Source organism: Nocardia barduliensis, assembly GCF_013315795.1.
Taxonomy (GTDB): domain Bacteria; phylum Actinomycetota; class Actinomycetes; order Mycobacteriales; family Mycobacteriaceae; genus Nocardia; species Nocardia barduliensis.
The window spans coordinates 1-56107 of the sequence record NZ_JABLTE010000002.1; the positions used below are offsets into that span (position 1 = coordinate 1).

Here is a 56107-nt window from a genome sequence, read left to right on the forward strand (position 1 = left end):
AGTCGGTACACCGAGTGGTAGACGAGCACGGTGTTGGCGGTACCCGACCAGACGGCGTTGACGGCCGCGGTGATGTGATTGCCGATCGGCGGGCGCACGCCGGTCCAAAAGGTCACAGCGGGCAGGCCGAGGGCCGAGGCCACCACGGACGCGTCGATGCCGTTGGTGTGCAGGCCCCCGCCCACCACGCCGTCGATATCGGCGGCGGTGAGACCCGCGTCGCGGATGGCCGCGGTCGCGGCTTGCAGCACAGTGGTGAGTTCGGAGGTGTTCCGGTTGCGGCTGTAGGCCGAGCGGCCGAGGCCGACGATCGCGACTCGGTCTTTGATCGGGTTGCGCTGGGGAAGGAGGTTCATCGGGCGTTGTCCTTTGCTGCCACGACTCGGAAAGCGGGCCACGGCGACTCCGCGCGTTCGATCCAGGTCAATTCGACGGGCTGCCCGATTCGCTGGAGCGCGTCCGGTGTGTCGACCAGCGGTGCGACGACACGCAGGCCGACCTGCTCGTCGAGCTCGATCGCGGCCAGGGGCCACGGCGTGGAGTAGTCGACGAGCGGCGGTCCTTGGTGCAGGCGGGTCAGCAGATGCACTGTCCCCGCGCCTTGCACCGGACGGGCCGTCACCTCGGGCGACCAACAGGACGGGCATATGGGTCGCAGGGGCGTATGCCAGCGCAAACATTCGGAGCACCAGCCTGCCGTCAACTCGTGCGTGAGCAGTCCGCGGTAGTACTCGATGTTGACCTGGTCGAGCCGGATGTACGGATAGCGCGCGAAGACTTCCTCGTCGGAGGGCCGGTGCGCGCTGTCGTTCGGGTGATGGACCGCAGCGGCGCCGGAGTTCTCCGGCGTCGGTGACTCGCCGACCATTCTTACTCCCTTGTGTCGGTCTGGCCGACATCGTCGACCGATGACTCTGCCTACTCCATTGCCCGGCAGTCTCGGCGCAGCCGATTCCCCGCCTCGCAATTACATATATGATTGCACTATATGCAGTCCGCTGAACACCCGGATGGGGGTCGATCGCCCCGGTTCCCGCGGATGCCCCCGGGCGTTGGTCGACCGTCTCGACACCAGCTCGGCCATATAGCGTCGAGGAAAGCAGTCGGTCGGGACAGCTGTCCATGCGCGTAACGCACGCATCCGAGTTCACGGTTGGTGACGGTTCTGGCGCAGCACCTGGCGGTGTCAGGGCACGGGCAGCGGTGGTGACGGTGGGAAGGTGACCGGGAGCTCGGCCAGCGTGCGGTGCAGAGTTCCTGGGCGCCACTGCAATTCGTCGGCCGCAACGGCGAGCCGGAGTTCGGGGAGAGCGTCGAGCAGTTGATCCACGGCGCTCTGCGCGATGAGGTAGCCGAGTGTGCGGGCCGGGCATGCGTGCGGTCCGGCGCCCCATGCCAGGTGTGCGCGGTTGCCGGTGTGATCGCCGGAGGTGATCTCCGGATCGTTGTTGCAGCCGGCGAGGCTGACGACGACGGGTTGATGTGCGGGCAACCAGGTGCCGTCGATGAGGATGGGTTGGCGGGGGTAGCTGACGCTGTTGTTGGGCAGCGGCGGATCCTCGAACAGGACCTGGTCGAGGGCGTCGCGGGTGGACAAGGAGCCGCCGACGATATCGCCGTTGAATCCGTCGTCGGTGAGCAGCAGACGCAGGGCGTTGATGATGAGGCTCTGGGTGGGTCCCATTCCGAGGCCGTAGAACAGCAGGACCTGGTTCAGCATTTCCTCTTCGGTGAGTGTGGTGCCGCGACGCAGCAGACCGGTGGTGATGTCGGCGCCCGGCGTGGTGCGTTTGAACCGCACCAGTTCCAACAGGGATTGCTCGAATCGGCGATTGGCCTCCTGCGCGTCCACGCCATCGAGCATCGCGAGGACACCTGCGGCGGCTTTCTCGCTGATCGATGGCGGGCAGCCGAGCAATTCGTTGACGACTTCGAACACGATCGGAAATGCGTATGCGGCAACGAGATCTGCCGAACCGGTGGTGCAGAAAGTGTTGATCAACGGTATCGCGGTACGTTCGACGATATCGTGCACCGCGTGGAGATCGACCTCATCGAGGGCGGTGGTGAAGACGTCACGTAGCCGCGTATGAGCGTAGCCGGTGGCGCGGGTGGCATTGGGGCGCCAGCGCAGAATGGGCAGAACCGGGCAGTCCGCCGGGACGCTCGCCTCCCAAGTCCGCGGGTCGGCGGGAAAGCGCTCCGGATCGTTGAGGATGGCCAGGCCGGCGCGGTAACCGATGACGAGGGTGGCGGGAATGCCTGGCGCGAGTTCGATCGGCACCAGTGAGCCGTAGCGTTCGCGCATCTCCCGATAGGCGCCGTGCGGGTCGGCGCTGAACTCGGGGGAGTACAGGCTGGCGCGCGGTTGGTCGGTCGTAGTGAAGTCGATGGATGATTTAGACAATACAGGCTCCGAGAGGGGCGGCAGGGGGGTTCGCGGCCAGATAACTGAGGCGGCGGCTGTCCAGGACCATAGCGCAGCCATGGCGTCGAGGTGGACGATTTCAGCGCCCGTTCCCGGCGACAGCTCGGTCGTAACCGCCGCCGGAGGTCGCCATCGTGGCCGTCGGCGCCCCACGGCGCCATCGTGTGGACTGTTTCCCGCCAGCCCTGCCATGCTCCAGCGACCGTGCTCGATGCCATGAACCCACGGGAGGACACGACATTTCGATCGGGCGGCGAGCGCTGCGCCGCCTGGTGGTATCCCGCCGAAGGAGCGACCGCGCCCGGGGTGGAGGCAACGCGCTGGCCGCGGCAGGTGCTGATCGGCGAATCGCGGCCGCGATCAGTCAGGTGCCGTTCCTCGTCACCGACCAGATCGACTTCCTGCACCGCCACGTCGGTTGACGATGATCGGGATTCACCGGGACACGGTCGACACCGACGGTGTTCGTCGCTGAGCGCGTAGAAGCCATACTCCTCGGGGTCGGGGTGCAAGCGTTCGGCTCGCTGGCGGCCGATCGGCTGAGTCACTGCAAGCGTCCTACGGAAGTGATCGCTGTCGCCTACCTGTAGCCCTCACGCGTGCTCGCTTCCAGTCGCGTGTCGTGGCCGTTCTGTCTGATTTGCGCGTCGAGGTGAGTGTGTGCTCCTGTTAGATAGGTAGATAAACTAACTTTTAGTGTGACGCAGTTCGGAGTAGTCGATGGCCAAACGTGCGAAAAACTCTGCCAGACGGCCGAATCGACTGGTGACGATCGTCCTGTGCCTGTCGGGAGTCCTCGTCGCTCTACAGCACACGCTCGTGGTCCCGCTGCTCGGAGAGTTCCCGGCGATCCTCGGCGTCGACTACGCGAGCGTGTCCTGGCTGGTCACTGTGACATTGCTGACGGCTTCGGTCGCGACTCCGATCCTGTCCAGGCTTGCCGACATGTTCGGTAAGCGCCGCATGATGTTGTTCTCGCTCGCGACGATCGTTGCCGGATCGACCTTCGCCGCGGTGGGCGGGACATTCCTTTCCGTGCTGGTCGGGCGCGGGTTGCAGGGCTTGGCCTCCGCGCTGATCCCGATCGCCATCGGGATCATGCGTGACGAACTCTCCGAATCCGAGGTCACCGGCGCGACCGCCCTGATGAGCGCCACGCTGGGAATCGGATCCGCGCTGGGCCTACCGCTTCCGGGAATTCTCTTCGAGCACCTCGGCTGGGAGGCGATCTTCTGGATGTCTGCCGTAGCGGGCGGCGCACTGTTCATAGCAGTGCTGGTAGTCATTCCCGAATCGCCGGTTCGGACGCCGGGTCGGTTCGACGTCGGCGGCGCGGTTCTGCTCTCGGTAGCGCTCATCGCGTTACTGCTGGCCATCTCGAAAGGCGGCGCATGGGGGTGGACCAGTGCGGCTACTCTGGTCGCGTCGGCGGTGGCAGTGGTGTTCTTCGTGATGTGGTTTCCCTTCGAATTGCGAGTCGGTCATCCGATGGTGGATCTGCGGACTTCGGCGCGACGGCGCGTTCTGTTGACCAACCTCGCGGGACTGCTCGTCGGGATTTCGATGTACGCCAACATGCTCGCCACCACGCAGCAGCTCACGGCCGCCACGGAGACCGGCTACGGGTTCGGTCTCTCGGTCCTGACGGCAGGGTTGTGTCTGGTTCCCGCTGGTCTGATGATGGTGGTCTTCGCGCCTGTGTCCGCGCGGATGATCCGACGTGTGGGCGCCGCACGCACCCTGGTGATCGGAGCGACCGTCCTGGTCGTCGCCTACGGCATGCGAGTCCTGGTGAACGGATCGATACCGGCCATCGTGCTGGGCGCGATGTTCGTCATGATAGGCACCGCGGTGTCCTACGCCACGATGCCGATGTTGATCATGGGGTCGGTGCCCATCACCGAGACGGCTTCGGCCAATGGTCTGAACGCCTTGCTGCGATCGGTGGGTACGGCGATCTCCAGTGCCCTCATCGCCGCGCTGCTGACCGCGGTCACGGTGAACGTGGCGGGGCGCGAACTTCCTGCACTCGGCGCTTTCCAGCTCGTCTACGGAATCGCGGCGCTAGCGGCCTTGGCCACCGCTGCGGTGGCGATGTTCATCCCTCGGGGGGAGGCTCCGGCTATCGCCGGGTCCTCGGGTTGCGCGCCGGCGCCCGTTGCCGCATCATAGAGTTAAATAATTTGCTTATTTGAGTGGCGCGGTGCCGAGGCTGGTGACGAATGACGAGGTTGCGCCGCTGGATGCGTCGGCTCGAGTGGTTCGCTCGGTCCCGAATGGGGTTGCGGAAATTGTTCTGTCGGTTCTGCGGACGCGCACTGTTCGACGTCGCAGAATCTGCGCCGCATCGATATTGCTCGTTGTCCTGCGCGGAGCGTGATGTCGCGCGGTCACTCACCTATGCCTGGATACGCTTCTGACGTCTGTGGTTCGACCATGCGGGGCCGCGGCGGTTCGGTTCCGCCGAGCACGCGAGCGACTGCCGCCCCGGGGGATCCGGTGAGCGGCAGCCGTTCTCGCGATGCGTAGTCAGTACCGCATGTGCCTGCCCGCGGCCACGTTCAGGATCTCGCCGGTGGTGGCGGCGGAACGGTCGGAAATCAGGAATGCGGCGGCCTCGACGATGTCGGTGACATGAGCCAGGCGGCCCAGGGGCGCCTGCGCCGTCTCCTCGGCGCGCATATCCGCGTGCAGTGTGTCGGTGAAACGGGTTCCGGTCACCATCCCCATGGACAGTGTGTTCACCCGGATGCCGTATCGCCCACCCTCGTGCGCGCAGCTTCGGGTCAGCACGTTGAGCCCGCCTTTGGACACCGCGTACGGTGCCTCGATACCGAGCCCGCCCAGATCGGGAGCGTAGGTCGAGACGTTCAGGATCACGCCGCCGGTGCCCGCGTCGCGCATCTGTCGCATGGCCTGGCGGGAGAGCATCCACGGACCGCTGAGGTTGACCGCGAGCACGCGGTCCCAATCGGCGGGGTCGTAGTCGAAGATCGGCGCGAGGATGTTCAGCGCGGCGTTGTTCACCAGGATGGACAGCGGACCGACCTGGTCGCGCACCCAATCGGTGACCTCGATGATGCGGTCCCGGTCGCCGACGTCGAGTAGTTGCGGTATCACCCGCGCGCCGGTTGCCTCGCCGATCTCGGCGGCGGCCTGCTCCAGTCGTTGCTCGTGGATGTCGGTGAGCACGACGGTCGCTCCGTCCGCGGCCAAGCGGTGGGCGATGGCGCGGCCGATACCGACGCCCGCCGCCGCGGTCACCAGTGCGATGCGGCCATTGAGTTCCTCGGACAACACTGCCTCTTTTCCGGTCGTTGTTTCTCTAGAGTATCCCTCATTGCGAGAGGACCTCTCATGTTGCTAGTCTTGCCGCATTAGAACATGAACTTTCACGTTGCTCGCGACCATCCCGCCGCCGGCGTGAGAAGGAGACTCCGAGATGGCCTTGATCGAAAACACCGTCGGCACCCTGCCGTACCTGATGACCGACTTCGACCAGCACTCCTACGAGGCGCCCGACGCCTTCACCCGCTTCATGCCCAAGGACAAACTGCACACCGCCGTTCGCCCGATCGAAGCCCCGGGCTACGGCCGCAAGGTTCTGCTGGCCAACGACCGCATCGTCACCGCACTGGAAGCCGACCTGGAGCAGGCCTATGTTCCCGGCTCGCTGGTCGAGATGCTCAAGCAGCGCGCATCGGGCAACGCCACCGACGCCGACCGGTTCTACGAGCCGATTCAAGCCGAGTACCTGGACAAGGACAAGCGGCTGATCCAGCTGCGCGAGCAGCAGATCGAGAAGGCGATCATGTACCCGGGCGGCTGGGGCCTGCTGGCCGAGGCGTACTTGGACGGCATCGATCCGCTCTACGACAACCTCGAGTCGTTCAACCGCTGGATCGATGAGGACTGGGGCTTCGCCTACAAGGACACCATCTACGCCCCCGCGATGCTCTCCATGCGCGACCTGGATCGTGCCTGTGCCGAACTCGACCGGGTACTCGACGCCGGTGCGCGGTTCATCCTGCTGCCCGCGGGTCCGGCCTACGGCCGCTCGCCGGGCGATCCGTACTTCGACCCCTTCTGGGCGCGGATCAACGAGGCCAAAGCCGTGGTCTCCTACCATATTTCCGAATTCCACTACCAGGCGAACGTGGCGACGCACTGGGGCTGGGGTCTGAACCCGCCGTTCCAGTTCTCCGCCTGGCAGTGGCAGAACACCTACGGTGAGCGCCCGATCACCGACACGCTCTCGGCGTTGATCTTCGACAATCTCTTCGGCCGGTTCCCGAACATCAAGGTGCTGGTCAGCGAGTTCGGCGCGGAGTGGGTCCCGCATTTCATCCGGCACATGGACAAGAGCCGCGGTATGGCCCGCAACGGCCAGTGGCTGGGCGGTCAGCTCAGCGAGCGGCCCAGCACCATTTTCAAGAAGCACGTGCGCGTCGTGCCGTATCCGGAGGACGACACCGTCGCCCTCGCCGACAAGCTCGGCGGGGTGGACGCGCTGGTCATGGGCTCGGACTGGCCGCATGCGGAGGGCCTGCGCGAACCGGCCGACTTCTACGCGCGCGTGGAGGGGCTCGGGGACGAGAACCGCAAGCGGTTCATCCGCGACAACGGGATGAATCTGTTCCTGGGTACGTAGGACACCGAACTCGGAAAGAGGAGAGATGCAGGTCTTTGCCGATAAGGCACAGGTGCTGGCGGCGGTCGGGCAGACCTTGGGTACCAGCGACTGGATCCGTGTGACCCAGGAAATGGTCGACCTGTTCGCCGAGGCGACCGGTGACAAGCAGTGGATCCACGTCGATGTCGAGCGGGCTCGCCGGGAGAGCCCCTACGGCGGCCCGATCGCGCACGGCTATCTGACCCTGTCCCTGTTGCCGGTGCTCGGGAACCAGATCTATCGCGTGGAGAACACCAAACTGGGGCTGAACTACGGCTCCAACAAGGTGCGATTCCCGAGCGCGGTGCCGGTGGGCGCGCGCGTGCGCTCCACCGCCGAACTGGTGGAGGCGACCGAGGTGAGCGGCGGGGCGCTGCAACTGGTGGTCCGGCACACGGTGGAGATCGAGGACGCGGCCAAGCCGGCGATGATTGCCGAGGCGGTCAGCCGGGTCGTGTTCTGAAAGTCGGCTCGACGAGGAGTCGAAAGCCTGTGGCCGGTCCCGGAAGGGGACCGGCCACAGGTCTTTCCGCTCAGCACTCCGGGATCAGGGCCACGGGCCGGATCGCGGCGGTTGAGGGTCAGCGCAACGGACTGATCCGGAATCGGTGCGAGGCGGACACGATCGGCGTACTCCTGTTCAACGGGCTATCCGCGACCGGGCCGAGCGAATCGCAGGCAAGGATGCCGCCGTGGATGGACTGTCACCCCGAATGGGCGACACCTATCAGAAATTATCGCGAGTCGCTGCGATTGATGATGGGCAGAACGAGGCGACTCGGGTGGTCGGGTCCGTGATGGATGTGATTGACGGCGGAGATCATCTGGTGCTCGGACTCCTGCGCGATAACGCCGCCGGTGTTGGTGTTGCGGTCGTAGCGGGGAAAGTTGCTGCTGGAGATGTCCAGCCTGATGCGGTGCCCCGGCAGGAAGACGTTGGCCGTCGCGGCCATGTCGACGGTGATCTCATAGATCGTCCCGGGCTCCATCAATTCCTCCCGATCGAGGCCGTTGCGATGCCGAACACGCAGGATTCCGTCGCACAGGTTGATCGCCTTGCCGTCGGGGAAGACGTCGACGAGCTTGGCGGTGAAGTCGGTGTCCACCGCCGAGGAGGAGACGAACAACGTCACACTGATCGGACCGGTGACTTCGACGGGTACTTCGAGGACGGGCGTGGCATAGCACAGGACATCGTCACGACCGGCCACGTCTCGTTGGTCGACCGGGCCACAGAACCCATAAGTCGCCGGTAGGCAGGCACCGCCCGTTGTGGGCACCGGCCGGCGCGGATCGTAGAGGTATGTATCGCGCTCCACCTTCGGTGCGGGCTCGGTGGTCAGCGTGCCGTCGCCGTTCGAGGTGTTGGCGCGGCCAGTGCTGGTCAAGTGGTAGTCGGTCCACTGGGTGTCCGGCAGTGGCCAGTCCTGTTCGTCGCGCCACTGGTCGATGCCCATGACGAAGATCTTCACCGGCGCAATGTCGTCCAGGGCGGTGGTGTCACCGCGGAGCCAGCGGTCGAAGAACTTCAATTGCAGTCTGCCGAGACGTAGCGCTCTCGCCGGGGCCATTGGACCGAATGACCGATCCGGGTAGACGCCGCTTTGGGATATGTGATCCCACGGACCGATGATGAGGCGCTGCTCGGCACGAGCCAGCTCGGTTCCCGCCTGCTGGCGCGCGGTGACGAAGTCGCGGACGGTGGCTGGGATGAAGTGGTCGTACCAGCCGCCGATGTGCAACGCGGGAACTTCGACCTTCGGAACGGCGGGTCGAAGGTCGAATGCCTTCCAGAACTTGTCGTGAGCCGGGTGAGCCATGAATTCGCTCCACCACTTGCCGTACTTCGCGAGGACCGGCACCTCGCCGGTCGGCAGCACCTCGTTGAGAGAGTTGAGATCGAGCATGGCCCGACCGAGCTCGGGCAACACATCGGCCGTTCCCGCGCCTCGGCTCAGGGATCGCTGCGCGTCGAAGGTGTAGGTCATGGTGCACCACCACGTCACCGTGCTGAGAGAGAGGGCGCCGCCGTGCGAATACCAGGGCGTCCGGTACTTGTCGAGGGATGCGAAGCACGGTGAGATCGCCTTCAGTGCGGGCGGATTCGTCACCGCGGCCTCCCACTGCGCTATGCCCAGGTAGGAGGTTCCGCACATGCCCACGATGCCGTCGGACCACGGCTGCTCCGCGATCCACGCGATGGTGTCCTCGCCGTCTGTCCTGTCGGCCGCGTGCGGAGCGAACTCCCCGTCCGAGCGGAAAGTGCCTCGGCAGTCTTGGATCACGATCGCGTACCCGGCCTCGAGCACCGTCGCCAGATTGGGGATCGTGTCCCCGAAGGGTGACTCCATGTCCTTGCCGTAGGGAATGCGGATCAGCAACGTTGGAGCGGTCCCCTCGGCCGGCCGCCACACATTGGCGGCCAGCGACACGCCGTCGCGAACCGGTATCTTCACATCGATCTCATACAGATGACTCACGAGGCTCCTCAGCGAACTTCGACGAACATACTCAGCGGGTACGTTAGAGGTGCGCTAAGTACCCAGTTTGTAACCATAGCCATGGGTCGATCGAGGCGGGACGCTTTGGCGAATTTCGCATAATCAAATTAATCGTTTAGCTAAACGAGTTGTGTGGTGATGTGCTTTCGGGGGCATCCGTTGGTGTCGCCACGGCCGTCCCCGCGTGTGTTCACTTCGGCACCCGCACTGACGATCTGGAGGAGAAGCAACCTTCGGGTTGCGGCACCCGGACGGTGAGTCGTCAGTCGCGTGCCGCTGATATTCCGAGCGTTGTCGATACTCCGACGTGGCGCACTCGCCGGGCAATCGTCACCTCACCTGAAGTAGGCGCGGCCCCCGTCGGCGAACAGGGTGCGACCGGTCATGTAATCGGAGAGGCTGCTGGCGAGAAATACGACCACTCCACCGACGTCGTGGACCGGGTCTCCCATCCGCTTGAGCGGGGAAGGCTTGAGCGCCGCCGCCACTCCTTTGGGGCCGACGGACGCGGCCCACTGCTCGTAAGCGGGCGTGATCCCCATGGGGCAGACGACATTCACGTTGATGTTGTGAACGCCCCACTCGACGGCAACCGCCTTGGACAAACCGCGCACGGCTTCTTTGGCGGCAGCGTAGGTCGCCATCCGAGGTTCGCCGCCGGTACCCGCCGCCGAGCCGAAATTGATGACTTTGCCGGCGCTTTCCTTCAGATGGGGAAAGGATGCCGCCATGAAGTTGTAGGTGCCCAGCACACTCGATCGGTAGGCGTCATCGAGGTCTTGCTCCGTGGACATCTCGAACGGTACGAGCCGCTGCGTCATAGCGGCATTGACGAGGATGTCGAGACGGCCGAACTTTTCGACAGTGGCGACGACGGCGGCATCCACTTGTCCTCGGTCCGAGACGTCACATGGCAGGGCGATGGCCTCAGCGCCATCGGCCGCTAGTTCAGCGGCTACCTTCTCAACTCCTTCCGCGTTCACATCGACGCAGGCGACGCGGGCGCCCTGCTGTGTGAACGCGGTCGCGCATCCGGCGCCCAGGCCCTGCGCGCTGCCCGTGATGAGGGCGACCTTGCCCTTCAGAAGTCCCACTGATGAATTCCTTTCAGAGCCAGAAAGCATCCACCCGGTCGCTCCCGCCTCGGTTGTCGGTGTTCGGGTTTTCGCTGAGTGTGCCGTGCATGACAGTGGGGGCACGGCAAGGTGGGTTGCGGGTCGAAAGCGTCCAGCACTGCTCGACCTGCGCCGGGGAGTACTCCACCAGGTCTCGGTCGTTTCGGCGGTTAGCCGATGGCTGCAACCCTGCACCTTCGTTCGACGGATCGTGCTGAAGCACCATCCATTATCCGATAGATAATTCTACTGCTTACACGAAGCGCTCAACCTACGGGCGGGAACAGCGTTCCCTAGGTCACGGCAGATCCGGCGTCCTAGCGTGTGGTCCAGATCTCAATGTTGTGCGTCACCGATGGAGGAAGTCACGACGTGGAAGCGATCCAGACCAGAACGTTCGAGCGTAACGGGGGCGACCCGAGCCGACGGTTCTTCCAACCCGACATCGAAACCATGCCCCGCGAGCAGCTGCGTGCGCTGCAGGAGGAGCGCGTGCTCGCGCTCGTTCCCGCCGCTTTCGAGAAATCGCCGTTCTACAGGGAACTTTGGTCCGCGGCCGGCGTGGATCCGAGCCAGGTGCGCTCGCTCGATGACTTCATCGAGAAGATTCCGACCTTCACCAAGGACGACCTGCGTGCCTTCCGGGACCGGACCGGCGATCCTTTCGCCGGATTGCTGCAGGTACCCATAGAGGGTTTGACATCGATCATGTCCACCTCCGGGACCACCGGCACCCCGGAACTGCTCCCGGAGATCTGGGACGTTGCGCCCCCTCTACCGGCGTGCTCGGCCCGCGACCTCTGGGAACTGGGACTGCGGCCCGGGGATCGAGTGCTTGTTCCCGCCGGGACGTTCCGAGGGTTCTTCGACACTTTCTACCAGGAGATGGGGCTCATTCCGGTCTATGTCGACAGCTGGATCGGCCACGGAGCCGAAGTGTTGGAAGCGATACAGCGGTATCGGCCCGCCTACATGCAGTTGATGATGCCGACCGTCCTGGAACTGGAACGCTTCGAAAAGACCCACGACATTCGCGAGGTGTTCTCCTCGTTCAAGGGCGCAGCGTTCGCCGGACAGCCGCTCGGCGCCGCGCTGGCCAGGAAGGTCCGTGAGGACTGGGGCCTCGAGCTGTTCACCTACGCCAGTGCGGGCGATACCGGCACGGCATGGGAGTGCCGCCAGCACAACGGATATCACCTCTGGGAAGACCTTGTGCTGGCGGAATTCCTGCAGCCGGACAGTGATCGCGCGGTGGCCGACGGGGAGGTAGGCGAGCTCGTGGCTACCGACCTGGACAACCAGGCGGCACCACTGATCAGGTATCGAAGTGGGGATCTGGCTCGGTTCGATCGCGATCTCTGCGGATGCGGTCGCAGCCATGTTCGGCAATGGGTGATCGGACGACTGGGCGACGAGACCGTGGTGCAGGGCGTGCCGGTCGTCCTCGGCGAGGTCTGGCAGGCCATCGAGTCCCAAGAAGAAACCCACGACGGCATGTTCCAGGTCATCCGGGAATCGAGAGTCACCGATCGACTGCGACTGCGGGTCGGCTACGTCGGTCAACCGGATCTGGACGATCTGCGCGACCGACTGCGCATCGCGGTCAGCGCTCAGGTCGGAGTGGAGCCGGAGATCGAATTGGTACCGGTCGACAGCCTGCTCGAGCGCAGCTCGAGCGTCGCGAAATTCCCGAGAGTGGTGAAGCAATGAGTCGGAACACAATGACGGTTGCGATGGCGGGTCGCCATCCTTCCCTGGCCGGAATCGGGCAATTCACCCGTGAAGGCGGAAAGGTCGGCTTCGAGATCGGGTGGGCGGAGGTCGAACGGGACACCGTGTGGGCGCGTCGGCTTCTGGAGCTCTGGGAGCTGGGCCGGGCGGACAATGTGCTGGTGACCGCGCGCAATGCGGAGGGGCCTTGGTTCGGTCCCGTGGTTCGCGCACTCCGAATGGCCGGAGCGGTGTACAGCAATGCCGAGCCGTACGGCTGGGATTTCAAACGCAGTAAGGCGCTGATGGGATTCCTGCCCATGAAAGCGATGATCGGCATCGAGGGTGAACATGCCGCAGGGCTACTCGCCGACGAGCGCGCCACCGAACTGTTGCGTGACGTACCGGTGGTCTGGGCGCGTACCGACGCCATAGGACCTCTGCGCGCGGCCGGACTGAGTCCGGCGGAGATCGCGATGCTCGGACCCGCCCTCGCTGTCGAATGTCCGCAGCGAGCGGGATTGCATCTCGACCCCGCGGAATGGGGGATCGTCTCGGGCTCGTCGGGATTGCGTTTGTCGGTAGTTGGCGAACGGGAGTATCGGGGACGGGACCTGGCGGTGGGGTTCACCGGATCGGTCGATGAAGTGCCCTGTGCCTGCGGGCTACCCGGCCCCCGCGTTCATCTCAATCGGTGACATCCGGCGGGCGAGTTCGCCCGCCACGGCCGCAATATGTAGCGAGCGCCACGGTGGCCGCAGGAATCGCGGGACACTCTGGTCGCGTAGTCGCTCCACAGCCGAGCGAAGCACAGGGTCTGTCTGCCTCCCCTCTCGGCCATTCGCCGTTATGCGAGTCGAATGCTCGCCCTCTGGCCCGACGAGCCGCGACCTTGCGAGCAACCTGAAGGTGCATGCGATGACGAGGACGCGGTGGCCGAGAACGCACGACTCGAGCAGGGCCGTTTTCCGGGTCTGTTCAGAACAAGGAGAGATATGAAGTCCAGACTTCACCCCACGCGGCGCGCTGTCCTCGGTGCCGCCGTGGCCGTGCTGGCGGTCGCGAGCGCTGCTTGCGGATCCGACGACGCCGCGTCGCCCGGTGCGAACAATGTCGACCCCGCGGTGCTCGGGCCGCAGAACCCCGCCACCGGACCCGCCGTGACCATCGGTTACATCAGCGAAGGCAAGGGCACGGTCGCGGATACCAGTGCCGAGTTCGTCGGAGCTCAGGTCGCGGTGGACTATATCAACGAGCACCTCGGTGGTCTGCGCGGTCAACGCTTGAACCTGAAAACGTGTGAATCCAAGGCCAATCCCGCCGCCGCCACGGACTGCGCCAACCAAATGGTCGGCGCGGGCGTGGTGGCCGTCGCGGAGGGCGCGCTCGCCACGGTCGATCAGACCATCGATGTGCTCTCACCCGCAGGAGTACCTCTCATCCTGAACTACTCGACCTCGCAGAAGGCGCTGACTTCCGCGAATGTCTTCAATATGATGAACGGCGTTTCCGCCATCTTCGGTACGCCTGCGGCGCTGGCGAAAGAAGGCGGGATCGATAAAGCCGCGATGGTCACGTTGGATCTGCCAGGTCTCACCGCGGTCGCCAACCAGTTGGGCAAGCCGGCTTTCACCAACGCCGGTGCCCAGCTCGAGGTCGTCCCCATCCCGCCAGGTACCCCGGATGTGACCTCGCAGATATCGGCGGCCAACCGCAACCACCCCGGCCTGTGGTCGGTGTTGGGCAACACCAATTTCTGCAGCGGTGTGCTCCGGGCCATCAAGACAATAGACCGCGACTCGAAGGTCGTGGTGAACGACCGCTGCGTCGACCCGACCATCAGCTCGTCGATCCCCGGCGGATTCGAGGGTGTGCAGGTGGGCACCACGGCGAACCTGGATCCGGCTACCGATGACGTGAAGCTGTTCCAGGCAGCGATCGACAAGTACAAGTCCGGGCTGCGTATCGAGCCGAATTCCGCAGGTGGTTGGCAGCCGGTGCTCGCGCTGGCACGTGCTCTGAACGCGGGGCAGGGCCAGGTGAACCGAGAGTCGGTGGCAGAAGGGTTGCGCTCGGCGCCGCCGCTGCCGTTCCCGCTGACCGACGGTATCCAGTTCCAGTGCAACGGCCGGGCTTTCGTGCTCTCGTCGAACGTGTGTGCCTCCGACATCATCGTGGCCACGGCAGACAAGGGCGGCACGCTGGGCGGATATCGCATTCTGCATCCGGACACCGCGCTGTTCGTCCCGCCGTCGCGCTGACGGTAGGCGGTCGCGGAGACGATCGGTCACGGCGGACCATCTCCGCGATCCACTCGGATCACCGCTCTTGCGGGATATTGTTCACCGGCCGTGGAATTCGGGTTTGCGGTGTTCGAGAAAAGCTGTCATGGCCTCGCGTGAATCCGTGGTGTTGACCGCGAGGATCTGGCTTCGATTCTCGCGGTCGACCGCCTCGCGGAAGCCGTCGGATTGATTCGCCCAGAAGACCTCCTTGGTGGTGGTCAGTCCGAACGGCGAGAACTCGGCGATTCTGCCCGCCAGCTCGATCGCCCGATCGAGGAGTTGATCATCTGCGTATACCGCGGACACCATGCCTCGGCGCTCGGCCTCCTCGGCAGGCACCAGGCGATTGGTGAGCATCAGTTCCAGAGCGTTCGATGTTCCGATCAACCTCGGCAGATGCCAGCTGATCCCGCTTTCGCAGCCGCTCAAACCCATTCGGATCGCACCATCACGGAAGGAGGCCGAGGTGCCGGCGACGCGGATGTCCGCAGCAAGGGCCAGCCCGAGCCCGGCACCCACCGCGGGACCGTTCACGGCCGCGATTACCGGATGCCGGAGTTCGCGAATCGCGATCGCCAGGCCGCTCGTGCGTTGTTGCGCCTCGTATCGGGTCGGAATATCGATCGAACTGCGCTCACGCGCCCCAGCCACATCGGATCCCGCGCAGAAGGCGCGACCCGCGCCGGTGAGGACAACGACCCGCAGGTCGCGACGTTCGTGCAGCGCCGCCAGCACGCGGAGCAACTCATCGATCAGCGGCCAGGTGAGCGCATTGAGTTGATCAGGGCGATTCAACGTCACCAGCGCTACTCCTGGGCGGGGTATCGAGACCAAGAGCAAGGACTCGTCGACATCCATAGTGAACCTCTCCTCGCCGCCCGCGCTGCGGCGGGAGCTGATCATTGCTTTTCCGGGACCATCCTATTACGGTAACGGTCGTGACCGAAAGTAACGGCAGCTTGGCGCGGTCCGAGGGGAGAGCGCCCGCGCACCGCGACATATTCGACATGACCGGACGGGTCGCCCTCGTGACCGGATCGACGCGAGGAATGGGTCTGGCCGCCGCGGAGGAACTCGCCCGGCACGGCGCCGAGGTAGTGATCGTCGGGCGCGATGCCGACGAGGCGCGCGCCGCCGCCGCCACCGTCGACGCAGCGGTCGGTACCGGGCGCGCCCACGCCATCGCGGCCAACATCGGGCATCGGGACGCGGTGCGGAGCATGGTTGCACAGGCTCAGCGCGATCTCGGCAGGATCGATGTGTTGTTGCTGCACGCGGGGATGAATATCTGGATCGGCGAGACGACCGACCTCGAAGATCGCACGCTCGCCAAGTTCTTGGAGAGCAGCGTCATGTCGGCGCACTGGATCTGCCGGGACGTCCTACCTGGAATGGTCGAACAAGGCTGGGGCCGAATAATATTCACCTCATCGGTGATCGGGTCGACCTTCGGCAGCTCGGACAACGGCCCCTACGGCATCACCAAGGCCGCCCTGATACAGATGGCCCGAAACCTGGCGTGCGAGTACGGACGGCACGGGATTCGAGCCAATGCCATCGCTCCGGCGCTCTTCGACACCCGCCAAGCCGAATCCGTGATGTCCGACGAGCATCGACTTCGGCGTTACCTCGATCGCTGCCCAGCGGGCCGAGTCGGCGACGTCCGCGAGTTCGCGGGCCTGGCCCTGCTGCTGGCTTCGGATGCCGGTGGCTACATCAACGGTCAGACCATCAATGTCGATGGCGGGTACTCGGTGCTGTGGGACTCGTATCGATGAACGAACTATCGATCATGGATGTCCCCGGCGGTGTCGAGATCTGGACCCTGAACCGTCCGCATGCACGTAATGCGCTGACCAGCAATATGGCCCGGCAGATCGTCGCCGAGTGCGAACGCGGTGACCGCTCGGAAGAGATCTCGGCCATCGTGCTCACCGGTGCCGGTCCCGGTTTCTGCGCCGGACTCGACCTGACCGAGTTCAGCAAGCCGGACGCTCCGCGCGACGTGGTCGGAGAGGCGATCCGGCGACTGCGCCGGTTCAGCAAACCTGTCGTCGGCGCCGTCAACGGCGCTGCGGTGACAGGGGGCCTGGAACTTGCTCTGGCCTGCGACATGTTGATCGCTTCCCCGGAAGCGGTCTTCCGTGACACGCATCTGAAGATCGGCGCGATGAGTGGAAGCGGGATGACCGTTTACCTGCCACGGGCCGTCGGACGTGGCTGGGCGCGACGGATGATCCTCGCGGGTGAGCCGATGTCCGTTGAGGCGGCATTGCGCGTCGGTCTGGTCACCGAGATCGTCCCGGCGGTAGATCTTCTCGATAGCGCCACGGCCCTCGCAAGCCGGATCGCGGCTATGGACTCCGCGCTTTCCTCCACAACGAAACAACTCTGCGACTCGATCGAGAGCACTACTCCGGAAGAAGGGCTCCGCCTGGAGGCCGCAGCACTCCGTGAGTATCGGAAGAAAGGGCGAGCATGGAACACAGGAACATGAAGACCGCCAGTAACGACGGAACGCCGATCAGCATCGAGGACTTCAATCCGCTGTCCGCCGAGATCGCCGAAGACCCTTTCGCGGCGTTCGAGCGTGCGAGGGAATCCTGCCCGGTCCACCATACGACCCGATTCTCTCCCAACTTCTACAGCTTGACCCGATTCGCCGATATCACCGCGGCTTTGAGCGATGCCGAGGCCGAGACGTGGTCGGCTCGAGCCGGTAGCGGCCCGCAGTTCAATCAGCCGATCGGCTTCAACGCGGACGGCTCGGACAGCAAAGAGTTCCGAAAGCTGTTCCGCAAATGGCTCTCACCCACTGCCGGAGCCGTCAATGCCGAGTTGATCGACTCCACGATCAACGATCTGATCGACGATATGACCGCTGGCGGACGGACGCGCGGTGACTTCGCGACCGAGTTCGCCGTACTCCTGCCGATCCGCGTCATCGCGCATCTCATCGGAATCCCGCCCGAAGACGCGGGCGAACTCAAGGAGATGAGCGATGAGTTCTTCGCCGCGTTCGAAATCGAGGACCCACGCGGCGCGGCTCCTGCGATCAGGAGGCTGAACGCCTATTTCGAGCCGCATCTCGAGCATCGGCGGGCGCTGCTGCGCGACGCGGGAATCACCGAACCGGAAGAATCCGATCTCGGTGACACATTGCCCGACGATCTGCTCAGCTACATGCTCGCCCTGCGACACGGCGATCGTCGGTTGACCCCGGCCGAGATCGGCTACGTGCTGTCGACCGCCCTCACCGGCGGCAATGACACCACCACCTCGATGCTCACCAACGTCATCCACCGACTACTCGAGAAGCCCGATCTGTGGCAACAGGTGGTCGACAACGGAAAACTGGTCCAGACCGCGATCGAGGAAAGCCTGCGGCTGGATCCGCCGGTGCTCGGCCTGTTCCGGACCACCACCGAGGACACCATGGTGGACGAGTGCCCGATCCCGGCGAATTCGAAGGTGATGCTGCTGTTCGGATCCGGCAATCGTGATCCGCGCCAATGGGAAAACCCCGACGAATTCTCCCTCGAACGGGCACAGAAGGATTTGCGTCGCCACCTCGCCTTCGGCCTGGGCGCCCACTTCTGCCTCGGTGCGCAGCTGGCGCGGGCGGAGGGAATTCGGGCCCTGGAAGTGCTGAGGACCAGGCTGCCGCACCTACGACTGGACGGTCCGTCCGAGCGTGTGCCGCAGCACCATTTATGGGGACGCCGGCATCTACCGGTTCGTTGGGACGATCCGCAGAGCGCGGAGAAGGGGGACTGAGATATGGCTGACCAGAACGAACCGGAAATCCTGGTCGAGGCCCGCGGACCGGTGCGGTTGGTCACCTTGAACCGGCCCGAGAGCCGCAACGCCACCAGCGTGACGATGCACCACTCTTTCCTGTCGCTGTGGCCGCAGTTGGCCGCCGATCCCGACGCCCGCTGTGTCGTGGTGACGGGGGCGGGCAAGGCATTCAGCGCCGGAGGTGACTACGAGATGATGCGGTTGTCGCTCGAACCGGAAGGGCGCTGGCGCAACGTCGATGAAGCGCGTCGTCTGCTCGTCGAACTCGTGCACTTCCCGCTGCCGATCGTCGCCGCGGTCAACGGTCCCGCCGTCGGCTTGGGCGCCAGCTTCCTGGCGTTCAGTGATTTCGTGGTGATGGCCGACTCGGCATTCATCGCTGACCCGCACATCTCGGTCGGACTCGTCTGCGGCGACGGCGGTGTCGCCTGGCCGCTGCATGTCGGTCTGCTGCGGGCAAAAGAGATGCTGCTGCTCGGCGGCCGAATCAGTGCGGATGAAGCCAAGACGATGGGCTTGGTCAACCGGATCGTCCCGCGCCCCGACGTCGTCGACGAAGCCATGGCCATCGCGCAGCGGCTCGCCGCTCAGCCCGCAGGGGCGCTGCAGGACACCAAACGGGCGCTCAATATGTACCTCGAGTCGAGCCTCGCGGGACCGGTCGGGCATTCCCTGATGACCGAGCGATACAGCATGGCTTCCCACGAGCACCACGAATTCGTCGATCGACAGGTTGCCCCATGAGATACAACCGCTCGTACCGGCGCGGATCGGTTCGCCCTTGATCACCACGAGGCTCACCGACCTGCTCGGAATACGGCACCCGATCGTGCAAGGCGGAATGCAGTGGGTCGCGACGGCGCCGCTTGTCGCCGCTGTCGCCAACGCAGGCGCGCTCGGGTTCCTGTCCGCGCTCACCCAGCCCGACCCGACGGAACTCGGCAAAGAAATCGAACGGTGCCGGGCCCTGACCTCCGAACCGTTCGGAGTGAATCTGACCATCCTGCCGTCGATTTCCCCACCCCCGTACGCCGAATACCGCCAGGTGATCATCGATTCCGGAATCACCGTCGTGGAGACCGCGGGCTCGAATCCGGGCGAGCACGTCGAGGCATTCAAAGCGGCGGGTATCACAGTCGTGCACAAGTGCACGAGCGTTCGCCATGCGCTGTCCGCGCAACGTCTCGGTGTCGACGCTGTCAGTATCGACGGCTTCGAATGCGCCGGTCACGCGGGCGAAGACGACACCCCGGGGTTGGTGCTGATCCCGGCCGCGGTGGATCGGCTGGAGATCCCGGTCATCGCCTCGGGAGGTTTCGCCGACGGCCGAGGCCTCGTCGCTGCGTTGGCACTGGGCGCCGAGGGAATCAACATGGGTACGAGGTTCATGTGCACCGTCGAAGCCCAGATCCACGACAACGTGAAACAGCGCATCCGCGACGCCGATATCCGCGACACCGACCTCATCTTCCGCGAGCTTCGGAACACATCCCGGGTCGCGGGCAACGAAATCAGCAGGCAGGTAGTGGATTTGCTCCGATCCGGTGCCACCTTCCAGGACGTGCGTGACCTCGTCGCCGGAGCTCGGGGCAGGAAGGTCTACGAGACCGGAGACCTGGACTACGGGATATGGACGGTCGGAATGGCCCAGGGCCTGGTCCACGATATCTCCACCGTGGACGAGGTCGTCACCGGAATCGTCCGAGAGGCCGAGACATTGATCAATTCCCGTCTCGTCGCGTCCACATCGAGTATCGCACCGGCTGCTCGATGACTGTGGCTGGACGCCGTTTCGGCATGCCCACCACAGCCCGTCACCACGTCGATCAGGAGAAATGATGGAACAGTCCGGAGCCGTACTCGTCACGGGCGCCACCGGGGCTCAGGGCGGAGCCGTTGTCGAAGCCTTGCTCGGCGCGGGCCGACCGGTGCACGCGCTTGTCCGCAACCTCGAGTCCGAGGCCGCACTCGCGCTGGCGCGGCGAGGTGTCCGACTCCACCGAGGAAGTTTCGATGACAAGGACGCGCTGCGCGCCGCGGTTTCCGGCGTCGAGGCAGTGTTCTCCATGCAGATGCCGCCGCATCCCAAGGACCCCGACAGGGAGGTGCGCGCCGCTGAGCACTTGGTTACCGCGGCGGTCGAAGCGGGGGTACGGACCATCGTGCACACCTCGGTGGCCCGCGCCGACGAGCACGAGCAGTTCGTCGGATGGGACGAGCAGCGGTGGTGGCCGCTGTACTGGACCAGCAAGGCAGCGGCCAACGAACTGGTTCGCTCGAGTGCCATCCCGCACTGGGTCATCCTCAAACCCGCGTTCATGATGGACAACTTCATGCCGCCCAAGGTCGCCACGATGTTTCCCACGCTCGCGAAAGGGGAGATCACCACGGCGATGGATTCAGGAACTCGCTTGGACCTGATCGCGGCTTCCGACATCGGCAGGGTCGCTGCGGCGGCATTCGCCGACCCCGCGCGCTTCGATCGTTGCGAGATACCTCTGGCGGGCGAATCGCTGACCATGTCGCAAGTCGCCTCGGTGCTGTCCGAGATCACGGGAGCCACCGTAAAAGCAGTGCATGTGAGTCCAGCTGATGCGAAAGCCGCAGGCACCTCGGGCGGAGTCATTCAAAACCAGCAATGGCTGACGGTCGAAGGCTACCGAGTCGACCCCTCCATTGCCACACGCTGGGGCTTCGAACTGGAGAAGTTCGCAGACTGGGCGGCGGAACACCGGTCCCAATTCGTGGTGGGCAACCGCTGATGGCGGTCTGCTCGTCATTGGGGGCAGCAGCTGCTAGACAGCGGGCGCGGTAGTCGACTGTCTCGCGGTGACGCTCGACCACACACTCCAGGCCAGCCACACCATGCCCACTCCGGCCGCGATGTGCCCGGCGCGGACCAGCGGCGCCGGGAGCAGGAAGGTCAGGCACAGGACGGACAGACCCGTTGTGTAGAGCATCGTGGCGGCCGCCGGGACAGCTCGGCCTCTCATCAACGCTGAGCCGAACAGCAGCGTTCCGGTGAGCGCGAGGAACGCGGTCACGAGGAGCGCGGATCTGGCTGGGCTGGTGAGTAATTCGTCGACAACCGGCTCGTCCAGGTACACCAGGACGAAATTCTTGGTGAAGGCGAGACCGGCGAAATAGCCGAAGCCGAGGAATTGCACGACGAAGGCGAGTGCCCCGAATCGACCGAGGCGCTTGTGCAGCAGCGAGTACAACGCCACCAGCAAGCCGATCCCGAAGGGGACGGCCGCCCCGTTGAGAACCTGGGTGAGTGGTGTCTTGCCGTCGGCGATCAGTTCGATCGCGCCCGCCGCGGTGATGGCTCCGCCGCAGAGGAAGCCCGCGACGCTACCCAGTCGCAGGAGTGCTCGTGTGTCCATGTCGAAATCCCTTCTCGATGTCGAATTCGACGGTAGGAATCCGGTGGTCACGGCGGTAAGTGCCGGGCGACCCATGACTTTCGGCTACCTTCGCCGCGCGGCCCTGGTCGTGTGCCTGATCCGCCCATAAACTCGGCAAATGCATCGACCGCGCGCGCTGACCTTGGTCGCGTGCTTCCTCTATGCTTCGGTGCTCGTCGCCGGGCTCGCTGTCGCCTCCACCGCGCCTGTCGACCCTGTCCGATTGAGCGCGTACGCCGGTGCCCTCGTCCTCGCGGGGGCGCTGGAGATCACCGAATGGCGATTCAGTCCGATGACGGCAAGTCCGGCCGACACGGCGGTATTTCCCGGATCGGCCACCAGGAGCGTCGCGATCGCCGGGCTGGTCGTCCGCGCTGCCCTATACGCGGTGATCAACGCGCTCGACAGCAGCGGGAATGCGAAGGTCCTGTTCGTACTGCTTCCGCTCACTGCCTATTTCACCGTCGGGCATCGTGTCGCCTACACGCTCGCCGGTGGCGGTCTACTCCTCGCCGGGATCCTCGTCGTCGGGAGGCCGGCGCTGCGTGCGAATCCCGAAGCACTCTCGGATCTGCTGATGCTCACGATCGGCGTCGTCTTCGCCCTTGCTATCGCGGTGATCGCCGAGCGCGAGGAGACCGGGCGGCGCCGCGCCGAATCGCTGCTCACCGAGCTGTCCGACGCGCATGCCCAGCTACGTGAATACGCCGACCAAGCGGTCTCCCTCGCCACCATCGCCGAACGAACGCGGGTAGCCCGCGATATCCATGACAGTGTCGGTCACCACCTCGTGGTCACCGCGATCCAACTGGAGAAGTCGGCCGCCTACCGTGCACTGGACGCCGATATCTCCGACCGGGCGCTCGCCGAAGGGCGTAATTCCGCGCGCATGGCTCTCGACGAGGTGCGACGAGCGGTCGGCACGCTGCGCACCGACGGCACACAATTCACCCTTGCCGCCTCGCTGCGCGCGCTCGCGGCCCGGCTCGACGACACCGGCTTCGCCGTGACCCTCGACGTCACCGGGACCGAGGACAGTGTCCGCGAACCAGCTCGCCTCGCCCTCTACCTCGCTGCCCAGGAAGCACTCATCAACGCTCGCCGCCACTCCGGCGCCACCACCGTCGCGGTCCGCGTCGACCTCACACCGACCGCCGGTGTCCTCGATATCGTCGACAACGGAACAGGTTTCGCGCCCGGCACTGTCGAAGGGCAGGGATTGTCCGGCATGCGTGAACGTCTCGACATGGTCGGTGGCGATGTACGAATAACCTCCGGTCCCCGGGGAACTCGTCTGCTCGCCACGATTCCAGCGGTGCGACGATGACCGGACGCGATCCCAGCAGGTCGAGCACCGCCCCGAACGTCCGTGTGTTGATCGCCGATGACGAACGGCTGGTTCGCGAAGGGATCGCCGCGCTGCTCGCCCTGCAACCGGGCATCGAAGTTCTCGGCACCGCCGAAAGTGGTGCTGAAGCAGTTGAACTCACCACCACCATGACACCGGACGTTGTCCTGATGGATGTGCGCATGCCCGGAATGAACGGCGTAGAGGCGGCCACCCGATTGCGCGGCCGGGCAGCAGTATTGATGCTCACCACCTTCGACGACGACGGCTACATCGTCGCGGCCCTGCACGCGGGCGCCTCCGGCTACCTGCTCAAAGACCTTCCCGCCGTGGAACTCGCCCAAGCGATCCGCCTCGTGCACGCGGGGGTCGACCAGTACTCCGCCGCCGTCACCGCACGCCTGGCCGCCATGGTCCGATCCCGCACACCACGCCCCACCGTCGCGCTCACCGGTCGCGAAACCGAGGTCCTGCGCCTGCTCGCCACCGGCGCCGCCAACCGCGAGATCGCGCGGTCCCTCTACCTCAGCGAGGGCACCGTCAAGAACCACATCTCGAGCATCCTGAACCGCCTCGGCGTGCGTGACCGCACCCAAGCCGCCATCTACGCGCACGAGCAGGGCATCCTGTGAAACACCTGCGCTCGGGTTCAGGTCAGGGCGTTCACCATGCGCGCCGCGAGCATGCGGCTGAATCCGCTCCTTATCACGTGTTTCGCCCCGCGCGCCATCCCAGCCGGATATCGTGACAGATAGTTAAATGATTGCACTGTCTGTAGGAGTTGTGATGCGCTCGTATGACCTCAACGTCGACGTCACCGGAGCCACCGATCTGCCGGGCGAGTTGTCTACGGCAGTGACGGTGCACCTACCCGACCGGGTCGACGGTCCGTTGCCGGTTCTGTTCGGATTCCCCGGCGGCGGATTCGGCCGACGATACTTCGACATACAGACGTTACCGGGCTACAGTCAAGCCGAATATCACACGAATCATGGCTTCGCCGTGGTCGCGTGCGATCACCTTTATGTCGGCGACAGCGATCAGCCGGACACATTCAGCCTCACCTACGAGAATCTCGCGGCGGCGAACCACGCCACCGTGGTGGCGGTGCTGGACGGATTGTCGATAGGTGCTCTGATCGCGGGCGTTCCACCGATCGAGTATGTCGCCGCCGTTGGCATGGGTCAGTCGATGGGAGGCTGTCTGCTGACCGTGCAGCAGGCGAATCACCACACTTTCGACGGTGTCGCCTTCCTGGGCTGGAGTGGGATCTACACCAATTTTCCCGCCCCGGACGGTAGCCGGGTTGCTCACCCGATGCCCCCTCGCGGAACCGACCTGCGGCCGATCGCGGATCAGGTCCTCGGCGCAACAAACCCAGACGACGACCATGTCCGGTTCTGTTTCCATTGGCCGGACGAAGAGCCGGAATTCGTGGAGGCCGACCTCGCGACCTTCCGGCCCTACTCAGGGGTGGTGCGAGGCGATGAGTCCACGCCCTGGGGGAGCGCGACCATTCCCGCGTGCGCGATAACCATGATGACCGACGGCGCTGTTTCGGCAGAAGCGGCGGCAATCGAAGTGCCGGTGCTGGTGGCCAGTGGCGAGCGTGACACCCTGGCTGACCCCTGGGCGGAGCCGACCGCATATCGCGCAACGCGGGATATCACCGTGAAGGTCGTGCCACGCATGGCGCACATGCACAACTTCGCCCGCACCCGCACCGAGTTCTGGGACGCGATCGAGGGATTCGCCCGAAGGGTCGCGCCGAGGAAGACGCGGGCTTGAGGGACTCCTCTGCGGTGCCCCCATATCCAGTCGCCTGGGCCGAGATGTCGATGTGGCTCAGTGGACAGATCTCGATCAAGGCCGGACCCCCCGATTGCTAGGGGTAACTTGCCAGTCCGCGCAGCAGTGCCGCCTTGTGGGTACCAGAGAACCTCGGCGGTGGCGAGGACTGGACGGCCGCGGTCACGCCGGGATTTGATGGTGATCGCGGCTCAGCGTCGGGGAGTTAGTGCGGTGTGACCTGATCATCGCGTGTCTTTGCCCAGGTTGCGATCGGATTCAGTTCAGTCGGCGGTCTGTAAGGGAATGTGAGCAAGTCCACCCCAACAGAGGTTGATGACAGCCGCGGCGGCGTCGGCTTTGGGCAGAGTTCGTCCCCTGGTGAGCCAGTAGCGGGCCGCGAATTGGCTGGCTCCGACCAAGCTTGCGGCGAGGAGCCGGGCCCGGTGGGAATCGAGTTCGGTGTCGTGAGCTATCACGTCGGCGATCGCGTCGACGCAGGTGTCGACGGCCCGTGCGACTCGCCACTGCACCGATGGCTCCGCACTGCCATCGCCATCGAAGACCAGCCGGTAGCCTTGGGTTTCGTTATCGACGAAGTCGAAATACGCGTACACAGCGGCGCTGACTCGGTCTCGGTTGCCGGTCGCGCGCAAAGCCTGTTGCACACTGCCCACCAGCGTATCGATGTGGTCCTGCAGTACGGCTAGGTACAGCTCGAGTTTGCTCGAGAACTGGCTATAGAGCACGGGTTTGCTATATCCGGCGCGTTGGGCGATCTCCTCCATGGTGGCCGCGTGATAACCGCGTGTCACGAAGATCGCGGTGGCGGCGGTGAGCGCCCGGCGGCGGGCTTGCCGCCGATGGAGGTCGCGGAGCGCGCGCCGTTCGGCTGGTGACGTGCTCCGCGCCGATGCTGCGTAGTTGACGGTCGCAGAGGTCACGCTGCCCTCCCTGGCACTAGTAGTATAAATATTTAACTTAATCTACCTAAATACCCAGGTGTGTCAAGTGGGGCTGTGAATCGGAACTGTCGTGAAGCGCTGTCTGCGCCGGTTCCACGATGACGTCGTCGAACGCCATGGCCGCCTCCGGTGGGCAGTACGTGGCACCTCCCTTGGAGTTCCACGTCGCGGATCGTTGGGGGGCGGAAGACGTCGACGAAGATCGAATCGCCGAAGCATGTGGTGACCGCCACGTCCCGCTCGATCAGCGTTGTGCCCTGGATCATGCGGCGCTACTCGGGCGTTGTGCCGCCGCGGGATTCCGGCGTCATCTTCGGGGGCCGGAAACGGCACTCTCGGTTCGGCTTCACGCCGGTTGTGCCACTGGCGGGGACGGAGCCCGGCCGGCGGCGACTCAGGCTGGGGAATCGCTGACGCAGGCGGCGTCGAGTAGTGCGCCGGCGGTCACGACAGCAAGGCCGTCCAGACGTTTCGCCTGTACGACAGAACGGGCGCTTGCTCCGTCGAAGACGAGGGTGAGCTGCTGGGCGAGGCGTGCGGGGTCGTTCGCGCCGCCGCGTTCGGCCTCTTGCTCGAAAAACGTGGTGAGTTTCTCCTTTTGCCGGCGAGCGACAACGCTGGCCGGATGCTCGGGTGACTTGACTTCGACCGCGGCTGCGACGAAAGGGCAGCCGTGGTAGTCGTGTTTCTGTTCGAGGGCTTCCAATTGTTCGAAGACATGCAGAATCCGTGCCCGGGGCGGACGGTCGTCATAGTCGGCCGGTAACAGCGATGCTTGGTAGTCGGGTGCTGTCCGCTCCAGCAGGCTGGCGGCCATCAGTTCTTCTTTGCTGTCGAACAGCTGATACATCGAACGCTTCGACACCCCGGCAGCGCGACACAGCGTATCGACGCCGATGTGGACGCCCTGTTCGTAGAACAGCCGTGCGGCGGCGTCGAGCAACCGGTCGCGCGTGGAGGCGGCACCGGCAACAGCCGTCGAGTCGGTCATGGATCTCACGATACCGATCGACTTGCGTTTTGGAAACCGATCTGTTTTCCTCGGTGGAAACCGATCGGTTTCCAGACGGCCGATTCATGACCAGCGACAAAAGGGGACAAATGACTACCACGTTCGGGGCGCCTGCCTCGCGAAAGAAGAAATCGGGCCGCCGCGGCTCGCATGCGCTGCGCTGGTGGGTGCTCGTCGTGCTCGGCGTGGCACAGCTGATGGTGATGCTGGACGCGACCGTCGTGAATATCGCGCTGCCCGCGGCGCAACGCGACCTCGGCTTCAGCGACGGTGACCGGCAGTGGATCATCACCGGCTATGCCCTGGCGTTCGGCAGCCTGCTGCTGCTGGGGGGCAGGCTCGGTGACCTGTTCGGCCGTCGTACCACCTTCGTGATCGGGTTGGTCGGCTTCGCGGGCGCGTCCGCCGTAGGCGGGGCGGCCAACAGCTTCGACCTCCTCGTCGCGGCGCGCGTCGGGCAGGGCGTATTCGCCGCGCTGCTGGCGCCCGCCGCACTGTCGCTGCTGACCGTCACCTTCACCGAACGGTCCGAAAGGGCAAAAGCCTTCGGTATCTTCAGCGCGTTGTCCGGCGCAGGCGCCGCGGTCGGCCTGCTGCTCGGAGGCATGCTCACCGAATGGGCATCGTGGCGCTGGGTGATGTTCGTCAACCTCTTCTTCGCCGGCTTCGCGCTGATCGGTGCGCTGCTGTTGCTGGCCAAGCACGCGGCCACCGAGCGCCCGAAACTCGATCTTCCGGGCATCGTCGTGGTGAGCACCGCGCTGTTCGCCATCGTGTACGGGTTCTCGCACGTCGAGTCGACGAGTTGGACCAACTCGGTCACCCTCGGCTGCTTGATCGGCGGTGTGGTGCTGTTGGCGGTGTTCGTCTGGCTGGAGGCCAAGGTCGCTCACCCGCTGCTGCCGCTGCGACTCGTGCTGGATCGCACCCGCGGTGGTTCGTTCCTGTCGGTGCTCGTCATCGGTATGGGAATGTTCTCGATCTTCCTGTTCCTGACCTTCTATCTCGAGATGAGCCTCGGCTACACGCCGATCGTGACCGGTCTGGCGTTCCTGCCGATGGTCGCGGCCATCGTTGTCACGTCGACCACTGTGCCGTCACTCGTACTGCCCAGGGTCGGTCCGAAAATCGTGATCAGCGTCAGCTTCCTCGTCTCCGCAGCCGGTATGGTCCTGCTGACCCGGCTCGGGCTGGACAGTGGCTTCGTCGTCGACATCATGCCCGGGTTGATCCTGCTGGGCGTGGGGCTCGGTGGCGTGATGACCACCGCGTTCGAGGGTGCGACCGCGGGTATTCACCATGAGGACGCCGGTGTCGCGTCGGCGCTGATCAATACCAGCCAGCAGGTGGGTGGCTCGATCAGCACCGCGCTACTCACCACCGCTGCCACATCCGCGGCGACCGACTACCTGTCCTCGCACCCACCCGGCCCGACGACCGCGGCACTGGCCCACGTCGAAAGCTACACGGCGACCTTCACCTGGGGAGCTTGGATCTTCGTGGCCGGCGCGGTGATTTCGGCAGTGCTCGTGCCGAATTCGCGTTTCGCGCCATCGGAAGGCGAGCCGGTCCTCGTGCACTGAAGGTAACAGCCGACCAGCACCACGATCACGTCGAGACGACGCGATTGTGGTGCCTGTTCGTGCATCCTGGGTCGGTCATCGAGGGCGGTCCGCCCTGCTCGACGGGAATGAGAAGATTCGACAAGACATCGGACCACGAAGGTGCGTGGGATTCGAGGGATGAGCCCGATACGTGGTGCCGCCGCCGGTCGATATCTGGGTGTGTTCTCGGGATCAACCCGCTTGATTCAGTAGGTCGGCGAGGACATCGGGTCTTTCCAGGGCGATGAAATGGCCCGCTCCCGCCACCTGCGTGAAATCGGCTCCGGGCAGCAAGTCCCGATTGGCTTCCCGGTCCGAGCGGCGGGACCAATCCTTTTCTCCGTAGACGAGGTCGACGGGGGCCTTGACTTCGGGATAGCGAGAACGGGCTGCGATGAGACTGGGCAGGTTCCGGTACACCGCCCGCGCGACAGTCGGATACCCCGGACGGCTGCCCACCTGTAGGAGTTCGTTCAGGTAATCCTCCCGCAGCGCGGTTTTGTCGCCCAGCCCGCTCTGCAGGATTCTGCGCAGGGCCGGCTTGGGCTCCACCCCGGCGACCACACGTCCCAACCCGGGAGTGAGAACGCCGCTGATCACGACACGTGCGAGCAATCCGGACCGAGCGATCCCGCCTCGGAAGTCGTAGAGATTCACCGCGATGACGCGCCGAACGCGCTCGGGCAGGTCGGCCGCGGTGGTGAGGGCCAGCACCGCCCCCATGGATTCCCCGGCCATCGTCGCGTCGTGGAGGTCGAGTTCGGTGAGGAGTCGTTCGACGCCTCTACGCATCGCAGGCTCTTCGTACGAGGCGCCGGGCACTATCTCGGAGTAGCCCATGCCCGGCAGATCGAGCGCGTACACGGTGTACCGATCCGACACCATTGGGATCAGGGAGCGAAAGTGCTCGGCCTGGGTCCGCACAGTGTGCAGCAGAACCAGCGGAGCTCCGGTGCCGGCTTTGAGGTAACGCAGTGTCCCCTCGTACCCGTGGCGCCCGCCGCTGGCGGGAATGGTGTGGCTGGTAGTACCTGGGATATGGATCGTCGGGGTTATTTCTGGGCCGGGCATCGGGTGACCTCCCTGCGTCAGAGCTACGGATGGCTGTGAGTACGTCGGCTCAGGAAGAGGCCGGGCGTTCGGCAGGTGGCTGCCAGCTCGCCTGTCTTGCTGATGGCGCCGATCGGGCAGGCGGCCACGCACAATTTGCAGTCGATGCACGGGTTGTAATCCAGGGCCTGCCCGTATTCGCTGACCTCGGCGTCCACCAGGACGTGGCCAGAAGGACGAAGCTGCCGAACTTCGGGTGGATAACGTTGCGATGCAGACCCATTACGCCGAGTCCCGCCGCGACGGCGACCGTTTTGTGGGCGACGACCCAGATCCGCTTGCCGGGGAAGTTATCCATTTCGTGCGGGAAGGCGACCGAGGGATTGATGGCGCGGTAGCCGGCATCCTGCAGCGCTTGCACGACGCTGCGAGCAGCGTGGTTCGCCTGCTCGTCGGCTTGGTGGAACTCTTGGTTGGCTACGCTGCGGGCGGGGGAGCGGCAGTTGTCACGGTTCATCCGGACCACCATCGCGATCATGGTCCGGGTCCGGGGCAACGCGGCGTGCGCGTATTCGCGCTCGCCGGCCAGATCGGGATGCTCCAGGCTGACCGCCGCCGCGTCGTCCGCGCCGGCTGCCAGGCACAACTCGCGCAGCCAACCTGCCTCGATCACCGGGGGTGGACCGGGATCATCGCTGCCGCGGCGGGCCGGCACTGCCCGCACCGAAGGGTGCGCCGCCAACTTCACGGGGAGTCGGGGAGTAGCCGCCTCGGGCGCAGCACTGCGGCCAGTCATCCGACTGCTCGAGTTGGTTTTGTGGTCATGGACGCCTCCGACGAAAACCGACCTGTTTCACCACCGTAAACCGATCGGTTTTCCGGTGCAAGTGGAAGCAGCTCGTGGTTCGAGCGATCAGATGGTAAGCACGAATAGATCACCCTGCCGCGTGCGTCCACCCGCCGCACGGCGCACAGCCAGCGCGGCCGGTGCGGCGACTGCGGCTGATAGAGCGTGGTGAGCGGGCGCGCGTCGTGGCAGGTGAACGCAGCGCGGACCGGCTGTCCCGGCAGCACCGGCGGAAGAATGTCGTTCACCGCGACCGCCCCTCCCGATCGCCGGGAGCGGCCCGTCGGCAGCCATGCGCGGCCCGGTCCGATCATGGTCATAGGGCATATGAGATGTGGCGAATCCGCTCCATAAGCGTGTCCTATCGGAGGATCGAACTGCGAGTCACCGCGTTGGTCGTCGGCCGGGCCGGGAGAAGATTGCGGCGTTCGAGCTGAATACCCCGCTTCGGGGCACATCACTGGAGGCCGCGCATGCGCCCCGTAATCCTGGACCTCGCCGCGCACGACTACGCGATGATCGACGCGCATGAGTATCTGCGCGCCGTGCTGGCCTGGCATTTCAGCGAGGAGACGGGTAGCCCGTACTGGCTGCGCCGTGCGCGGACGCTGGATTTCGACCCGGTCGCCGACATCCGGACGTTCGCGGATCTGCGCCGCTTCCCCAACGTCATCGACGAGTTCCGCACCGTCGCGGTCGAGGATCTGATTCCGCGCGGGCTGGAAGGCGCCGATCGCGTCATCGCGGGCATCTACGAGAGCGGCGGCACCACCGGTGCGCCGAAACGTTTCGTCATGTTCGACCGCTGGATGGAGTTCGCGCTCGGTTGGGACGAGCACCACTACGCCGGACTCGGCACGGTGAACACCCTGGCCGTGGCGCCGAGCGGCCCGCACATGTTCGGCGAGTTCGCCGAACGCCGGGCGCGCAGGCAGCACGGCGTGCGGTTCACCATCGATCTCGACCCGCGCTGGATCAAGCAGATGATCGCGCGCGGCGACACCGAGAACACCGAGCGCTACGCGGAGCACGTCGTCGACCAGGTCGCGCAGATCCTCACCACCCAGTCGGTGGGCATCCTCATCACCACACCGCCGCTGCTGGAGCGCATCGCGCGCCGCGACGATCTGGTGGAGCAGATCCGCCGGAAGATCAAGTTCATCTGCTGGAGCGGCGCGCACATGAGCGCCGACACCCGCGACATCTTCCGGCAGGAGATCTTCCCCGGCATCCCGCTCAAAGGGCTCTACGGCAGCACCACCATCCTCGGCATGTCGCGCGAGCGCGACGAGGAACGCCCCGACGGGCTGCCGGTCTTCGACCCGCCGAGCCCCTACCTGGCGTTCGAGGTGGTCGACCCGCAGACCGGTGCAGAGGTCGGCTACGGCGAGCGCGGCCAGGTCGTGATGCACCACCTCACGAAATACGCTCTGCTGCCGAACAATCCGGAACGGGACCTGGCCATGAAGGTCGAATCGCCGAAGGGCGGTTTCGGCTGTTCGGTCGCCGACGTCGCGCCGATGACCTCCTTCGGCGGCGCCGAAGTGATCGAGGGAGTGTACTGATGGACGATTTCGTGTACGTCGACGCGCTCGGTCCGCAGGGCAGCTATCGCGCTCGCGATCGCAAACCGCTGACGACTTTGTCCGGCACGGTGATCGGCGAGATCTCCCAGGTGCCGCCGCTGTACGTGCGGCGGGCGCTCACCGCCATGCGCAAGGCGCCCGTGCTGCCCGCCGCCGAGCGGTTCGCGGTCTTGGAGCGGGCGGCCGATCTGTTCACCGACGCCGAGATCGGCGGGCTCGGTCCGGATGACTACGAGCGGTTGGTCTGCGTGGCTTCGGGTGTGCCACTGGCCGTGGTGCGCCAATCGGTGCGGTGGGTGGCCGACGTGTTGCGCGAGCAGCGCACCACCCTCGAGTTCGCGATGCCGAAGGGCGCGGTCGCGGACTGGCAGGACCGGCGCACCCTCGGCGGCTGCGCCGTCTGGACTCGCAAGGGCGACCTGTTCGCCGTGCACGCGGCCGGGAACACGCCCGCGGTGCACGGCTTGTGGCCCGAGGCGGTGGCGCTCGGCTACAAGGTGGCGGTGCGGCCGTCGACGCGGGAACCGTACACGGCCTTTCGCCTGGTCAGCGCTCTGCGCATGGCGGGTCTGCCGCCGGAACTGGTCACCTTGCTGCCGACCGACTACGAGGCCGCCGACGTACTGGTCGCGGAATCGGATTTCGCGATCGTCTACGGCGGGCAGGACGTGGTGGACAAGTACGGCGGCAGCGCGCGGGTGCTCACCCAAGGGCCGGGACGCTCCAAGATCCTGGTGACCTCGGACGTGGACTGGCGAGAGAAGGTGGCGCTGATCGCCGAATCGGTGAGCCACCTGGGCGGAACGGCGTGCACCTGCACCACCTCGGTCCTGGTGGAGGGCGATCCGGAACCGCTGGCACGGGCGCTCGCCGCGGAACTGGGGGCCATCCCCAGTCTGCCGCCCGAGCACCCGGACGCGATCCTCACCGTCCAGCCCACCGAATCCGCGGCGGCGATGGACCGCTACCTGCACCAGGTCGCCGGTGCGGCGCGTCCGCTGCTCGGCGGCGACACCATCATCGAGGAGCTGTCGTCGGGCGCGGCGGTGCTGCGTCCGGCGGTGCACCTCGTCGACAGCAGCAGTGCGCCGCAGCTGGGTGTGGAACTGGCTTTTCCCTGCGTGTGGGTGGGTCCGTGGTCACCTGCCGACGGTGTCGGCCCGCTGCGCGATTCGCTCGTCCTCACCGCGATGACGGAGCGGCGCGAACTCATCGACGCACTGTTGGACGAGCCGACGATCACCAATCTGTACCTGGGTGACAATCCGACCACTTGGTTGCGCCCCGGGGTGCCGCACGACAGCTATCTCGGTGAGTTCCTGATGCGTACCAAGGGAATGATCCGCTCGGCGGCTACGGCGAGCGGATCGGTCGGGCGGGTTTGCTAGTCCACGACGGGCTCATCGGGCATCACACGGTGGTGGATGGTCAGCAGGAGATGGTCGAAGTGGGTGCGTTGCTGAACCAGCGCACCCCCCATCGCGACGACGTCGGCGACGAGCTGCTCGGCCAGCGTGCGGATCTTGATGTTGGTTTCCTGTGAGCGCCAGCGCAGCACCCGGAACGCGTGATCGGCGTTGACGCCGTAGACGAACATCACGATCCCTTTGGCCTGCTCGATCACGGCGCGGGCGTCGATCACGTCGGGCAGCAGGTCGTCGAGGGCTTCCTGGAGGTTGCCCTCGAGCGTATCGGTGACATCGAGGAAGTAACCGGTGGAGCCGGCCACGTTGCCCTGCTCGTCGAACAGCTGGTCGCCGATGACGATCAGGTCGTGCGTCTCTCCTTCGGTATCGATGATCCGGTGCCTGCTGCAGAACGGCGTACCGGTCTCGGTGGCGTCGGCCAGCGCGGCGGCGACCCGCTTGCGGTCGTCGGGGTGCTGGTGGCTTTGCAGAAGTTCGGTCGACGGCTCGACCTCGCCTGGCGCGTACCCGTAGATCGCGGCCGTGTCGTCGGACCATTCCCACCGCTGGTCGGCGAACCAGAAGCGAAAGCTGCCGATATCGGGGCAACCGCCGAGCATATTGCGCGCAGTCTCCTGCTCGCACTGACCCATCTCTGTCACCGGTCCAGTATGGCCCCGATGCAAGCCCAGGTCAGGCGGGGAGGACGGCATCGGGTGGCCCGCACCTCCCGCGGCGGTGGCGAGGCGAGGTCTCGGCATCGCCGGGTGCACGGCAAAGGTGAAACGGGAATGGTGCAGAACTGCGTTCGGCGGCGGCGCAGGGGTCGGTGAGCGCGAGGCCGATGTCACATCCACGTCTGGCAATCCATCGGCGATTCGATGTCCGAATCGCCGATCTCATCGGTATCCGATGGATCCGGAAGACTAGCGTCGATAGTGTCGCCGCCGCGGAATCCCGGCGTGCGGGTTCCGGCAGCACTCGACCGGCGCGACAGGACTCGATGACCGAACCCGGCTCCCCGGGTTCCGGACGACGGAGGCAACAGACGATGTCGAAGATCCTTTTCGTGATGACCGGAGCCGATCACTGGACTCTGGCCGACGGAAGCAAGCACCCGACCGGCTTCTGGGCGGAAGAATTCGTGGTGCCCTTCGAGAAATTGAAGGGCGCGGGCCACGAAATCGTGGTGGCCACCCCCGGTGGTGTCGTACCGAGTGTGGACGACAGCAGCCTCGCACCCGAGGCCAACGGCGGCCAGGAGACCGCCGACCATCGCGCGCAGGTGATCCGCACGAGCACCGAGCTGAACAACCCCGTCGACCTGGCGCAAGTGGATCTCGCCGACTACGCGGCGGTGTTCTACCCGGGCGGACACGGGCCGATGGAGGACCTGGCGGTCGACGCCGACTCCGGTCGGCTGCTCACCACCGCCCTTGCCTCGGGCAAGCCACTGGCGGTGGTGTGCCATGCGCCCGCGGCTCTGCTCGCCGCCACTGGAGCCGACGGAGCGAACAGCTTCGCGGGCTACACCCTGACCGGCTTCACCAACGCCGAAGAGAGCCAGGCGGGCCTCGCGGAGAAAGCCGAATGGTTGTTGCAGGATCGGCTCGTCGCCATCGGGGCCGACTTCCGCGAGGGTGATCCGTGGCATCCCAACGTGGTGGTGGACCGCAATCTGATCACCGGGCAGAACCCGGCGTCCTCGGCGGGTGTGGCGGACGAACTGCTGAAAACGCTCGCCTGACAACGACTTTCGCCGGGGCTGTCGTCATCCGCTGATGGTTCGGCGTGTGCTGGTCGACGGTGTCGCTTCGCTCGGCTGCCGAAGCCCTCGTGGCCGTGCGACCGGTGCAGCGGCGATTCGGCTGCTTCAGGGCCGGTGATATTGCCGCGGCAGCCGGTAGCCGCGGTCGGACAGCAGGGTGCGCAGCACGTCGGGCCGGTTGGTGATGAGGCCGTCCACGCCGATGTCGAGCAGGGCGGTCATGGTGGGACGATCGTCGACCGTCCAAGGCACCACGCGCATGCCGTGGCGGTGGGCGGCGCGAACGAGGTCGATCGTGGTGAACGGCTGATAGCCGGGGTCGGTGACGGCGCCGTTCTGCGGAGTGCCGTGCACCGGTGACACCGCGGCGGCACCGAGGGACGCCGCCGCCGCGACGTACTTCTCCTGCAGCGATCCCGGGAAGTCGTCGATATCCATCCCGCCAAGCCACGGCGAGCCGTCGGGTTCCCCGGCTCGCAACTTCGGCTGACCATCGGTCAAGGCGATGACCGGAAGATCGGGCGCCACCCGCCGAAAGAGCATCAGCGTGCCGAAGTCGAAGCTCTGAACGGTGACCTGCCGCTCGATTCCCGCCCGGCGGATCTCCGCCACCACGACGTCCACGAATTGCTCGCGCGGCGCGGTCTGTTCCGGGGCGCCCGCTTCGACTTTTGTTTCGACGTTCAGCATCACCTCATCGGCCTGATATGCGCGCACCAGGTCGAACACTTCCGCCAGCAACGGCATTCGCGCTCCCGGCGCCCTGCGCTGCTCGGGGTGATCGGCGGACGGCACCGAACCGCAGTCGATCGTGCGCACCTGTGCCAGGGTCAGATCCCGGATGTAGGTGGTCGCCGGTACATAGGGGAACTTCGGGTCGCCCGGAACGGGAGGTGCCGTGTCCACGCACTTCGCCGAGCTCGGATCTCGATCGTGGGTGACAACCGCGTATCCGTCGGCCGTGATCTGCACGTCCAGCTCCAGCGTGCGCACGCCGAGTTCCAACGCGTTCGCGAACGCGGGCAGCGTATTCTCCGCGACCAGCCCCAGCCCGCCCCGATGGGCTTGCAGATCGAACGCCGCCGGACCACCGGCCGACGCCGGACCCGCTCCGGCCGTCAGGACTCCGGCCGCAAGCCCCATCACCGCACCTGCTGCCCATAGTTTCCGCACGGTGTCATCCTTCCGCTGTACGGCCACTTCCGGGTGAAGACACGGTGAACGGGGCGGTCCGGCCGACTGCCGCACCGTCGCACCGTTCCTGAGTTGCCGCCTCCGGCGCGGACCCGACGATCATGCGGTGCACCGTCTCCATGGCGGGCGGTACCGCCAGGTACGGCCTGGTCGACCTTCTCCGGTCGCGGACTTGACCTTGCCCTAGGGGCAAGGTTCGACCATGGTCCGCATGAACGACAACGCGCTGCACACCATCGAAGCCCGGATCCGCGAGCAGGCCGCCGCCTATTGCGAATCCGAGCATGTCCCCGGGTTCGTCGCCGGTGTCCACCACGCCGGCGAGCAGGTCGTCGTCGCGCACGGCACGGCGAACGTCGCCACCGGCGCGCCGATGCTCGAGGACACCGGATTCCTCTTCGGCTCGGTGACCAAGGTCCTGACCACCACGCTGGTCCTCCAGCAGGTCGAGCGCGGATCGCTCGACCTCGACGCGCCGGTGGTTCGGTACCTGCCGGAATTCGCCCTGTCCGTGCCGGGCGCGGCGGAGAAGATCCTTGTCCGGCACCTGATCTCGCACACCAACGGCATCGATGCCGATCTGTTCTTCCCCGACGCCGCAGGCCGCGATGCCCTGAAGACCTATGTCGACGGGCTCGCCACGAGCGGCGGCGCACTGTTCGAACCCGGCGAGCAGCTCAGCTACTCCAACGGCGGCATGATCGTCGCGGGCCGCTTGCTGGAAGTCGTGACCGGCGTGCCCTTCCCCGCTCTGCTCGAGCGCGACATCTACGCCCCCGTCGGCATGCCGCACTCGAGCACCTCGGCCGAGCAGGCCATTCTCCGCAGCACCGCGATCGGGCACTTCCTGAACCCGGAGACCATGGCGGCCGAGCCCACCGGCATGTTCATGCTGCCCGACACCTGGGGACCTGCCGGGGGCACGCCGATCGGCACCATCGCAGACCTGCTCGCCTTCGGCCGGACCCACCTCGCCGGCGGCGTGTCCCCCTCCGGCGCACGTGTCCTCTCAGCCGAGTCGACCGCGCTGATGCAGCAGGTCTCCTATGACATGGCCACCCCGAACGTCCCGCCGATGGGCTTGGGCTGGGTGCGGTACCCGTTCGGCGACACGACGGTCCTGGCCATGTCGGGTGCCTCGCCCGGCGGCGTGTCCCTCCTGTGCGTCGTCCCCGAACACGACCTGGTCTTCGCCGCGTTCGGCAACACCCCGGGCGCCATCATGTTGCAGGACCAGATCCTGCGGAGTCTGCTGCGCGAGCACCTCGGCGTCCGCATCCCGCCGCTGGTGACCGGATCAGCGCAGGATGTCGACCTCACGCCGTATGTGGGCACTTATCGTTCCGACCAGCTGCGCGTCGAGGTGAGCGTCGTCGACGGCCAGCTCGAGGAGCGGATGACCTACGAACCGGCGGACGAATCGCAGGAGCGCATCTTCACCGCGTTCGCCGGTGGCGCGACCTCCGCCCCGCCACAGCGCTATGTGCCGATCGCGCCCGGCCTTTTCGCACCCGCCGGATACCCGCTCGAGACGTTCGACGGATACCTGCGACTGCTGCTGGTCTCCTACCACGACGTCCGAGACGGCCGGGCGCGCTTCCGCAACGGCGGCGGCCGCTTGACCCGACGGGCCTGACCGTCGACCCGACGGCCGAGTGGAAGGATGTCCCCATGATCACCATCGGCAAGCTCGCGGACTACGCCGGAGTGACCATCAAAGCCATCCGCCACTATCACGAGCGCGGTCTGCTCGCCGAGCCGGACCGCGACTCGTCCGGCTACCGGCGCTACAGCGCCCGAGACGCCGTCGACCTCGTCAAGATCAGGACGCTTGCCGATGCGGGCGTGCCGCTGGCCCGCATCAAAGAACTCCTCGACGCCGACCCGGAGGCGCTCACCGCGGCCATCGCCGAGATCGATCGCGAACTCCGGGACCGCGTCGCGCGGCTGCGGCGAACCCGCGAGCAACTCGCCCAGTTGCGCGGCGGCGACCGGCTTTTCGTCTCTCCGGAAGCCGCCGACTACCTCGACGATCTCCGCGAACTCGGCGTCAGCGAGCGCCACATCCGCCTGGAACGCGACGGCTGGATCCTCATGCAGACGGCCTCACCCGAGGACGCCGCCGTGTGGATCGCCGAAAAGCGCGAGCTGATGGCCGATCCGGAATTCCGTGCCCTCTACCTCGAACACGACACCGCCTACGACTGGTCACCGGACGATCCTCGTCTTCCCGCTCTCGCCGACCGAACGCGGACTTGGTTCGCCGGTCACCACAGCCGATCCGAGACCCGCCCCGTCGCCGACCCGGCCATGGCCCGGCTGGCCGCGCAGTCCCAGCCCGGGGCCTCGTCCCCGGCGTGGGACCGCCTCGCTCGGCTCATGAGACCGTGATCGATCTGCCCGGGGGGAGCGGTGGCCGCCGGGTCAGGGGCGGTCGACGCGTTCGAGGGCGAAGCGGGCCAGATTGGTGGAGATGATTTCCGGTTGCCCGCCGGATTGCCTCGCCGCGGCGGTGAGCACGTCGAGGTGGTGGTATCCGGGTGCGGTGACGGTCTCGCCGTGACCACGCCACCCTGTCGCGAGGACGACTCCGGCGCCGCCGATCAGGTTGATGGTCGGATTCGCGAGTATGCCGCCGGGATGAGTGCGGTGACGCGTGATCTCGGGCGCCTGCGACTGGAAGACGTCCAGCGAGAGTTTCGTCGGGAAGTACCACTCGGTGAAGTCCAGCGGTTGCGCTGCCAGGCTGCGCGAGAGGTCGGCGATATCGGTGACCTCATGTGTCGCGTCGGTGAACGGTGCGCCGTGCCGGTCCGAAGCGGCCGCTGCTGTCTCGTCGTAGTCGCGCCAGGTATAGAGCGGGCCGTTGGGCTGATCCGGGATCGCTTTGCGATCCGGACCGAACAGCATGCCGGTGAGCCCGCGCAACGCCGGAACCGCGGCGACATCGCCGGGAACCGGGAAGTCCTTGTCCGCTACCGTCCCGCCGTCGAAGAATCCGAATCCGGCTTGCAGCAACGCCAGCGGCTGGGAGTTGGCGTCGAGGAACGCCCCGAGCGCAGCCGCGTTGGTGACCCGGAAATCACGCACCGACGGCGAGCCGGTCGCGGCGGCAGCCACGTTCCGCGACATCAAGACCCGGTAGGTGGCCTCCTGGTTGAGACTGCCGGGCACATACCGCGCCAGGTCGGATTCGGCGTCGGGCGCGAGATAGGCGGCCAGCCCGGCGATCCCGAGCAGGTTCATCGTCTCCGGGTTGATCACCGCGGGCAATGCCAGCACGCGTGGCAGCACACCGGCGTCGAGCGCGGCCGCGGCGCCCGCCGAGCCGATGCCGCCGACGGACAGGTCGAGCATGTCGGGGATGCCGTTGAGCGCGGACAGCGAGGTGTCGATCGAGGAGTCGAGGGCGAAATAGCCTGCGCACTGATCGGCGCCCGCGGCGCCGCCGAAGTCCCACTCGGCGAAGAATCCGGTGATCACGCCGCCCAGGGAATGACCGCCGCACAGCACCTTTCGCTTGCGCACCTGCGGGTCCGGCAGTTCGGCGGTGAGCAGATCGTATTGGTCCTGAACCGTTTGCGCGACACCGATATGGCCGAGCCAGCCCAGCTGGTCGTTGGGCACCACGCCGCCGAAACGGCGGCCGCCGATCTCCGCGCCGCGATAGTAGTAGTCGACGGCGAGGTGCACGTCGTTCGCCGCCAAACCCGCCTGCCTGCCGAAATCGTCCTCCAGGCAGTTGGAGCGGCGGTCCAGCGCCCAGAACTCGAGGTGCCTGCCCTGCCTCGCCGCCGCGGCGACGGTATTGCGAGCGACACTGTCGAACGCGCCCGCCCCTTCGAAGATCCCCGGCTGCGCCACCAGAACGGCGTCGGCGTCCGCCGAGCGCGCCGGGCCCGCGGCGTCCCGGTAGCGCAGATACGACAGCCGGTCGCAGGCAGCTGGATGCGGCCCGGCCGCGGCCGAGAGTGGAATACGCACACTCACCACCGATTCCACCACCGACGTGATCGGCGAGGAAGAGACCACGACGGACTCGGTACGCTCCAGGCCGTTCGGTTGCGCTGTCGCGCTCGGCGCGGCGGCCGCGACGACCAGAGCGATGGTCAGCGTGCCGGATCTCAGGAACCGGAGAACACCCGCACGATGTCTACCGAACCGGCCATGGTTCGCCAACGATTGTGTCGACATCGACGACCTCTCGTCACGACAGCGGAGCAGTTGTGTCGCCGAGACTTCCGCACCGGCGCGATGAAACCTAAGGCGGCTCTGACCACCTGTCAACGTCAGCCCACGTGCTTACGAAACCTCCCAAAATCGGCCGACCCGGGTTGTGGAGTCTCCGCGGGATTGTCGGTGGCGCGGGTGACGACGCCGAGGGCGTGGATCCGACTCGCTGCTCAGCGCGGAAGATCACCAGCATGCGAGTGACGCGATTCCCAATCCCCGGACCGATCGTGCGGGGCCGCTTGAATACCAACACGGTGGCGCGACTCGAGGGAGTCGAGTCGTTCTCGGAACTGCTCGCCGTTCTCGACGAACTACGCGTCGCGCATGGTCCCGCGCGGCTGCTGTGCACGCTAGATGACGTCGACCAGTGTCTCTACACCAGCATGCACGCCGCCGAGGACGACCGGCTCTGGTTCGAGGAGGTCGAGGACGACAAGCAGGATCCGGTCGCGAGGCACCGCATCGACAACGCGCGGACCGCCTACATCGCCGCGGCACTCGAGGATCACGCGCACCGCATCCGGTGGGATGCGCTGGCAGCAACGCGAACCGGGGGCGCGGCGCAGGTGGCGGCGCTGGTGGAGGTGAATCGAACCCCGGACCGTGCGCTCGATGACGTGGTGCTGGTCCAGCGCGTGCCTGTCGCCGCTGACGACCTCACGATCGCCGGGATTCCGAACGGTTACTTCACCGGCGATTGGGACGTATTCCAGAACCACGCCGTCGTGCGGCGGATGGCGGCGCACGGCTACCGCCACTTCGGGATCGGTGCGGCACTGCTCGCCTTCGACCGCCCGGCCGCCCCGACCATGGAAGAGGCGCGCGCTGTCGTCACCGACCTCGTGCACCTCTACGGAGCCGGGGAAGCCACCGGATGGCCGGAACTCGCCTCACTGATCTCGCGGCAGCGGCTGCTCGTCCTCGGCTACACGGAAGGCTTCACCGATGCGCTCGACGGCTAGCCGCGAGTCACCCCGGCCGGACTGGGCGATCCGAGCCCGGCGAGACGGTGAACCGGTCAGGGCTGGAGCACGAAGCGGCCGCGCACCCCGCCCTTCGCCACTGCCCGATGGGCGTCGGCGGCCTGGTCCAGCGGTAGCACCGCGTGCACTCGGGCGGGCAGCTCGCCGGACGCGGTGCGGCCGAGCAACTCGGCCAGTCGCGGGCCGTCCGGGCGGACGGCCACGGCGTGCACGGCGATCCCGCGCTCCGCGGCCGGTTCCGCGTTCGGCCGGACGCCGACGAACGTCCCGCCGTCGCGGACCAGCGCGAGCCCCCGATCCTGGAGCGCGGCAGCGTCGGCGACCGCGTCCCAGCCCGGCTCGAGGTGCGTGGTGAAGCCCGCGCCGAGACCGCGGACGAACTGCTCGTCCTCGGATCTGGCCAGACCGGTCACCTGCCAGCCGCGGCCGGGCGCGAGCGCGGCGAGGTATCCGCCGACCGCGCCGGCCACCCCGGTCACCAGCAAACGATTGCCGTCGCTGGGCGCGTCGCCGAGCAGATCCAGGATCTGAGCCGCGGTCAGGCCATTGAGCGGCACCGTCGACGCCGGGATCAGATCCAGGTTGTCGGGCACGACGGCGAGATCGGCGGCCGCCACGACGAGTTGTTCGGCATACGTGCCGAAGTCACGGTCGAAGCCGGTCACCAGCCCGGCGACCCGGGCGCCGACTGCCACGTCGACGCCGGGACCGGTGGCGACGACGACGCCGGCGAAGTCCCAGCCCAAGCCCGTGCGGTCGGGCTGATCGATCAACCCCATGCCATGGAAGACGCCGCCGGCGACCGCGAGGTCGACGGGATTGACCGGGGCGGCGGCGATCTCGACCCGGACCTCACCCGGCCCCGGCTCGACGACGGGAACCTCGGCGATCTCGATCGAGTCGGGGCCGCCCGGGGTACGGACGAAGGCGGTGCGGAAGGTGGACTTGCTCATGGTGGGGTCTCCTCGCTGCTGATGTTCGGTCGTTGTCCCTGATAACTATCGGGGGGTAACTTCCCAGCGGGAAGTACGCACCTCCAAGTGCGTTGGTCACCCCTCGGGTAGGAGCGCTCCGTTATGGGCGAGGTTATGGACACGGCGCTGGGCGAGGGGTACGACAGCTGGGTCGGCGCTGAACGCTGGAAGGCTGGCGCGGCGAGGTGAGAGGTTCCAGCACTGCGGCCCCGGTGCAGGGCCGGAGCCGCAGTGACTGTGAAACGTTCCCCGACCGTGAAGTCGAGGTTGGGCCGACGTTACTCCTGCTCCCCCGGAGTGAGGTTGAAGACGGCCCTGGTGTCGCGACCTTCGATCGTTGCTCGAACGGTACGAGCACTCTTCGTTCGCGGCCTGGAGTTGCCAACCGATTGCATCGTGAGATCAGTCCAGGTAGGTTTCTAACTGATTGCAGATTGCAACCAGAAAGGGTTTCGATGCCACAGTTGGTCCGCGTTCAGAACTTCACTGTGTCCAGCGATGGATACGGCGCCGGGGAGGGGCAAAGCCTCGACCGCCCATTTGGTCACGCCGATCCGAGTGCGCTTTTCTTCTGGGCGGGCGCCACCGCGCACTGGCCCACCCGGACCGAACCCGGGGGCACCTACGGCCTCGACGACTATTGCACTCGCGACTTCACCAACAACATCGGCGCCGAGATCATGGGCCGGAACAAATTCGGCCCGCAGCGTGGACCGTGGGAGAACTACGACTGGCAGGGATGGTGGGGCGACGAACCGCCGTTCCATACCCCGGTGTTCGTCCTCACGCATTACGAGCGGCCCTCGATCACGCTGGGAGACACCACGTTCCATTTCGTCGATGCGTCCGCGAAGGACGCGTTGGCGCAGGCGTTCGAGGCCGCCGAGGGCAAGGACGTGCGGATCGGCGGCGGTGTCACCACGGTCCGGGAGTTCCTCGCGGCCGATCTGATCGACACGCTGCACATCGCCGTCGCGCCGGCTGAACTCGGTCGCGGGGAAAGGCTGTGGACGAGCCCCGACGAGCTCGTCGACCGTTTCCATCTGGAGCGGATACCGAGCCCGAGTGGGGTGGTCCATCACTTCTTCTGGCGGAAATGATCTTCACCGGCAAACCCGAACTGTGAACGACTTGTGAGGCGCCCCAACGGCATTGGTCACCGCGCCGCACCGGCTTAGGCGGCGTGCGGCTAGCATGAGAATATCATTCTCGGAGGTGGTTCTGTGGTTGGCTTCTTCACTCGTCACGGCGACGTCGTGGTCGCCGATCGGATCGCACGAAGTGTGTGGAACAGCGACCATCTCGGCGGTCCGCCGGTGTCCGGGCTGCTGGCGCGGGAACTGGAGACGTGCTGTCCGGACGGATTCGTGCCCGCCCGGTTGACCGTGGATCTGTTCCGGCCGGTACTGGACCGGCCGATCACGGTCCGCGGCGAGCGGGTGCGCCGGGGCAGGCGAATCACCGTGGCCGATGCCGCGATCGTGCAGAACGATCGGGTGCGCGCCCGTGCCACCGCCCTGTTCCTGAGCCCCGGCACCCCACCGCCGGGACAGGTGTGGAGCGCGGGTGACGAGCTGCCTGCGCCGCCGGAGGGCGCCATGGCCGTCGGTGACATGCCGCTGTTCCGCAGCGGCGACAGCGAATGGAACCGCGACGGCGCCGACCATCAGAACGACGACCGCAAGATCTGCTGGGTGGCGATGGTGCTGCCGCTGGTGGCCGGCGAGCCGTTGACCCCGTTCCAGCACGCCGCCATGGTCGCCGACTTCACCAACCAGGTGTGCCACTGGGGTTCTCGCGGCGTCGGCTACATCAACGCCGACGTGACGATGACCCTGTCGCGCCCGCCTGTCGACTGCGAACTCGGCCTGCGCGCCGAGGACGCCGTGCCTGCCGAGGGCATCTCGATCGGCACCGCCACCCTCTACGACCGTCTCGGAACGCTCGGCACCTGCGTGGTCACCGCCCTGTCCAACGGCGACCACCCGGTCGATATGACGGCTCCTACACGGTGACCTCGCACCGGACGCATACCTGCGGGCGAGGCGTGGTTGCGCCGGACCGGGCGAACGCCGCGTCGCGCAACGGAATTCGACTGCGATAGAAGGAATCTCGCGATAGCATCGCGAAATGCGTATGAGATCCCGCGCCTTGGCGGTGGCGGCACTTGCCTGCGTCGCTGTCGCCACTGCCGGGTGTGAGTCTGCTCCGCCCGACGACGAGATGTACTACAAGACTTTCACCGACGGTCACGGACGGGCCTGTACCGTCGTCTACACCGTTCAAGCCCGCCACGGCGGCGACAACGACACCGAAGCCCGCGACATCGACGTGACGCAGGTCGACTGCGAGTACCCGCCGACCGGTCGGCAGGCCGGACCCGACAAGACATCGAAACTGGATGCCGAACCGGGCAAATGATCGGTGTCGAGCCGGAGCCGCTGAACCCAGGCGCGCGACCCGGGCGGCGCCGTAACGGCTTGGTCAGCCGACGGTCCGGATAAGCACAGCATTATTTCGAAGCCGCCTGGTTCGCACCTTCACCTCGTCAGTTCATCGACGCTGCCGATATGGTTGCAGCACATAGCACTCATCGATCTTCGTAGTTGCGCGTACGCCTGCTGGGAAGGTGTTCGACAGCGCGGGATGTCAGAGGGCGACGATGAATCCCTCGTAGAGACCACCACGACAGATGAGTCCGTCGAGGACGCCTCCGCCGTCGACGCACATCTGCGAGGTGATCGGGGTGTGGTCACCTTCCCAGGGCTGCGACTCGTCCGCCGAAGCGACCCCGGCTCCGACAAAGGTTGACACGGCGACGGCGAAACCGCCCAACACCAGCTTGGTCGTCCTGGTCATCACAACCCCCACAGTCGAATACTCGGTGCGCCGAGCAAGTTAGCATTCGAACGATTCGGCGGGCAACGGCCGACACGCCAATGGCGGGTGGCCGCCGCGCGAACTCCGGCGCGATCGGCATGGAATGTCTCTGCCGTATTGCGGTGATCGTGTGTCGGCTGTCCTGGGTGAAGATGGTGAAAGTCAGCGCCCGGTTATGCCGGTGCCCCTCGGTGAACGGACGGGCGGGCATCAATACTTCTGCCCCGCAGCGAATCTCGTGCGCCCCCGCCCGGCGGTGAACTACGGTGTGAACGAACGGAAAAGGGGCGGGATATGCAATTGCAATCCGGGCGTTTCCGAGCTGTCCAAGGGCTCGGGTGGGCTTTCGTTTTCGTGGCCGCGCTGGTGGTCCTCATGCAGTGGACGGCTGTCGTCCTGCGGTGGATCGGTTACCGGACGGTGGCGGCGCGGTTCGACGGTGCGATCGACCAGGCCGATTACCAGTCGGCCCGCGACACGCTGCTCCCGATCGAGGCGGCGCTGTGGCTGTTCTCCTTCCCGGCGATGCTGGTGGCCTGGGTGCTCCTGATCACCTGGCTGTGGCGGGCCCGGGCGAACGCCGACGGTTTCTCCGCGCAGACGCACCGGCTGGCGCGACCGTGGGCGATCTGGTCCTGGGTGGTGCCTGTCGTATCGCTGTGGTTTCCTGCGGTGTTCGTCGGTGACGTGGACCGGGCTTCGGCGGCACGGAGTCGAAACCTCGCGTTGATCGTGGTCTGGTGGTCCGCGTGGATCCTGGCCTGGGTGGTGTTCTGGGCGAGCTCGCTGAAGCTGCCCGACGACGACGCCACCATCCAGTCGATGACGGACTCCGACATCGACTCCCTGTTCCTCTACAGCGCGCTGCGCACGGGGGCCACCGTCTTGTTCACCGTGGCCGCCGGTTGCCTGACGGCCACAGTGCTCCGGATCGGCCGGGCGCAGTCCGCGTGGGCGACGCGCTGACCCGAGGACCGGTGCAAGGCACCACCCGCGTTGCCGCCGCACGAACATCCACAGGATGGCCGCGCGGTCCCGACTCCTCGCGCGACGAGGCTTACGCGGCCTGCGGGGTGCGCCCGGGGTCGCCGGGTGGCTCCTGCTGTTGGGTCAGGTGCGCCGCGCATCGATGTACCGGACCGGGCGAGATGAACGCGGGGTCCAGTCGTTGCGCGAAGCTGAGGTTGTCACGGCGCCAGCAATCGGTGCACACCGGCTCGTCCATGGGGTCCTCCTCAGGTCTCACGGTGCGAGGCCTGAGGCTTGAATTCCCTTTCGCGTCCGAGTTTGAACACCCATATCTGTCCGTTTCCGAAAGCCGCCGGATCGTTACCGCGCGGCGCGGTGGCGGGTTGACCTGGATGGCGCGGGCGGGCATGGTGGCCCGGTGGGCCAGGAAGAGGTTCGTCACGGTGTGGCGCTGTCCAATCTCGATCAGCCGCTGTTCGAGGGAGCTGAGGCGAGCAAGCGGGATCTGGTGGACTATCTCGAGGCGGTAGGGGAGCGGCTGGTGCGGGTGCTGCGTGACCGGCCGCTGTCGGTGGTGCGTGTTCGGCCGGGACAAGACCCTTTCATGCAGAAGAATCTGCCCAAGTACACGCCGGAGTGGGTTCGGCGGGTGACGGTGTGGGCGGAGAGTTCGCGGCGCGAGATTTCCTATGCGCTCTGTGATGACCTGCGGACGCTGATCTGGTTCGGTAATCAGCGGGCGGTCGAGTATCACCCGACCTTGTTCCTCGCGGATTCCGCACCGGAACCCACACATCTCGTGCTCGATCTCGATCCGTCACCGGGCCAGACCTTCGCCGACGCGGTGGCCGGTGCGCGGCTGATCCGGGATGCGCTGGCCGCCGACGGGTTGGCGGGCGCAGTGAAGACGAGCGGGTCCAAAGGGCTGCATATCTTCGTACCGGTGGCGGGGGGTATCGGTGTCGAGGACGCCGCCGCGGCCACGCGGGCGGTCGCGGCCCGTGCGGAACGCCTCGATCCCTCCGTCGGCACGACCGCCTTCATTCGCGAAGACCGCCACGGCAGGGTCTTCCTCGATGCGACCCGCGCCGGCGGTGCCACCGTGGCCGCGGCCTACAGCCCGCGTATCCGGCCGGGCGTCACCGTGTCCTTCCCGCTGCGCTGGTCGGACCTCGATGACGTGACACCGGCCGATTTCACGCTGCGGACCGTGCCCGGGCTGATCGGCGACGACGACCCCTGGAAGACGGAAATGCCCGCCCCGCAAAATCTTCCCCAGGACCTGGTCGAGGAGGGCCACACGATTCCGGTGGCCCGGGTGCAAGCCATGCACGAAGGCAAGCGACGCGCGAGAGCCCGGCGGGGTGAATAACACGCTCCGAGCGAATCCTGGCATCGGATTCCGTGGAGCTGAGAAGTGAGCGGGATGTGTCGGTGTGCGGCGCTACGGTGACCGCGTGAACCGGACCGATCGGCTGTACGCGATAGTCGAAGAGCTGCGGGCGATCTCGCCGCGATTGCGCAGCGCCCGCGAGTTGGCCGAGCGGTACGAGGTGAGCGTCCGGACGATCGAACGGGATATCTGCGCGCTGCAGCAGGCCGGTATTCCGATTTACGCCGATGTCGGCAGGCGCGGCGGGTACGCGCTGGACAAAAGCATGTCCTTGCCGCCGCTGAATCTCACACCTGCCGAGACCGTCGCGCTGGCGGTCGCGCTGGCCCGCCATCGTGGTGGCCCGTTCGAGCGGGCGGGCCACAGCGCACTGCGCAAGATCGTGGCGGTGCTGCCGGAACGCGACGCGGTCGCCGCACGCGATCTCGCCGGGCGGATCCGATTGCTGTCCGGCGACGACGCACAGGCCGACCGCGAGATCCCGGCGGTGATCGAACGAGCCATCGAAATCGGCAGAGTGCTGCGGATCGGCTACCTCGACCGGTTCGGCGCGCATACCGAACGCGAAGTCGAGCCGTTCGCGTTGGTGCACGGGGTCAACGGCTGGTACCTGGCGGCTCGGTGCAGGCTGCGCGACAGCCCGCGCTGTTTCCGTCTGGACCGGATCACGTCGGCGGCGACGACCGAACTGTCCGCGCCGCACCGCCCGTTCGACGGGTCGGCCTGGGACATTCCGGATACCGGGCTTCGGGTCGTCGCGCTGTAGAGCTGATTCGGAAACACCGACAGGGGGTTGTCGCCGGGGCGGGAGATCGTGGTTCGGCAAGACCACGACCCCGAGATTCCGGAGATGATCAATGAGCACTCCTCCGTACAACACGGTGACCTGGTTCCAGGTCGGCAGTGACAAGCCCGAGCAGATCAAGGAGTTCTACGGCGAGCTGTTCGGCTGGTCCTTCAGCCCGTACCCGAGCGACGACGGGTACGAACTGATCCACTACTCCGGCAGCGAGGTACCGAGCGGTGGCGTCGCGCACACCCCGGACAGCGCGGCCAATCACGCGACCTTCATGGTGGTCGTCGAAGATGTCGCTGCCACCGTGGCGGCAGCGAAGGCCCTGGGCGCCGAAGTGCTGACCGCGCCTGTCACCAGCGCGGACGGACTGATATCAGCCGATTTGCTGGACACCTCCGGCAATCATTTCGGCGTGTTCAGTCCCGCGCCCACGGCGTGATCGAACGGTGAACTCGACTCCCGGCGCATCACCCGACGATGCGCCGGGAGGAGATTCGCCAGGTTTGCGCGCCCACCGCCGGTTTCTGGGCGCCGGGTTGGGCCTTCTCTCGTCGAGGCCGAGTCTGTGCCTGCCGACCGGTTCGAGGCGCGAACGTCAGGCGAGGCAGATCAAGAACGCGTTGACGTTCACGGCGGGCGGGAGGATCAAGGGCAAGCACGGTGGGGCCGAGAATCCGGCCATGGCTTCCTGCCGCGGCTCCATGGCCGCCGGTTCGGCCGAGGCGGTACCCGACCCGATGGCGATGCCGGAGGCGATCGCCAGGGCTGATGCCGTCGCACGCACCTTCTCGTTCATGACGCACCTCGCTGTCGTGAGTGCCGGGCGCCCCCCTTCCGGCGGATTCGGTTGCCGGCGGATGCGGGCCGCCGAATCGGGGACTCGGCAGCGGGCGGGATTCGCATCCGCCTCCTTCCATTACCTCGCTACGCGGAGTCGTCCGCAAGCGCCCGAACTCGCGCGCGGACCACGTTCGACGCGCTCACCGCGCGAGTCCCACCGCATTCCCCATACCGCGGTTATTCTCGCTCTCGGAGTATCTCGAACATAGAGAGATCTGATGGAGGGAGACGCGATGGCGGCATCGAGCGGGCGGGACGAGACCTTGGGCGCCCTACGCGAGGAATTGCGGAAGCAGGCCACTCAGACGGTGGTGTTCCATTCGGCGGTCGCGGCGCGGCTCGGCATCACGGTCACCGACCTCAGTGCGCTGAACCTGCTCAGCATGCTGGGTCCGCTCACCCCGGGGCAGTTGGCCGACCGGCTGGGCATCACCCGCGGCGGCGCGATCACCACGGTGGTCGACCGATTGGAACGGGCGGGATATGTGCGGCGCAGCCGGGACGCGGAAGACCGGCGGCGGGTGCGGGTCGAACTCGTCGCGGTCCGGGCCGAGGTGGCGGTGGCTCCGCTGTACGGGGAACTCGCCGCCCTCGACGAAGGGCTGCCGGACGACGACGCGACATTGCGGACGCTGCTCGGCTTCGTGCGAGACGTGAACGCCGCGCTCGAGCGGGCGACGAGCCGGATCTCCGAGGCGCGCGCCGTCTGACCTACGGCAATGATCGGATCGCGACTTTCTAAAATGAGAATGATATTCTCTGTCCAGTGCACGCGATGCTGCGACAGGGAAGAAGGTCGACATGCTGTTCGAGTTCGACGCCGACCAGCGACTATTGCGCGAGACAGCGCGGGAGGTCACGGCGAAGCAGTGCCCACCCGCGCTGATTCGGGACATCGTCGACAAGGATCTCGAACCCGGCTCGCTGTGGCAGACCTACGTCGACGTCGGCTGGAGCGAGCTGACGGATCCGGCTCTCGCCGTCGAATTGGGCATCGTGCTCGAGGAATTGGGCCGCGCCACCGACCCCACCCCTTTCCTGGCCTCGACGTCCCAGTTCGCGCCGCTCGTCCCGGATGCGGGGCGGATCGAACGGCCTTGCGCCGCGGTCTATTCCGGTGTCGTCGCGCGGCGTGACGGCTCGGGATGGCGGTTGGACGGCACGGCGCACAATGTGCTCGACGGTGACCGGGCCGAGCGCTTCGCCGTGGTCACCGATGCCGGTGTGTTCGTCGTGCCCGCCGCGGCGGTGTCCACACAACGCGTCTCGGTCTTCGATCCGGTGCTGCACGTCGCGGAGGTGAGCTTCGCCGGCGTGCGGGTCGGCGATGGTGACCGCAGCGAGGCCGATCCCGAACGCGCTCGGCAGCACGCGCTCACCGGTCTGGCGCTGACCACTGTCGGCGCCTGTCAGCGCATCCTCGACCTCGCCATCGAGCACGTGCGCGGACGCCGTCAGTTCGACACCGTCATCGGCTCGTTCCAGGCGGTGCAGCACAAGGCCGCCGACATGCACATCGCGATCGAGCGGGCCAGGGCGCTGGGCTACTTCGCCGCGCTGTGCCTGGCCGCGGACGATCCGCGGCGCCGGATGGCCGCGTCCATGGCCAAGGCCGCGGCGGGGGAGTGCCAGGCGCTGGTCTTCCGCCACGGCATCCAACTGTTCGGCGCCATGGGTTTCACCTGGGAGAACGACTTGCAGTTCGCGCTCAAGCGGGCCAAGGCGGGCGAGCTGATGCTCGGCGGCGCGGCCGAGCATCGAGCGCTCATCGTGGAGGAGTACCGTGCAGCTCACCTTTGATCCCGACGTCGAGGCGTTCCGTGCCGAGTTCGTCGCGTTCCTGACCGAGCATCTGCCCAGCGAGGCCGAGGCGGCGGAGCGTTCGAAATCCAGTGCGCACGTGCCGGAATGGGCGCGGCGGTGGCAACGTCTGCTGTTCGACAACGGGTGGCTGCTGCCTGCGAATCCGCCGGAGTTCGGTGGGCGCGACGCCACGGTGTTGCAGCAGTACGTGCACTTGGAGGAACTGTCCAAGCGGCGGATCTACCACAGCTTCAACCCGCAAGGCGTGGGGATCGTCGCGGCATCGCTGCTGTCGTTCGGCACCGAGGAGCAGAAGCGGCGCTGGGCGGTGCCGATCCTGCGGGCCGAGATCACCGCGGCGCTCGGGATGAGCGAGCCGGGAGCGGGGTCGGACCTGGCATCACTGCGCACCAGAGCGGTGCGGGACGGAGACGACTACGTGGTCGACGGGCAGAAGGTGTGGACCTCCGGCGCACACGACGCCGACGTGCTGCTGACTTTCGTCCGCACCGATCCCACCGCCCCGAAGCACCGCGGGATCAGCGTTCTGCTGATCCCGACCGACACGCCCGGGGTCACCCGACGGCCGTTCCCCTCGGTGTGCTCCCCGGACGACCTGGATTTCAACGAGGTCTACTTCGAGGGCGTCCGTGTCCCCGCGGCGAACCTGATCGGTGCGCCGAACCAGGGCTGGTCGGTGGCCACCGGTTCGCTCGGTCACGAACGGACCCTGTTGTGGCTGGGGTACGCCGACCGGCTCGAGGACCTGCTCGGAGATTTCCGCCCCCGGACCGTGCTCGACCGCGACGCGTACGCGAAGCTGGTGATGGACTCGCATGCCCTGCGATTGCTCGGGTCGGCGGCCTTGGCGCGGGAGGCGCGCGGCGAGCAGGACGTGCCGGCCCTGTCGATCCTGAAAGTGCTCGGTTCGGAAGCCGTGCAATCGGCGTCGGAACAGGCGTTGAATGCCGTCGGGGTCGACGGGCTCGCCCACCCCGCCATGAGTTCCCGCCCGAATCCCTTGAATCTGGATCACTTCTCGTCCGGCTGGTTCGAGCGCTACATCCGCAGTTTCGCCGGCACCATCGCGGGCGGCACCTCGGAGATCCAGCGCACGATCATCGCGGAGCGCGTGCTCGGTCTGCCGCGCGGCTGATCGCTGTCACCCGGTGCCGACCCGTCGAACTCGCCAGGAACTCCGGGTCGGCGCCGACGTCAGTGTTCGACCTGGACGCCGAAGGTGTTGAAGGCCATCGCCAGCGTCGTGTATCCACCGACTGTGAAGACGAGATCCATACGCTGCCGCTCGTCGAGGCGTTCGCCGAGGTCGGCCCAGGTCTCCTCGGACAGCGCCGACTTCTCCATGAGTTCGTCCACCGCCCGCAACAGCAGGCGGTCGAACTCGTCCGTGGCGGCTGCCGATCCTCGGGCCGCGGCGATATCGCTCTCGGTGAGCCCGGCCTCGGCGCCCATCCGGGTGTGGTGATGCCATTCGTACTCGCAGCCACGCTGGTGGGCGACCCGCAGGATGGCGAGTTCGCGCAGCCGGGGCGTCAGCGTGGACCCGAACAGCAGATGGACGTTGAAGCTCAGGAACGCCTTCGTCAGGGCCGGGTGGCGAACCATCGTCGCGAGTGCGTTTCCCGCCGCGCGCGGGTTGCGGCGTTCGGCGGGCAGCATGCGGGACAGCGCGGCGTCCACCGCGTCGTCCCATTGGTCCTGCGGCAACGGAGGCAGAGTCATCGGCCTTCTCCTGTCAGTTAAGAGAACTTAACTCTCGTATCGGACTATCACATTTCCAAAGCGTTGCCGCGTAGTCAATGTGCGGGTAGGCCGGGTTTGTTCCGCCGCGGCCCCCGCAAGTGGGGGCGATCCGTGTGGCGCCTGCGGTGGTGCGAAGGGCTCGTCCGGTAGCGGCACGAGTATTGATTCTCTGCGAAAGAGAAGCTACCTTTCATTGCACGAGAGTGTGTTACCGGCCACAGTCGGTCGCCTCCGCGGGGCGGGGCCTCAACCGCCCGAGATCGGCCGATGGGCCCAGTGCAGGGAGGGTGAGCATGGCTGCTCGATATTCCGACTCCGTAGACCAAGGCGTCGGTGGAGCGTATTCGGTCGCGGGGTGGCGCGCGCACGCGCGGCAGCATCTACTGCGGTACCGGCTCGCCGTCGTCGCCGCGACGGCCGTCGACGTCGTGCGCCACGCGGGCGGCTGGCTGTGCGACCGGACGATGGCGGGCTGGGAGGTGACGGTGCTGCTGGCCGACTGCTCCGACGTGCGGCCGTTGCAGATTCTCGGCGCCACCGTCCTGGACCTCGAAGGTTCGCTGGCCACGCCGGTGCACGACACCTGGCCGCACGCGGTGGCGGTGGCTCCGGAACTGTTCGCCGCCGACGCCCGCGTCCGGCACGGCGTGCTGGACTGTCTGGATCACGGTCTGATCGAAGTCGCGCTGTGGGGTGAGGATCTGCCCGAGGAACTCGACCGCAGGCTGGGCGCGGTTCATCACCGGCTCAGCGTCGCCGCGCAGGCGTTCAAGGGTTGTGCCCTGGCGGCGGCCGGTGCGCCGGCCTCCGGTATCGCCGACGCGGAGACGTTCCGCAGTGGCGAGCTGCTGCTGACCGGACCGTGGGGCGGCACCGACCTGGTCGCGGCGGGCTGAACGCGAAGGCTTACGCGCACGGCGAAAGGCGCCCGGTCGGTCCGGGCGCCGCACGGGTGCGGGTTGTTGCCGCGCCGGACCCTAGCCGGTCCCGCTCATGGAGACCCGGGGGCTTCCCTGCCAGCCGCAGGGGAGCCCGCAACTGGGCCGAACCTCCGTCTCGACCCGTCCGTCCCGCAGTTCCCGCACCGTCGCCGACGCCTGCGCGGGGTATCCGCAGGCGGGGCATTTCGCGAAGTAGTCGAGCACGTCCCGGACCGTCACGCGCAGCGGGGCATCGGCGTTCGGCGCGTCCCTCCGCGACGCCCGGCTGTGCTTCCACAAGCTCGCGCGAAACTCGCGGGTTCGCGGCGCGCCCGTCCGGGCCGACTCGGACGGGCGGGTGGGCGGCTCGGTGTGCGCGTTGGGCGCGAGTTCGCCTCGGGTGGAGCCTGTTTCGCTCTGCACGGCGGGCGCGCCTCCTTCGTTCATGTACCGAGAATATCACTCTCAGATCTGAATATTGCTGTTCTCGCAGGTGCGGTGACCGACTCAGCCGAGGTTCGCGGTCAGCGGCGGCAGGTCGAGCGTTGTGCGGATTCCCGGCGGCGCGGCGCACAGGTAGGCGACGGCGTTGACGGCGCGGTTGGCGGCATACCGTGGCGACATGGCGCTCATCCCGCTCGGATCCGCCGGATAGCGCAGATCCATCTCGATCGGTGTCTCGCCGTCGATCGCCACATGCCATCCGGTGGCGCGTACCGGCCAGGCGGGCCGGAGTGCGGACGTGCAGTACCACGTGGACCGCAACCGCAGCAGGACGCGACCGGCTCTCCGCCCGGAGACCGTGATGCGCTGAGCGGCCACGGTGCCCGCCGCCAGCGTCGTGCACTCCAGCGGCACGTCGTGCTCGGCGAGCGCGACCTCGCCGAGGACATCGAACCCGTCGAGGGGCAGCCGGACGGCGTCGGCGACGAGGCGCAGCGACGGGCCGAAGGTCTGTTCCGCGTGTGCCAGGCGCTGCTCGTCGAACGGCGCGGGCGCGGCACCGAAACCCATTGTCTCCAGCAGCAATCGCGACGTTCCCGGCTCGGCGAGGTCCACGCTCTCCTCGATCGACATCCGGTCGATGCTGCGCTGGATCGAGCTGAGCGCGACGGGCAGGGTTTCGGTGACGAAGCCCGGCGCGATGCCGGTGCTCAGGATCGAGGCCCCGCCGAACCAGCACGCCGCTTCGACGCGGGCGCACACCGCGGGGTCGACGGTGTCCGGGTGCCGGAGGTCGCCGTGGGTGGTGACCACGTTGATCCCGGCCACCAGAAGACGGCAGACGTCGTCGACGTCGAACAGCCGAGGCATGTACAGCACGCAGTCCGGGCCGAGCGCCAGGATCTCGTCGACGTCCGTGGTCGCGGTGACGCCGGTGGTGACGCTCGATCCGCACAGCATGCCCGCGTCGACCCCGGCCTTGGCGGGATCGTGCACCCGCACCCCTGCGAGCGCGAGGCCGGGATGGTCGAGCACGGCCCGCAGCGCGTGCGCGCCGACGCCGCCGGTTGCCCACTGGACGACCCGGTAGGGGCCTGCCGCTCGTGCGTCGTGACCGTGTGACCGGGGGTTCGGGTCCATGGCTCGTCCATTCCGTGCGTCGAAGAAGGGCGGGGAGGCTGGTCACGGACGGAACCGCAGCAGGCCCTCCTGGGCGAACGAGGCGACGAGCGTCCCGTCCTCGGTGAGAATGTCGCCTTTGCCGAAACAGCGGCCGTGCGCGACGAGCGGGCTGTGGTGGCGCAGCAGCAACCAGTCGTCGGTGTGGAACGCGCGGTGGAACCAGACCGAGTGGGTGATCGTCGCCGAGGTGAACGCGGTGCCGTTGCCGCTCTGTCCGACGCCTTCCAGGGGGCGCAGGGCGGTTCCGATCGGGCTCAGGTCGGTGGCGTAGGCGGCGAGGGCGGGGCCTGATTCGGCCGGCACCGGCGGTGTTCGCATCCACAGCTCGTAGTCGGGCGGGTGCGCGCCGGTCTGGTCCAAGTCGGCGGTCGATCGGGTCTCCCACGGCAGCAGGGGCACCTGGACGCGGTGTCGCGGTCCGGGAATCTCCGGAATGTCC

The 56107-nt window shown here is 66.5% G+C and carries 55 protein-coding genes and 2 pseudogenes (1 of these 57 cut by a window edge); 33 read left to right on the forward strand and 24 right to left on the reverse strand.

All coding sequences use genetic code 11. The features are described 5' to 3' along the window. The 3 genes and pseudogenes from HOV91_RS01295 to HOV91_RS01305 form a co-directional block, all read right to left on the reverse strand. Positions 1 to 356 (reverse strand): annotated as a pseudogene (locus tag HOV91_RS01295) (hypothetical protein); the annotation flags it as partial. Continuing rightward, positions 353 to 868, reverse strand: coding sequence for a Zn-ribbon domain-containing OB-fold protein (locus HOV91_RS01300; protein ID WP_174183552.1), 516 nt, complete (start codon positions 866 to 868; stop codon positions 353 to 355). The pseudogene HOV91_RS01295 and the gene HOV91_RS01300, both read right to left, overlap by 4 nt. 318 nt (positions 869 to 1186) lie before the next feature. Then, complete coding sequence (locus HOV91_RS01305; protein ID WP_217439240.1) at positions 1187 to 2407, reverse strand: cytochrome P450 family protein; 1221 nt, start codon at positions 2405 to 2407, stop codon at positions 1187 to 1189. 786 nt (positions 2408 to 3193) lie between these two features. Here HOV91_RS01305 and HOV91_RS01310 point away from each other — a divergent pair. After that, positions 3194 to 4600 (forward strand): MFS transporter, encoded by a 1407-nt coding sequence (locus HOV91_RS01310; protein WP_312884421.1) that lies wholly within the window; start codon positions 3194 to 3196, stop codon positions 4598 to 4600. A gap of 357 nt (positions 4601 to 4957) precedes the next feature. Here the strand turns inward: HOV91_RS01310 and HOV91_RS01315 are convergent, their stop codons facing one another. Beyond that, positions 4958 to 5725: an SDR family NAD(P)-dependent oxidoreductase gene (locus tag HOV91_RS01315; RefSeq protein ID WP_174183554.1), complete on the reverse strand. Its 768-nt coding sequence runs from the start codon at positions 5723 to 5725 to the stop codon at positions 4958 to 4960. Positions 5726 to 5870: 145 nt separating this feature from the next. Here HOV91_RS01315 and HOV91_RS01320 point away from each other — a divergent pair, with 145 nt between their 5' ends. Beyond that, complete coding sequence (locus HOV91_RS01320; protein ID WP_174183555.1) at positions 5871 to 7079, forward strand: amidohydrolase family protein; 1209 nt, start codon at positions 5871 to 5873, stop codon at positions 7077 to 7079. Between the two features lie 25 nt (positions 7080 to 7104). Further along, entirely contained in the window at positions 7105 to 7563 is a 459-nt protein-coding gene (locus HOV91_RS01325; RefSeq protein WP_174183556.1) for a MaoC family dehydratase, read from the forward strand. A gap of 271 nt (positions 7564 to 7834) precedes the next feature. Here HOV91_RS01325 and HOV91_RS01330 read toward each other — a convergent pair whose 3' ends face one another. Further along, positions 7835 to 9580: a CocE/NonD family hydrolase gene (locus HOV91_RS01330; RefSeq protein ID WP_174183557.1), complete on the reverse strand. Its 1746-nt coding sequence runs from the start codon at positions 9578 to 9580 to the stop codon at positions 7835 to 7837. Positions 9581 to 9936: 356 nt separating this feature from the next. Next, complete coding sequence (locus HOV91_RS01335) at positions 9937 to 10695, reverse strand: SDR family NAD(P)-dependent oxidoreductase (protein ID WP_174183558.1); 759 nt, start codon at positions 10693 to 10695, stop codon at positions 9937 to 9939. A gap of 393 nt (positions 10696 to 11088) precedes the next feature. Here HOV91_RS01335 and HOV91_RS01340 point away from each other — a divergent pair, with 393 nt between their 5' ends. From HOV91_RS01340 to HOV91_RS01350, 3 genes are all read left to right on the forward strand, one after another. Then, positions 11089 to 12426: a phenylacetate--CoA ligase family protein gene (locus tag HOV91_RS01340; protein WP_312884422.1), complete on the forward strand. Its 1338-nt coding sequence runs from the start codon at positions 11089 to 11091 to the stop codon at positions 12424 to 12426. Positions 12427 to 12437: 11 nt separating this feature from the next. After that, a complete protein-coding gene (locus HOV91_RS01345) occupies positions 12438 to 13124 on the forward strand; it encodes a hypothetical protein (protein WP_174183559.1) in 687 nt (228 codons plus the stop codon). A 297-nt stretch (positions 13125 to 13421) separates the two neighbouring features. Beyond that, positions 13422 to 14687, forward strand: coding sequence for an ABC transporter substrate-binding protein (locus HOV91_RS01350; RefSeq protein ID WP_174183560.1), 1266 nt, complete (start codon positions 13422 to 13424; stop codon positions 14685 to 14687). A gap of 81 nt (positions 14688 to 14768) precedes the next feature. Here HOV91_RS01350 and HOV91_RS01355 read toward each other — a convergent pair whose 3' ends face one another. Continuing rightward, the gene (locus HOV91_RS01355; RefSeq protein ID WP_312884423.1) at positions 14769 to 15614 is read right to left on the reverse strand and encodes an enoyl-CoA hydratase/isomerase family protein; all 846 of its coding nucleotides are present in this window, start codon (positions 15612 to 15614) and stop codon (positions 14769 to 14771) included. Between the two features lie 35 nt (positions 15615 to 15649). Between HOV91_RS01355 and HOV91_RS01360 the strand changes: the two genes are divergently transcribed. The 6 genes from HOV91_RS01360 (at position 15650) to HOV91_RS01385 (ending at position 21274) form a co-directional block, all read left to right on the forward strand. Further along, positions 15650 to 16489: an SDR family NAD(P)-dependent oxidoreductase gene (locus HOV91_RS01360; protein ID WP_174183561.1), complete on the forward strand. Its 840-nt coding sequence runs from the start codon at positions 15650 to 15652 to the stop codon at positions 16487 to 16489. Between the two features lie 14 nt (positions 16490 to 16503). Beyond that, positions 16504 to 17208 carry an enoyl-CoA hydratase-related protein gene (locus HOV91_RS01365; RefSeq protein WP_174183562.1) on the forward strand — a complete coding sequence of 235 codons (705 nt, stop codon included), beginning with the start codon at positions 16504 to 16506 and terminating at the stop codon, positions 17206 to 17208. Beyond that, a complete protein-coding gene (locus tag HOV91_RS01370) occupies positions 17205 to 18488 on the forward strand; it encodes a cytochrome P450 (RefSeq protein WP_174183563.1) in 1284 nt (427 codons plus the stop codon). The genes HOV91_RS01365 and HOV91_RS01370 overlap by 4 nt, the downstream gene beginning before the upstream one ends. 3 nt (positions 18489 to 18491) lie before the next feature. Next, entirely contained in the window at positions 18492 to 19256 is a 765-nt protein-coding gene (locus tag HOV91_RS01375; protein ID WP_174183564.1) for an enoyl-CoA hydratase/isomerase family protein, read from the forward strand. 40 nt (positions 19257 to 19296) lie between these two features. Next, on the forward strand, positions 19297 to 20286 hold the full coding sequence (locus tag HOV91_RS01380; RefSeq protein ID WP_312884429.1) for an NAD(P)H-dependent flavin oxidoreductase: 990 nt from the start codon (positions 19297 to 19299) through the stop codon (positions 20284 to 20286). Between the two features lie 61 nt (positions 20287 to 20347). After that, positions 20348 to 21274 (forward strand): NmrA family NAD(P)-binding protein, encoded by a 927-nt coding sequence (locus HOV91_RS01385; RefSeq protein ID WP_174183566.1) that lies wholly within the window; start codon positions 20348 to 20350, stop codon positions 21272 to 21274. Between the two features lie 33 nt (positions 21275 to 21307). Here HOV91_RS01385 and HOV91_RS01390 read toward each other — a convergent pair whose 3' ends face one another. Then, entirely contained in the window at positions 21308 to 21898 is a 591-nt protein-coding gene (locus tag HOV91_RS01390; protein WP_174183567.1) for a hypothetical protein, read from the reverse strand. Positions 21899 to 22037: 139 nt separating this feature from the next. Here HOV91_RS01390 and HOV91_RS01395 point away from each other — a divergent pair, with 139 nt between their 5' ends. The 3 genes from HOV91_RS01395 (at position 22038) to HOV91_RS01405 (ending at position 25055) form a co-directional block, all read left to right on the forward strand. Beyond that, complete coding sequence (locus tag HOV91_RS01395; protein WP_174183568.1) at positions 22038 to 23246, forward strand: sensor histidine kinase; 1209 nt, start codon at positions 22038 to 22040, stop codon at positions 23244 to 23246. Continuing rightward, complete coding sequence (locus HOV91_RS01400; protein WP_174183569.1) at positions 23243 to 23899, forward strand: response regulator; 657 nt, start codon at positions 23243 to 23245, stop codon at positions 23897 to 23899. Before HOV91_RS01395 ends, HOV91_RS01400 begins: the two co-directional genes overlap by 4 nt. A gap of 259 nt (positions 23900 to 24158) precedes the next feature. After that, entirely contained in the window at positions 24159 to 25055 is an 897-nt protein-coding gene (locus HOV91_RS01405) for an alpha/beta hydrolase (protein WP_174183570.1), read from the forward strand. A 284-nt stretch (positions 25056 to 25339) separates the two neighbouring features. Here the strand turns inward: HOV91_RS01405 and HOV91_RS01410 are convergent, their stop codons facing one another. Together HOV91_RS01410 and HOV91_RS01415 are read right to left on the reverse strand one after the other, a co-directional pair. Then, positions 25340 to 25999, reverse strand: a complete 660-nt coding sequence (locus tag HOV91_RS01410; protein WP_174183571.1) for a TetR/AcrR family transcriptional regulator — start codon at positions 25997 to 25999, stop codon at positions 25340 to 25342. A 415-nt stretch (positions 26000 to 26414) separates the two neighbouring features. Beyond that, positions 26415 to 27011, reverse strand: a complete 597-nt coding sequence (locus HOV91_RS01415) for a TetR/AcrR family transcriptional regulator (RefSeq protein ID WP_174183572.1) — start codon at positions 27009 to 27011, stop codon at positions 26415 to 26417. A 110-nt stretch (positions 27012 to 27121) separates the two neighbouring features. Here HOV91_RS01415 and HOV91_RS01420 point away from each other — a divergent pair, with 110 nt between their 5' ends. After that, positions 27122 to 28615 (forward strand): MFS transporter, encoded by a 1494-nt coding sequence (locus HOV91_RS01420; protein WP_174183573.1) that lies wholly within the window; start codon positions 27122 to 27124, stop codon positions 28613 to 28615. Between the two features lie 213 nt (positions 28616 to 28828). Here HOV91_RS01420 and HOV91_RS01425 read toward each other — a convergent pair whose 3' ends face one another. The 3 genes and pseudogenes from HOV91_RS01425 to HOV91_RS01435 form a co-directional block, all read right to left on the reverse strand. Beyond that, positions 28829 to 29707 carry an alpha/beta fold hydrolase gene (locus HOV91_RS01425; protein ID WP_174183574.1) on the reverse strand — a complete coding sequence of 293 codons (879 nt, stop codon included), beginning with the start codon at positions 29705 to 29707 and terminating at the stop codon, positions 28829 to 28831. Positions 29708 to 29793: 86 nt separating this feature from the next. Continuing rightward, positions 29794 to 30482: pseudogene (locus HOV91_RS01430) on the reverse strand (4Fe-4S binding protein); the annotation flags it as partial. Beyond that, complete coding sequence (locus tag HOV91_RS01435; protein ID WP_174183575.1) at positions 30479 to 30853, reverse strand: hypothetical protein; 375 nt, start codon at positions 30851 to 30853, stop codon at positions 30479 to 30481. The pseudogene HOV91_RS01430 and the gene HOV91_RS01435, both read right to left, overlap by 4 nt. Before the next feature lie 153 nt (positions 30854 to 31006). Between HOV91_RS01435 and HOV91_RS01440 the strand changes: the two genes are divergently transcribed. Both HOV91_RS01440 and HOV91_RS01445 read left to right on the forward strand, forming a co-directional pair. After that, the gene (locus tag HOV91_RS01440; protein ID WP_174183576.1) at positions 31007 to 32098 is read left to right on the forward strand and encodes an AMP-binding protein; all 1092 of its coding nucleotides are present in this window, start codon (positions 31007 to 31009) and stop codon (positions 32096 to 32098) included. Then, positions 32098 to 33507: an aldehyde dehydrogenase family protein gene (locus HOV91_RS01445; RefSeq protein WP_174183577.1), complete on the forward strand. Its 1410-nt coding sequence runs from the start codon at positions 32098 to 32100 to the stop codon at positions 33505 to 33507. The genes HOV91_RS01440 and HOV91_RS01445 overlap by 1 nt, the downstream gene beginning before the upstream one ends. Here HOV91_RS01445 and HOV91_RS01450 read toward each other — a convergent pair. After that, positions 33504 to 34178 carry a PAS and ANTAR domain-containing protein gene (locus tag HOV91_RS01450; RefSeq protein ID WP_174183713.1) on the reverse strand — a complete coding sequence of 225 codons (675 nt, stop codon included), beginning with the start codon at positions 34176 to 34178 and terminating at the stop codon, positions 33504 to 33506. The genes HOV91_RS01445 and HOV91_RS01450 overlap by 4 nt on opposite strands. A 398-nt stretch (positions 34179 to 34576) precedes the next feature. Here HOV91_RS01450 and HOV91_RS01455 point away from each other — a divergent pair, with 398 nt between their 5' ends. Then, a complete protein-coding gene (locus HOV91_RS01455; protein ID WP_174183578.1) occupies positions 34577 to 35272 on the forward strand; it encodes a type 1 glutamine amidotransferase domain-containing protein in 696 nt (231 codons plus the stop codon). A gap of 126 nt (positions 35273 to 35398) precedes the next feature. Here the strand turns inward: HOV91_RS01455 and HOV91_RS01460 are convergent, their stop codons facing one another. Next, positions 35399 to 36466: a glycerophosphodiester phosphodiesterase family protein gene (locus HOV91_RS01460; protein WP_312884424.1), complete on the reverse strand. Its 1068-nt coding sequence runs from the start codon at positions 36464 to 36466 to the stop codon at positions 35399 to 35401. 232 nt (positions 36467 to 36698) lie between these two features. On the opposite strand from HOV91_RS01460, the gene HOV91_RS01465 reads away from it, so the two are divergent. Continuing rightward, the gene (locus HOV91_RS01465; RefSeq protein WP_217439242.1) at positions 36699 to 38123 is read left to right on the forward strand and encodes a serine hydrolase domain-containing protein; all 1425 of its coding nucleotides are present in this window, start codon (positions 36699 to 36701) and stop codon (positions 38121 to 38123) included. Positions 38124 to 38158: 35 nt separating this feature from the next. Then, positions 38159 to 38878 carry a MerR family transcriptional regulator gene (locus HOV91_RS01470; RefSeq protein ID WP_174183580.1) on the forward strand — a complete coding sequence of 240 codons (720 nt, stop codon included), beginning with the start codon at positions 38159 to 38161 and terminating at the stop codon, positions 38876 to 38878. 33 nt (positions 38879 to 38911) lie between these two features. Here the strand turns inward: HOV91_RS01470 and HOV91_RS01475 are convergent, their stop codons facing one another. Beyond that, on the reverse strand, positions 38912 to 40681 hold the full coding sequence (locus HOV91_RS01475; protein ID WP_246349675.1) for a hypothetical protein: 1770 nt from the start codon (positions 40679 to 40681) through the stop codon (positions 38912 to 38914). A 278-nt stretch (positions 40682 to 40959) separates the two neighbouring features. Here HOV91_RS01475 and HOV91_RS01480 point away from each other — a divergent pair, with 278 nt between their 5' ends. Continuing rightward, positions 40960 to 41682, forward strand: a complete 723-nt coding sequence (locus tag HOV91_RS01480; RefSeq protein WP_174183581.1) for a hypothetical protein — start codon at positions 40960 to 40962, stop codon at positions 41680 to 41682. Between the two features lie 56 nt (positions 41683 to 41738). On the opposite strand, the gene HOV91_RS01485 is transcribed toward HOV91_RS01480, so the two are convergent. Further along, complete coding sequence (locus HOV91_RS01485) at positions 41739 to 42656, reverse strand: NADP-dependent oxidoreductase (RefSeq protein ID WP_174183582.1); 918 nt, start codon at positions 42654 to 42656, stop codon at positions 41739 to 41741. Between the two features lie 476 nt (positions 42657 to 43132). Here HOV91_RS01485 and HOV91_RS01490 point away from each other — a divergent pair, with 476 nt between their 5' ends. The 3 genes from HOV91_RS01490 to HOV91_RS01500 all read left to right on the forward strand — a co-directional run bounded on the left by HOV91_RS01490 (position 43133) and on the right by HOV91_RS01500 (position 45098). Next, positions 43133 to 43777, forward strand: a complete 645-nt coding sequence (locus tag HOV91_RS01490) for a dihydrofolate reductase family protein (RefSeq protein ID WP_174183583.1) — start codon at positions 43133 to 43135, stop codon at positions 43775 to 43777. A 123-nt stretch (positions 43778 to 43900) separates the two neighbouring features. Continuing rightward, positions 43901 to 44692 (forward strand): acyl-CoA thioesterase domain-containing protein, encoded by a 792-nt coding sequence (locus HOV91_RS01495; RefSeq protein WP_174183584.1) that lies wholly within the window; start codon positions 43901 to 43903, stop codon positions 44690 to 44692. A gap of 115 nt (positions 44693 to 44807) precedes the next feature. Beyond that, the gene (locus tag HOV91_RS01500) at positions 44808 to 45098 is read left to right on the forward strand and encodes a hypothetical protein (RefSeq protein WP_217439243.1); all 291 of its coding nucleotides are present in this window, start codon (positions 44808 to 44810) and stop codon (positions 45096 to 45098) included. Between the two features lie 228 nt (positions 45099 to 45326). Here HOV91_RS01500 and HOV91_RS01505 read toward each other — a convergent pair whose 3' ends face one another. Beyond that, positions 45327 to 45536 carry a hypothetical protein gene (locus tag HOV91_RS01505; RefSeq protein WP_174183585.1) on the reverse strand — a complete coding sequence of 70 codons (210 nt, stop codon included), beginning with the start codon at positions 45534 to 45536 and terminating at the stop codon, positions 45327 to 45329. A gap of 315 nt (positions 45537 to 45851) precedes the next feature. On the opposite strand from HOV91_RS01505, the gene HOV91_RS01510 reads away from it, so the two are divergent. After that, positions 45852 to 46523: a DUF4328 domain-containing protein gene (locus tag HOV91_RS01510; protein WP_174183586.1), complete on the forward strand. Its 672-nt coding sequence runs from the start codon at positions 45852 to 45854 to the stop codon at positions 46521 to 46523. A 91-nt stretch (positions 46524 to 46614) separates the two neighbouring features. Here the strand turns inward: HOV91_RS01510 and HOV91_RS01515 are convergent, their stop codons facing one another. Then, positions 46615 to 46782 carry a hypothetical protein gene (locus tag HOV91_RS01515; protein WP_174183587.1) on the reverse strand — a complete coding sequence of 56 codons (168 nt, stop codon included), beginning with the start codon at positions 46780 to 46782 and terminating at the stop codon, positions 46615 to 46617. A gap of 162 nt (positions 46783 to 46944) precedes the next feature. On the opposite strand from HOV91_RS01515, the gene HOV91_RS01520 reads away from it, so the two are divergent. The 3 genes from HOV91_RS01520 (at position 46945) to HOV91_RS01530 (ending at position 49154) form a co-directional block, all read left to right on the forward strand. Next, the gene (locus HOV91_RS01520; RefSeq protein ID WP_174183588.1) at positions 46945 to 47898 is read left to right on the forward strand and encodes a DNA polymerase domain-containing protein; all 954 of its coding nucleotides are present in this window, start codon (positions 46945 to 46947) and stop codon (positions 47896 to 47898) included. Between the two features lie 85 nt (positions 47899 to 47983). Continuing rightward, complete coding sequence (locus HOV91_RS01525) at positions 47984 to 48685, forward strand: helix-turn-helix transcriptional regulator (protein ID WP_174183589.1); 702 nt, start codon at positions 47984 to 47986, stop codon at positions 48683 to 48685. A 91-nt stretch (positions 48686 to 48776) separates the two neighbouring features. Next, positions 48777 to 49154 carry a VOC family protein gene (locus HOV91_RS01530; RefSeq protein ID WP_174183590.1) on the forward strand — a complete coding sequence of 126 codons (378 nt, stop codon included), beginning with the start codon at positions 48777 to 48779 and terminating at the stop codon, positions 49152 to 49154. A gap of 156 nt (positions 49155 to 49310) precedes the next feature. Here the strand turns inward: HOV91_RS01530 and HOV91_RS01535 are convergent, their stop codons facing one another. Continuing rightward, positions 49311 to 49511, reverse strand: coding sequence for a hypothetical protein (locus HOV91_RS01535; protein ID WP_174183591.1), 201 nt, complete (start codon positions 49509 to 49511; stop codon positions 49311 to 49313). Positions 49512 to 49788: 277 nt separating this feature from the next. Between HOV91_RS01535 and HOV91_RS01540 the strand changes: the two genes are divergently transcribed. The 3 genes from HOV91_RS01540 to HOV91_RS01550 all read left to right on the forward strand — a co-directional run bounded on the left by HOV91_RS01540 (position 49789) and on the right by HOV91_RS01550 (position 52514). Further along, entirely contained in the window at positions 49789 to 50265 is a 477-nt protein-coding gene (locus HOV91_RS01540) for a MarR family transcriptional regulator (protein WP_174183592.1), read from the forward strand. Positions 50266 to 50356: 91 nt separating this feature from the next. Next, positions 50357 to 51355, forward strand: coding sequence for an acyl-CoA dehydrogenase family protein (locus HOV91_RS01545; RefSeq protein ID WP_174183593.1), 999 nt, complete (start codon positions 50357 to 50359; stop codon positions 51353 to 51355). Continuing rightward, complete coding sequence (locus tag HOV91_RS01550; protein WP_174183594.1) at positions 51339 to 52514, forward strand: acyl-CoA dehydrogenase family protein; 1176 nt, start codon at positions 51339 to 51341, stop codon at positions 52512 to 52514. Before HOV91_RS01545 ends, HOV91_RS01550 begins: the two co-directional genes overlap by 17 nt. 59 nt (positions 52515 to 52573) lie before the next feature. On the opposite strand, the gene HOV91_RS01555 is transcribed toward HOV91_RS01550, so the two are convergent. Then, a complete protein-coding gene (locus HOV91_RS01555) occupies positions 52574 to 53101 on the reverse strand; it encodes a carboxymuconolactone decarboxylase family protein (protein WP_174183595.1) in 528 nt (175 codons plus the stop codon). A 404-nt stretch (positions 53102 to 53505) separates the two neighbouring features. On the opposite strand from HOV91_RS01555, the gene HOV91_RS01560 reads away from it, so the two are divergent. Beyond that, positions 53506 to 54018 carry a hypothetical protein gene (locus HOV91_RS01560; RefSeq protein WP_174183717.1) on the forward strand — a complete coding sequence of 171 codons (513 nt, stop codon included), beginning with the start codon at positions 53506 to 53508 and terminating at the stop codon, positions 54016 to 54018. 81 nt (positions 54019 to 54099) lie between these two features. On the opposite strand, the gene HOV91_RS01565 is transcribed toward HOV91_RS01560, so the two are convergent. The 3 genes in view from HOV91_RS01565 to HOV91_RS01575 are tightly spaced (at most 60 nt apart) and all read right to left on the reverse strand, a layout consistent with a single transcriptional unit that may run on beyond the window. Beyond that, entirely contained in the window at positions 54100 to 54489 is a 390-nt protein-coding gene (locus HOV91_RS01565) for a hypothetical protein (RefSeq protein WP_174183596.1), read from the reverse strand. A 60-nt stretch (positions 54490 to 54549) separates the two neighbouring features. Continuing rightward, positions 54550 to 55626, reverse strand: a complete 1077-nt coding sequence (locus tag HOV91_RS01570) for an NAD(P)H-dependent amine dehydrogenase family protein (RefSeq protein ID WP_174183597.1) — start codon at positions 55624 to 55626, stop codon at positions 54550 to 54552. Between the two features lie 42 nt (positions 55627 to 55668). After that, positions 55669 to 56107, reverse strand: partial view of an acyl-CoA thioesterase gene (locus tag HOV91_RS01575; RefSeq protein WP_174183598.1) — the 3' portion only. It continues 422 nt past the right edge of the window; 439 of the gene's 861 nt are visible here — the last part of the coding sequence; the start codon falls outside the window, past its right edge; it ends in the stop codon at positions 55669 to 55671.

Excerpts from the sequence above, each read along its gene's own strand:
- HOV91_RS01350 (WP_174183560.1), top strand. The coding sequence starts at position 13,422 with ATGAAGTCCAGACTTCACCCCACGCGGCGCGCTGTCCTCGGTGCCGCC.
- HOV91_RS01510 (WP_174183586.1), top strand. The coding sequence starts at position 45,852 with ATGCAATTGCAATCCGGGCGTTTCCGAGCTGTCCAAGGGCTCGGGTGG.
- HOV91_RS01435 (WP_174183575.1), bottom strand. The coding sequence starts at position 30,853 with ATGACCATGATCGGACCGGGCCGCGCATGGCTGCCGACGGGCCGCTCC.
- HOV91_RS01325 (WP_174183556.1), top strand. The coding sequence starts at position 7,105 with ATGCAGGTCTTTGCCGATAAGGCACAGGTGCTGGCGGCGGTCGGGCAG.
- HOV91_RS01500 (WP_217439243.1), top strand. The coding sequence starts at position 44,808 with ATGCGTATGAGATCCCGCGCCTTGGCGGTGGCGGCACTTGCCTGCGTC.
- HOV91_RS01395 (WP_174183568.1), top strand. The coding sequence starts at position 22,038 with ATGCATCGACCGCGCGCGCTGACCTTGGTCGCGTGCTTCCTCTATGCT.
- HOV91_RS01545 (WP_174183593.1), top strand. The coding sequence starts at position 50,357 with ATGCTGTTCGAGTTCGACGCCGACCAGCGACTATTGCGCGAGACAGCG.
- HOV91_RS01420 (WP_174183573.1), top strand. The coding sequence starts at position 27,122 with ATGACTACCACGTTCGGGGCGCCTGCCTCGCGAAAGAAGAAATCGGGC.
- HOV91_RS01535 (WP_174183591.1), bottom strand. The coding sequence starts at position 49,511 with ATGAACGAGAAGGTGCGTGCGACGGCATCAGCCCTGGCGATCGCCTCC.
- HOV91_RS01515 (WP_174183587.1), bottom strand. The coding sequence starts at position 46,782 with ATGGACGAGCCGGTGTGCACCGATTGCTGGCGCCGTGACAACCTCAGC.
- HOV91_RS01475 (WP_246349675.1), bottom strand. The coding sequence starts at position 40,681 with ATGTCGACACAATCGTTGGCGAACCATGGCCGGTTCGGTAGACATCGT.
- HOV91_RS01415 (WP_174183572.1), bottom strand. The coding sequence starts at position 27,011 with ATGACCGACTCGACGGCTGTTGCCGGTGCCGCCTCCACGCGCGACCGG.
- HOV91_RS01530 (WP_174183590.1), top strand. The coding sequence starts at position 48,777 with ATGAGCACTCCTCCGTACAACACGGTGACCTGGTTCCAGGTCGGCAGT.
- HOV91_RS01370 (WP_174183563.1), top strand. The coding sequence starts at position 17,205 with ATGAAGACCGCCAGTAACGACGGAACGCCGATCAGCATCGAGGACTTC.
- HOV91_RS01490 (WP_174183583.1), top strand. The coding sequence starts at position 43,133 with ATGCCACAGTTGGTCCGCGTTCAGAACTTCACTGTGTCCAGCGATGGA.
- HOV91_RS01345 (WP_174183559.1), top strand. The coding sequence starts at position 12,438 with ATGACGGTTGCGATGGCGGGTCGCCATCCTTCCCTGGCCGGAATCGGG.
- HOV91_RS01505 (WP_174183585.1), bottom strand. The coding sequence starts at position 45,536 with ATGACCAGGACGACCAAGCTGGTGTTGGGCGGTTTCGCCGTCGCCGTG.
- HOV91_RS01400 (WP_174183569.1), top strand. The coding sequence starts at position 23,243 with ATGACCGGACGCGATCCCAGCAGGTCGAGCACCGCCCCGAACGTCCGT.
- HOV91_RS01540 (WP_174183592.1), top strand. The coding sequence starts at position 49,789 with ATGGCGGCATCGAGCGGGCGGGACGAGACCTTGGGCGCCCTACGCGAG.
- HOV91_RS01570 (WP_174183597.1), bottom strand. The coding sequence starts at position 55,626 with ATGGACCCGAACCCCCGGTCACACGGTCACGACGCACGAGCGGCAGGC.
- HOV91_RS01355 (WP_312884423.1), bottom strand. The coding sequence starts at position 15,614 with ATGATCAGCTCCCGCCGCAGCGCGGGCGGCGAGGAGAGGTTCACTATG.
- HOV91_RS01320 (WP_174183555.1), top strand. The coding sequence starts at position 5,871 with ATGGCCTTGATCGAAAACACCGTCGGCACCCTGCCGTACCTGATGACC.
- HOV91_RS01365 (WP_174183562.1), top strand. The coding sequence starts at position 16,504 with ATGGATGTCCCCGGCGGTGTCGAGATCTGGACCCTGAACCGTCCGCAT.
- HOV91_RS01465 (WP_217439242.1), top strand. The coding sequence starts at position 36,699 with ATGAACGACAACGCGCTGCACACCATCGAAGCCCGGATCCGCGAGCAG.
- HOV91_RS01555 (WP_174183595.1), bottom strand. The coding sequence starts at position 53,101 with ATGACTCTGCCTCCGTTGCCGCAGGACCAATGGGACGACGCGGTGGAC.
- HOV91_RS01425 (WP_174183574.1), bottom strand. The coding sequence starts at position 29,707 with ATGCCCGGCCCAGAAATAACCCCGACGATCCATATCCCAGGTACTACC.
- HOV91_RS01300 (WP_174183552.1), bottom strand. The coding sequence starts at position 868 with ATGGTCGGCGAGTCACCGACGCCGGAGAACTCCGGCGCCGCTGCGGTC.
- HOV91_RS01440 (WP_174183576.1), top strand. The coding sequence starts at position 31,007 with ATGCGCCCCGTAATCCTGGACCTCGCCGCGCACGACTACGCGATGATC.
- HOV91_RS01375 (WP_174183564.1), top strand. The coding sequence starts at position 18,492 with ATGGCTGACCAGAACGAACCGGAAATCCTGGTCGAGGCCCGCGGACCG.
- HOV91_RS01445 (WP_174183577.1), top strand. The coding sequence starts at position 32,098 with ATGGACGATTTCGTGTACGTCGACGCGCTCGGTCCGCAGGGCAGCTAT.
- HOV91_RS01470 (WP_174183580.1), top strand. The coding sequence starts at position 38,159 with ATGATCACCATCGGCAAGCTCGCGGACTACGCCGGAGTGACCATCAAA.
- HOV91_RS01455 (WP_174183578.1), top strand. The coding sequence starts at position 34,577 with ATGTCGAAGATCCTTTTCGTGATGACCGGAGCCGATCACTGGACTCTG.
- HOV91_RS01485 (WP_174183582.1), bottom strand. The coding sequence starts at position 42,656 with ATGAGCAAGTCCACCTTCCGCACCGCCTTCGTCCGTACCCCGGGCGGC.
- HOV91_RS01390 (WP_174183567.1), bottom strand. The coding sequence starts at position 21,898 with ATGGACACACGAGCACTCCTGCGACTGGGTAGCGTCGCGGGCTTCCTC.
- HOV91_RS01450 (WP_174183713.1), bottom strand. The coding sequence starts at position 34,178 with ATGGGTCAGTGCGAGCAGGAGACTGCGCGCAATATGCTCGGCGGTTGC.
- HOV91_RS01565 (WP_174183596.1), bottom strand. The coding sequence starts at position 54,489 with ATGAACGAAGGAGGCGCGCCCGCCGTGCAGAGCGAAACAGGCTCCACC.
- HOV91_RS01385 (WP_174183566.1), top strand. The coding sequence starts at position 20,348 with ATGATGGAACAGTCCGGAGCCGTACTCGTCACGGGCGCCACCGGGGCT.